Annotated in this window: 58 protein-coding genes and 1 pseudogene (1 of these 59 cut by a window edge); 12 read left to right on the plus strand and 47 right to left on the minus strand. The window is 60.6% G+C overall.

Annotated elements, in window-relative coordinates:
• Nucleotides 1-107: 107 nt before the first annotated feature.
• The 22 genes from J2045_RS04005 to flgF all read right to left on the minus strand — a co-directional run bounded on the left by J2045_RS04005 (nt 108) and on the right by flgF (nt 19,852).
• Entirely contained in the window at nt 108-689 is a 582-nt protein-coding gene (locus J2045_RS04005) for a transglycosylase SLT domain-containing protein (RefSeq protein ID WP_307369659.1), read from the minus strand.
• Nucleotides 613-2,025: a flagellar hook-length control protein FliK gene (gene fliK / locus J2045_RS04010; protein ID WP_307369661.1), complete on the minus strand. Its 1,413-nt coding sequence runs from the start codon at nt 2,023-2,025 to the stop codon at nt 613-615. Before fliK ends, J2045_RS04005 begins: the two co-directional genes overlap by 77 nt.
• A 2-nt stretch (nt 2,026-2,027) precedes the next feature.
• The gene (motC, locus tag J2045_RS04015; protein WP_307369664.1) at nt 2,028-3,374 is read right to left on the minus strand and encodes a chemotaxis protein MotC; all 1,347 of its coding nucleotides are present in this window, start codon (nt 3,372-3,374) and stop codon (nt 2,028-2,030) included.
• A gap of 3 nt (nt 3,375-3,377) precedes the next feature.
• Nucleotides 3,378-4,730: a MotB family protein gene (locus tag J2045_RS04020; RefSeq protein ID WP_307369667.1), complete on the minus strand. Its 1,353-nt coding sequence runs from the start codon at nt 4,728-4,730 to the stop codon at nt 3,378-3,380.
• Nucleotides 4,727-5,380, minus strand: coding sequence for a GTPase (locus tag J2045_RS04025; RefSeq protein WP_307369669.1), 654 nt, complete (start codon nt 5,378-5,380; stop codon nt 4,727-4,729). Before J2045_RS04025 ends, J2045_RS04020 begins: the two co-directional genes overlap by 4 nt.
• 265 nt (nt 5,381-5,645) lie before the next feature.
• Complete coding sequence (locus J2045_RS04030) at nt 5,646-6,608, minus strand: flagellin N-terminal helical domain-containing protein (protein WP_307369672.1); 963 nt, start codon at nt 6,606-6,608, stop codon at nt 5,646-5,648.
• 304 nt (nt 6,609-6,912) lie between these two features.
• The gene (locus J2045_RS04035; protein WP_307369673.1) at nt 6,913-7,923 is read right to left on the minus strand and encodes a flagellin N-terminal helical domain-containing protein; all 1,011 of its coding nucleotides are present in this window, start codon (nt 7,921-7,923) and stop codon (nt 6,913-6,915) included.
• A gap of 487 nt (nt 7,924-8,410) precedes the next feature.
• Nucleotides 8,411-9,391 carry a flagellin N-terminal helical domain-containing protein gene (locus tag J2045_RS04040; protein WP_307369676.1) on the minus strand — a complete coding sequence of 327 codons (981 nt, stop codon included), beginning with the start codon at nt 9,389-9,391 and terminating at the stop codon, nt 8,411-8,413.
• Nucleotides 9,392-9,793: 402 nt separating this feature from the next.
• Entirely contained in the window at nt 9,794-10,720 is a 927-nt protein-coding gene (locus tag J2045_RS04045; protein WP_307369677.1) for a flagellin N-terminal helical domain-containing protein, read from the minus strand.
• 249 nt (nt 10,721-10,969) lie between these two features.
• Entirely contained in the window at nt 10,970-11,707 is a 738-nt protein-coding gene (gene fliP / locus J2045_RS04050) for a flagellar type III secretion system pore protein FliP (protein WP_166600665.1), read from the minus strand.
• Nucleotides 11,704-12,225, minus strand: a complete 522-nt coding sequence (locus tag J2045_RS04055) for a flagellar basal body-associated FliL family protein (protein WP_166600664.1) — start codon at nt 12,223-12,225, stop codon at nt 11,704-11,706. The genes fliP and J2045_RS04055 overlap by 4 nt, the downstream gene beginning before the upstream one ends.
• A 20-nt stretch (nt 12,226-12,245) precedes the next feature.
• On the minus strand, nt 12,246-12,965 hold the full coding sequence (gene flgH, locus J2045_RS04060; protein ID WP_166600663.1) for a flagellar basal body L-ring protein FlgH: 720 nt from the start codon (nt 12,963-12,965) through the stop codon (nt 12,246-12,248).
• The gene (locus J2045_RS04065) at nt 12,962-13,498 is read right to left on the minus strand and encodes a MotE family protein (RefSeq protein ID WP_307369681.1); all 537 of its coding nucleotides are present in this window, start codon (nt 13,496-13,498) and stop codon (nt 12,962-12,964) included. The genes flgH and J2045_RS04065 overlap by 4 nt, the downstream gene beginning before the upstream one ends.
• A complete protein-coding gene (locus J2045_RS04070; protein WP_370872990.1) occupies nt 13,495-14,598 on the minus strand; it encodes a flagellar basal body P-ring protein FlgI in 1,104 nt (367 codons plus the stop codon). Before J2045_RS04070 ends, J2045_RS04065 begins: the two co-directional genes overlap by 4 nt.
• Nucleotides 14,599-14,612: 14 nt before the next feature.
• Nucleotides 14,613-15,089: a flagellar basal body P-ring formation chaperone FlgA gene (gene flgA, locus J2045_RS04075; RefSeq protein ID WP_166600660.1), complete on the minus strand. Its 477-nt coding sequence runs from the start codon at nt 15,087-15,089 to the stop codon at nt 14,613-14,615.
• Between the two features lie 17 nt (nt 15,090-15,106).
• Nucleotides 15,107-15,895 carry a flagellar basal-body rod protein FlgG gene (gene flgG / locus J2045_RS04080; protein WP_166600659.1) on the minus strand — a complete coding sequence of 263 codons (789 nt, stop codon included), beginning with the start codon at nt 15,893-15,895 and terminating at the stop codon, nt 15,107-15,109.
• Between the two features lie 15 nt (nt 15,896-15,910).
• Nucleotides 15,911-16,249 carry a flagellar hook-basal body complex protein FliE gene (gene fliE, locus J2045_RS04085; RefSeq protein ID WP_166600658.1) on the minus strand — a complete coding sequence of 113 codons (339 nt, stop codon included), beginning with the start codon at nt 16,247-16,249 and terminating at the stop codon, nt 15,911-15,913.
• Nucleotides 16,246-16,668: a flagellar basal body rod protein FlgC gene (flgC, locus tag J2045_RS04090; protein WP_307369689.1), complete on the minus strand. Its 423-nt coding sequence runs from the start codon at nt 16,666-16,668 to the stop codon at nt 16,246-16,248. Before flgC ends, fliE begins: the two co-directional genes overlap by 4 nt.
• Nucleotides 16,668-17,063: a flagellar basal body rod protein FlgB gene (gene flgB, locus J2045_RS04095; RefSeq protein WP_307369690.1), complete on the minus strand. Its 396-nt coding sequence runs from the start codon at nt 17,061-17,063 to the stop codon at nt 16,668-16,670. Before flgB ends, flgC begins: the two co-directional genes overlap by 1 nt.
• Nucleotides 17,064-17,138: 75 nt before the next feature.
• Entirely contained in the window at nt 17,139-17,705 is a 567-nt protein-coding gene (locus J2045_RS04100) for a flagellar protein (protein ID WP_307369692.1), read from the minus strand.
• Nucleotides 17,706-17,707: 2 nt separating this feature from the next.
• A complete protein-coding gene (gene fliI, locus J2045_RS04105; protein WP_166600654.1) occupies nt 17,708-19,099 on the minus strand; it encodes a flagellar protein export ATPase FliI in 1,392 nt (463 codons plus the stop codon).
• An 18-nt stretch (nt 19,100-19,117) separates the two neighbouring features.
• On the minus strand, nt 19,118-19,852 hold the full coding sequence (gene flgF / locus J2045_RS04110) for a flagellar basal-body rod protein FlgF (RefSeq protein ID WP_166600653.1): 735 nt from the start codon (nt 19,850-19,852) through the stop codon (nt 19,118-19,120).
• A 225-nt stretch (nt 19,853-20,077) separates the two neighbouring features.
• On the opposite strand from flgF, the gene motA reads away from it, so the two are divergent.
• The 6 genes from motA to J2045_RS04140 all read left to right on the plus strand — a co-directional run bounded on the left by motA (nt 20,078) and on the right by J2045_RS04140 (nt 25,372).
• Nucleotides 20,078-20,956, plus strand: a complete 879-nt coding sequence (gene motA, locus J2045_RS04115) for a flagellar motor stator protein MotA (RefSeq protein ID WP_166600652.1) — start codon at nt 20,078-20,080, stop codon at nt 20,954-20,956.
• Nucleotides 20,953-21,906 carry a FliM/FliN family flagellar motor switch protein gene (locus J2045_RS04120; RefSeq protein ID WP_307370091.1) on the plus strand — a complete coding sequence of 318 codons (954 nt, stop codon included), beginning with the start codon at nt 20,953-20,955 and terminating at the stop codon, nt 21,904-21,906. The genes motA and J2045_RS04120 overlap by 4 nt, the downstream gene beginning before the upstream one ends.
• Nucleotides 21,907-21,966: 60 nt before the next feature.
• Nucleotides 21,967-22,596 (plus strand): flagellar motor switch protein FliN, encoded by a 630-nt coding sequence (fliN, locus tag J2045_RS04125; RefSeq protein ID WP_166600651.1) that lies wholly within the window; start codon nt 21,967-21,969, stop codon nt 22,594-22,596.
• A gap of 28 nt (nt 22,597-22,624) precedes the next feature.
• Nucleotides 22,625-23,662, plus strand: a complete 1,038-nt coding sequence (gene fliG, locus J2045_RS04130) for a flagellar motor switch protein FliG (RefSeq protein WP_307369703.1) — start codon at nt 22,625-22,627, stop codon at nt 23,660-23,662.
• A 181-nt stretch (nt 23,663-23,843) separates the two neighbouring features.
• The gene (flhB, locus tag J2045_RS04135) at nt 23,844-24,926 is read left to right on the plus strand and encodes a flagellar biosynthesis protein FlhB (RefSeq protein WP_307369706.1); all 1,083 of its coding nucleotides are present in this window, start codon (nt 23,844-23,846) and stop codon (nt 24,924-24,926) included.
• A 5-nt stretch (nt 24,927-24,931) separates the two neighbouring features.
• Complete coding sequence (locus J2045_RS04140) at nt 24,932-25,372, plus strand: BspJ family T4SS effector nucleomodulin (protein WP_166600648.1); 441 nt, start codon at nt 24,932-24,934, stop codon at nt 25,370-25,372.
• A 7-nt stretch (nt 25,373-25,379) separates the two neighbouring features.
• On the opposite strand, the gene visR is transcribed toward J2045_RS04140, so the two are convergent.
• The 14 genes from visR to J2045_RS04210 form a co-directional block, all read right to left on the minus strand.
• Nucleotides 25,380-26,129: a transcriptional regulator VisR gene (gene visR / locus J2045_RS04145; protein WP_307369708.1), complete on the minus strand. Its 750-nt coding sequence runs from the start codon at nt 26,127-26,129 to the stop codon at nt 25,380-25,382.
• A 10-nt stretch (nt 26,130-26,139) separates the two neighbouring features.
• Nucleotides 26,140-26,889: a transcriptional regulator VisN gene (gene visN, locus J2045_RS04150; protein WP_307369710.1), complete on the minus strand. Its 750-nt coding sequence runs from the start codon at nt 26,887-26,889 to the stop codon at nt 26,140-26,142.
• A gap of 273 nt (nt 26,890-27,162) precedes the next feature.
• Complete coding sequence (gene fliF, locus J2045_RS04155; protein ID WP_307369712.1) at nt 27,163-28,857, minus strand: flagellar basal-body MS-ring/collar protein FliF; 1,695 nt, start codon at nt 28,855-28,857, stop codon at nt 27,163-27,165.
• A gap of 160 nt (nt 28,858-29,017) precedes the next feature.
• Nucleotides 29,018-29,407, minus strand: coding sequence for a chemotaxis protein CheT (cheT, locus tag J2045_RS04160; protein WP_166600645.1), 390 nt, complete (start codon nt 29,405-29,407; stop codon nt 29,018-29,020).
• A 14-nt stretch (nt 29,408-29,421) separates the two neighbouring features.
• A complete protein-coding gene (gene cheD / locus J2045_RS04165; protein WP_166600644.1) occupies nt 29,422-29,976 on the minus strand; it encodes a chemoreceptor glutamine deamidase CheD in 555 nt (184 codons plus the stop codon).
• Nucleotides 29,973-30,362: a response regulator gene (locus tag J2045_RS04170; RefSeq protein WP_006726293.1), complete on the minus strand. Its 390-nt coding sequence runs from the start codon at nt 30,360-30,362 to the stop codon at nt 29,973-29,975. The genes cheD and J2045_RS04170 overlap by 4 nt, the downstream gene beginning before the upstream one ends.
• Entirely contained in the window at nt 30,362-31,408 is a 1,047-nt protein-coding gene (cheB, locus tag J2045_RS04175; RefSeq protein ID WP_307369721.1) for a protein-glutamate O-methylesterase CheB, read from the minus strand. Before cheB ends, J2045_RS04170 begins: the two co-directional genes overlap by 1 nt.
• Nucleotides 31,408-32,310 (minus strand): protein-glutamate O-methyltransferase CheR, encoded by a 903-nt coding sequence (cheR, locus tag J2045_RS04180; protein WP_307369723.1) that lies wholly within the window; start codon nt 32,308-32,310, stop codon nt 31,408-31,410. The genes cheB and cheR overlap by 1 nt, the downstream gene beginning before the upstream one ends.
• Entirely contained in the window at nt 32,307-32,777 is a 471-nt protein-coding gene (locus J2045_RS04185) for a chemotaxis protein CheW (protein ID WP_307369726.1), read from the minus strand. Before J2045_RS04185 ends, cheR begins: the two co-directional genes overlap by 4 nt.
• A gap of 4 nt (nt 32,778-32,781) precedes the next feature.
• Nucleotides 32,782-35,064 (minus strand): chemotaxis protein CheA, encoded by a 2,283-nt coding sequence (locus J2045_RS04190; protein WP_307369728.1) that lies wholly within the window; start codon nt 35,062-35,064, stop codon nt 32,782-32,784.
• A 16-nt stretch (nt 35,065-35,080) separates the two neighbouring features.
• Nucleotides 35,081-35,446, minus strand: a complete 366-nt coding sequence (gene cheY1 / locus J2045_RS04195) for a chemotaxis response regulator CheY1 (RefSeq protein ID WP_027486933.1) — start codon at nt 35,444-35,446, stop codon at nt 35,081-35,083.
• A complete protein-coding gene (locus J2045_RS04200; protein ID WP_166600639.1) occupies nt 35,443-35,742 on the minus strand; it encodes an STAS domain-containing protein in 300 nt (99 codons plus the stop codon). The genes cheY1 and J2045_RS04200 overlap by 4 nt, the downstream gene beginning before the upstream one ends.
• 135 nt (nt 35,743-35,877) lie before the next feature.
• Nucleotides 35,878-37,527, minus strand: a complete 1,650-nt coding sequence (locus J2045_RS04205; protein WP_307369731.1) for a globin-coupled sensor protein — start codon at nt 37,525-37,527, stop codon at nt 35,878-35,880.
• A gap of 665 nt (nt 37,528-38,192) precedes the next feature.
• A complete protein-coding gene (locus tag J2045_RS04210) occupies nt 38,193-39,296 on the minus strand; it encodes a glycoside hydrolase family 25 protein (RefSeq protein WP_307369734.1) in 1,104 nt (367 codons plus the stop codon).
• A gap of 206 nt (nt 39,297-39,502) precedes the next feature.
• On the opposite strand from J2045_RS04210, the gene J2045_RS04215 reads away from it, so the two are divergent.
• The gene (locus J2045_RS04215; RefSeq protein ID WP_307369736.1) at nt 39,503-39,814 is read left to right on the plus strand and encodes a hypothetical protein; all 312 of its coding nucleotides are present in this window, start codon (nt 39,503-39,505) and stop codon (nt 39,812-39,814) included.
• A 210-nt stretch (nt 39,815-40,024) separates the two neighbouring features.
• Nucleotides 40,025-40,414 carry a RidA family protein gene (locus J2045_RS04220; RefSeq protein WP_307369738.1) on the plus strand — a complete coding sequence of 130 codons (390 nt, stop codon included), beginning with the start codon at nt 40,025-40,027 and terminating at the stop codon, nt 40,412-40,414.
• Between the two features lie 15 nt (nt 40,415-40,429).
• On the opposite strand, the gene J2045_RS04225 is transcribed toward J2045_RS04220, so the two are convergent.
• The 6 genes from J2045_RS04225 to J2045_RS04250 all read right to left on the minus strand — a co-directional run bounded on the left by J2045_RS04225 (nt 40,430) and on the right by J2045_RS04250 (nt 47,134).
• A complete protein-coding gene (locus tag J2045_RS04225; RefSeq protein WP_307369740.1) occupies nt 40,430-41,011 on the minus strand; it encodes an NAD(P)H-dependent oxidoreductase in 582 nt (193 codons plus the stop codon).
• Nucleotides 41,012-41,512: 501 nt separating this feature from the next.
• Entirely contained in the window at nt 41,513-42,925 is a 1,413-nt protein-coding gene (locus tag J2045_RS04230; RefSeq protein ID WP_307369742.1) for an FAD-binding oxidoreductase, read from the minus strand.
• 2 nt (nt 42,926-42,927) lie between these two features.
• Nucleotides 42,928-44,241 carry a cytosine deaminase gene (locus tag J2045_RS04235; RefSeq protein WP_307369744.1) on the minus strand — a complete coding sequence of 438 codons (1,314 nt, stop codon included), beginning with the start codon at nt 44,239-44,241 and terminating at the stop codon, nt 42,928-42,930.
• Nucleotides 44,241-45,035: an ABC transporter permease gene (locus J2045_RS04240; protein ID WP_166600630.1), complete on the minus strand. Its 795-nt coding sequence runs from the start codon at nt 45,033-45,035 to the stop codon at nt 44,241-44,243. The genes J2045_RS04235 and J2045_RS04240 overlap by 1 nt, the downstream gene beginning before the upstream one ends.
• On the minus strand, nt 45,035-45,865 hold the full coding sequence (locus tag J2045_RS04245; RefSeq protein ID WP_307369746.1) for an ABC transporter ATP-binding protein: 831 nt from the start codon (nt 45,863-45,865) through the stop codon (nt 45,035-45,037). Before J2045_RS04245 ends, J2045_RS04240 begins: the two co-directional genes overlap by 1 nt.
• Before the next feature lie 252 nt (nt 45,866-46,117).
• Complete coding sequence (locus tag J2045_RS04250; protein ID WP_307369748.1) at nt 46,118-47,134, minus strand: ABC transporter substrate-binding protein; 1,017 nt, start codon at nt 47,132-47,134, stop codon at nt 46,118-46,120.
• 179 nt (nt 47,135-47,313) lie between these two features.
• Here J2045_RS04250 and J2045_RS04255 point away from each other — a divergent pair, with 179 nt between their 5' ends.
• Nucleotides 47,314-48,267, plus strand: coding sequence for a LysR family transcriptional regulator (locus tag J2045_RS04255; protein ID WP_307369750.1), 954 nt, complete (start codon nt 47,314-47,316; stop codon nt 48,265-48,267).
• Nucleotides 48,268-48,278: 11 nt separating this feature from the next.
• Here the strand turns inward: J2045_RS04255 and J2045_RS04260 are convergent, their stop codons facing one another.
• From J2045_RS04260 to J2045_RS04280, 5 genes and pseudogenes are all read right to left on the minus strand, one after another.
• Nucleotides 48,279-49,079, minus strand: a complete 801-nt coding sequence (locus tag J2045_RS04260; RefSeq protein ID WP_307369754.1) for a creatininase family protein — start codon at nt 49,077-49,079, stop codon at nt 48,279-48,281.
• A 223-nt stretch (nt 49,080-49,302) separates the two neighbouring features.
• Nucleotides 49,303-49,623, minus strand: a pseudogene (locus J2045_RS04265) (type 2 periplasmic-binding domain-containing protein); the annotation flags it as partial.
• Between the two features lie 552 nt (nt 49,624-50,175).
• Complete coding sequence (locus tag J2045_RS04270; protein WP_307369756.1) at nt 50,176-51,789, minus strand: 5-guanidino-2-oxopentanoate decarboxylase; 1,614 nt, start codon at nt 51,787-51,789, stop codon at nt 50,176-50,178.
• Complete coding sequence (locus J2045_RS04275) at nt 51,786-52,976, minus strand: pyridoxal phosphate-dependent aminotransferase (protein WP_307369758.1); 1,191 nt, start codon at nt 52,974-52,976, stop codon at nt 51,786-51,788. The genes J2045_RS04270 and J2045_RS04275 overlap by 4 nt, the downstream gene beginning before the upstream one ends.
• Before the next feature lie 392 nt (nt 52,977-53,368).
• On the minus strand, nt 53,369-54,244 hold the full coding sequence (locus J2045_RS04280; RefSeq protein WP_307369760.1) for a dimethylarginine dimethylaminohydrolase family protein: 876 nt from the start codon (nt 54,242-54,244) through the stop codon (nt 53,369-53,371).
• 213 nt (nt 54,245-54,457) lie between these two features.
• On the opposite strand from J2045_RS04280, the gene J2045_RS04285 reads away from it, so the two are divergent.
• From J2045_RS04285 to J2045_RS04295, 3 genes are all read left to right on the plus strand, one after another.
• Nucleotides 54,458-55,231 carry an ABC transporter ATP-binding protein gene (locus J2045_RS04285; protein WP_307369762.1) on the plus strand — a complete coding sequence of 258 codons (774 nt, stop codon included), beginning with the start codon at nt 54,458-54,460 and terminating at the stop codon, nt 55,229-55,231.
• A gap of 92 nt (nt 55,232-55,323) precedes the next feature.
• Entirely contained in the window at nt 55,324-56,106 is a 783-nt protein-coding gene (locus J2045_RS04290) for a transporter substrate-binding domain-containing protein (protein WP_307369764.1), read from the plus strand.
• 61 nt (nt 56,107-56,167) lie between these two features.
• A protein-coding gene (locus J2045_RS04295) for an ABC transporter permease (protein WP_307369766.1) crosses the window boundary here: on the plus strand, nt 56,168-56,339 show its beginning. 560 nt of this gene lie beyond the right edge of the window; the window shows 172 of its 732 coding nt (coding positions 1-172); the start codon lies at nt 56,168-56,170; the stop codon falls past the right edge of the window.

Below are 56,339 nucleotides of genomic sequence, written 5' to 3' on the forward strand. Positions count from 1 at the left end.
AAAGTTAACGCAAGCTTCGCACAAGCTATTGTCCTGGCCTTCTGTATCGCAGTCTCGCCACAATTAGCAAATCGGCACAATCATGGCTGTCAAACAACTTTCGGTTGCTATTCACCGCAAAATTGTCGCGCTCCGGGCGTCCAGTTTCCATAGCCAGTGGCGACCAGATTGGCGATCACACGGCAGACATAACGCTTCTGCGCAGGGTCATTATTGGGTCCCGCATGGTATCGCGCAACCGCCATGGTCCAGGTCTCATGCCGGTCATGCAGGTTGCTCAGGAAGCGTGCCGCATACTCGACGTTCCGTTTCGGGTCGAACATTGCCTCCACCGAGGTGAAGTGCTCCCCGTGGAAATGCTGGTTGATCTGCATGCAGCCTACGTCGATCAGGACGGCGCCCCCATCCCTCGCGCGCTGGAAAGCTGCGAGCGCATCTTCCAGTCCCTCGAAGTAGAAGGCCTTGCCCTCGACGTTCATGGCGTAGGGTTGCAGACTCCCCTTGCGACCCGTCTCTGTAAGGCCAACAGAGTAGAGAATTCCCTCCGGAATACCGTACTTGGCCGCTGCAGCGCCGATCGCGGCTTCACAGCCACCCCGGCTCGCTGCCGCCTCAGACGTAAAGCTGATCAGGGCGAGCGCCGCGAGCGTCAACAGTCGGGGCGTCGCTCGTTTGAACCATACGTTCATCAGCCATCCTCACCCCGTTGCCTGCCGATTCACCACGTTGCTGACGTTCACTTCCACCCTGATTGGCGAACTGAGACGGTTGCTGACCGGATTGCTGGTTCGAAGTGCCATTCTGGCCGGCGTCGGTGCTGCGATCAGCTGGGGCCAGCTGCATGTTGACCTGTACCTGGTCAACGACCAGTCCCTGGGCCTTCAGGGCCTTCAAGATGTCACTCTGATCGTTCTGCAGCTGGCGAAGTGCCGCCGGGTTGTCGACAGTCAGCTGCACGCTCAGCTCCTCACCGGAGAGACGGAGCGTTGCCGTCACACTGCCCAGCTCGATGGGGCTCATCTGGATCTTCAGGGTATGAACAACCTTGCCCTGGCTTGAATGGGTAGCTGCGTTCGCCAGCTCAGAACCGGGAGACATGGCGCTAACCCACTCGCTGTCCCCCAGCATGGCGGCGGTGATCGACGCACCGTTGGTGGTAGAGATGGGCGCAATGTAGCGGCGGCTGTCGACGACAGTGACTGTCTCAACAGTCTTTGGCTCCGTCTCCTGTGCCCCGGCTGCAGCTTCACTGCGCAGAAGAAGCGGCTGTCCCTTGCCATCTGCCCTGATGAACCGGAAATCTCGTTCTCCCTCGTCCTTGCCCTTATCCGAGGTCGAAGAGTCAGCTGAATCCTCGGTGACGGCTGTCACGGGGAGACCGTCGAGCATCTTCTGCTTCTGGTCGTCCTTACCATTCGTCTCCGCAGTCGTTCGCTGATCGTCGAGAGCGGTCTTTGCGCCATCAACGCCCGCGAGGAGCTGCAGAACATCACTCAGATCCGGACCTTTGGTTTCGGAGGTCGCCGCTTCATCAAGCCCCTCGCCGGCAGCCGTCTGCTCACCTTCTTCAGCGCCATTGCGCTCCCGAGCGGCGGCAAGGGCCTTGGCGAGTTCTGCCTTGAGCTTCGGATCGAGCCCTCTGATGTCGATCTCCGGCTCCTTGCCCTCCTTGGAATCACCGCGTGCCTGCGCCTTGGCAGCGGCCAGGAGCCTTGCCAGGTCATCGACCGAGATGTCCGCAGACAAGGCCTCGAGATCTGTGGAAAGATTGCCACCCATGTCGATCAGAAGCTGTCTGTCTCCGGCCGACAGCCCCTTGATCGATGCTTGTGCGTCACCCGCCTCGGCGTCGGACTGCGCCGCAGCAGCCGTGTTGTCGTCACGCCCGCCGCGCTCCTTCTGCCCGGAACTCGAGAGCACTTTCGAGAAGCCGCCGTCCTCGGTCCTTTCAGAACGCCCGCCCGTCTGTTGGCCGACGGCACCATCCGAAGCTGGAAGTCTGGGGGCTGAGAGCGCGTCCATCATGGTCAAGGGCCTTCTTTCTGGAGAAGATCATCAATTGCATCGAGTTTAGAACGTCCGGTTTCGACGAAGCTGCGCAGTTCCGGATCAATGTCGGCCTGCTCGGTTGCCGGGACTTCTGCGCCGGCCACCGCCGGCGCGACCGGGGGCTCTTCAGGCGGAGCAGAGACAGGCTCGGGCTGGGGCTGGGGCTGGGGCTGGGGCTGGGCGAACGGATCCTGAAGTTCGGGATCTGCGGCAGCGTCTGCAGCGTCGTTGCCCGCAGTGCCCTCGACGGGAGCCGTGCGGGGCGTCGCAGCAGGCTCAGGCTTGCGCAGCACTTCCTTGGCAACGGTCTCCGCCGCCTGGCGAAGTGCCCGGTCTCTCGGGGACAGCACCTCTTCCGGGATCTGCATCAGGGCTTGCATCGCATCATCGACATTCTCGGTCGGGACCCCGACGAGACTGCCATAGAGCCGGGCGAGAGCATCGGCTCCCTCTTCGGTGCCCGATAGCAGCTTGGCCTGATCGGCGGCCATGGTCGCCAGATCCTTTCGCCCCGCGATCGCGGCTTCACGTGCCACCCTGAGGTAGACCTCTCGACGGCGGTCGATATCCATGTAGCCGAGGGTGGCTTCGATGTCCTCGACCTTCAGGACCTCGTAGTGTTCGACCACGAAGCGGACGAAGAGATCGGCAAACTGGCTGGCATAGGGAGAGTACAGGAAGCGCCGGGCGTAACCATTCGCATAGATTGAAGCCTTGTCGACGATCTTGGCATCCAGGGCAACGGCCAGGGAGCGGCGCAAGGCCGCCTCCTCGACGATGGTGCCAGGCGCCGTCAAGCGAGCCCAATCGTAGAACTTCAGGGCGGCGGCGGGGTCTTGCGTGAGTGTCACATTGCCGGCAACAAGCGCCAGATAGGGACCGATCTTGTCGTCGCGGTATTCGGTCGCGATGTCTCCAAGCGTCTTGGAGATCAGCGTGCCCTTGCCGCTCAGGTATTTGCGCAAGGCGTCACTGATGCGGTTGTCGAAATTACCGTTGATGTCCCGGGCAACGAGGAACTCCAGGGTCGCCGGATTTCCGCCACTCATCGCATAGATCAGGGCTGCGTCCACATTGCGGGTATCCTGGAACACCTGCGGGTCTGCGGTCCGCAGCCGTTCGTCAATGGTGCCGAGCATGAAGCGCTGCATGTCGGCTGCGGAGTGGTCGCCACGCACCACCGTATCCTGGACAAACTGGAGCGAACGCAGCATCCGGTAAGGCTCGAGCGTCTCATCCACCGTCTGCGCACGGCTGACCGGCCCGACCGCGAGTGCAGCCAGACCGGAGAGCAGAAAGCAGAGGGACAACCGCCGAATTGCCATCGGTTACCCCTGTTCCGCTTCGATCAGGATCTCGATACGACGGTTCGCGTCGGCAAACGGATCCTCCGGCACCTGCAGACGCCGATCGGCAAAGCCCGACACCTGCTCGACGCGATCTTCGCTCAGGCCGCCGCGCACCAGCATGTAGTACGCGCTGTGAGCGCGTGCCATTGACAGGCGCCAGTTGTCATTTTCGGTGCCGCGGAACGGGCGGGCATCAGTATGACCGCGAATGACGATACGCCCCTGTTTTTCCTGCAGGATCTGACCAAGCCGCTCCATGGCGAGTACCAGCTCTCGACGCGGCACAGCCGAACCGACATTGAACATCGCTGCATCGCTCTGATCACTGATGGTTACCAGCAGACCGCCTTCAGACGGCGTGACGAGAAGACCTTCCGCCAGCTTGCCAGCAGCTCCTCCGATCGCCTTCTCGATTTCCGCCTTCAGCTTTGCGGCGGCCTCAAGCTGCTGCTCGAACTGCGCCTCGGCCGTCTGATCTGCCTTTGCCACATCAGGGGCAACATCAGGCATGGTCTCCGACTGCTCGGAGGTTCCGACGTCGCTCTTGGCCTCAGGACCAACAGCCGGCTTCTCAGCATCCAACGCCTCGCCTGGCGTCGCTCCCTCGACTGCCGGCTTCTGGCCGGGAACCACGAGAGCGATCTGCTGCTCCGGCTCCGTTGAGGGAGCGGCAGGATCCACAGGGGGCTGCTCGGCCGCTTGTTGTGGCTGCTCGGCTGCTGCTTGCGCATCCGTCGGCTCACCGGGCGGACCGTTGGCGGTCTGCACCTGCTGAGTCCAGAAATCCGGATCGAAAGGATCGCGATAGGCCTCGCCGCCCTGAGCACCGGTCGAAGGACCAGAATCGGCCGCACCGCCCTCACCCTTGGCACTGACATTCGCCTGCTGCCCGACCTCCTGGGCGATTTCCGCCAGGACGGAATAGGGATTTTCGAAGAAGTCGGCCTCGGAATAGTTGGCCTGGTCGCCCGAAGACGCCGTCTGGTCGTCACCCGTGGCGGCAGCAGAACCTACCTTGTCCTGGTCCTCGTCGACCTGAGACCGCTCCTGCTTCTCTTCACCCTCACTCGTCTCGACGGGCTTCTTCAACCCCTTCTCGGTCGGCTTCTCATCCGAGAGCTTGATCGGGTTGAAATAGCTCGCCACGGACGCCTTGGTTTCCTCGTTGGCGGCATTAACCAGCCACATGACGAGGAAGAAGGCCATCATCGCAGTCATGAAGTCGGCGAAGGCAATCTTCCACGCTCCACCATGGGCGCCATCATGGTCACCCTTGCGACGCTTGACGATGATGATCTGGCTCTTGCCGTGGTGATGGTTCTCGTCACTCATGCCAACACCTTCCTGAGGCTCGCCGTAAAGGCGGAAATGCGGGTGACGAGCGCCGCGTCACCAAATTCGGCCGTCAGATCCAGATCTTCGTCTTCCACGTGGCGCAGGAAACTTGCGTGTTCAGGCATTTCCGACTGGAGTTTCTGGAAGAGCGATCGCGGCCCCTTGACCTCGATCGTGCCCGCATCGCCCGACGCGATCGCTGCCTGGAGCAGGTCGGCGAGATCCTTCACGGCCTTTTCGGCCAATGCTTCGCCGATGACAGGAGCGAGGGCCATGGCAGCCTGCTCGCTGACGACGAGCGAGAGTTTCTGGATCAGTTCGGGGAGCGTGGTGGCAACCATCACGGCAAACTCATCGCGCAAACGCTGGTCGCGTTCGGCAAGCGCCTGAGCATGGGCGATATCGTTTGCCTGCCGGTCGACCTCGAAGCGTTCCGTCGCCGCCTTCTCTCCGGCCTCATGGCCCTCTGCATAGGCCTCACGCCTGATCGCATCGATATCCACGCGTTCCGTTTCCGGTTGGGGCAAGGCCGGAAAATCGAGGTCGAACTCGTCAACAACGGGCATGTCGAAGCTTGGAGCCGGCGCCGCCGGTGGTGCCGCCTGGGTCGAAAAATCCTTGAGATAGCGGGCCAAAGGCATGCTCATCGGCAATCGCCTCCAACGGCGACAGGTCCGGTCCGGCGGATGCATCCTTGCATCAGAAGTAGATCAACCATCAGCATGTCCCGTACGCGTTCTCTCATCCACCGAAATCGATCGTAGCTCTTTCGGCACGGCTCGGCCCATTCGGGCCACGTGCTCTTCCTGAAGCTAGGGGTTCAAACTTGCGCGAAGATGAATGGGTTTTCCCGCACCCTGTTTCACAACGGAACGAGAGCGCCGGATGCTCTGGCATCCGGCGCCTCAGTCGTCATCGCTGGAAGAGGGTGAGAAGCTTCTCGGCGCTGGTATTGGCGATCGAGAGCGCCTGGATGCCGAGCTGCTGCTGGGTCTGCAGCGCCTTGAGGCGTGTTGATTCCTCGTTCATGTCGGCATCGACCAGACGACCGATACCCTTGTCGATCACGTCCATGAGGTTGGAAACGAAATTGTCCTGCATCTCGATGCGGCTGGTGATCGCGCCGAGGGTAGCGGCAGCATCAGTCAACTGCTGGATCACATTGTCGACGACGGCAATCATGTCGTCGAGCTGTTCCTTGTCCGTGGTGGTGTCAATCGCGATCTCTGTCGCGCCCGCCGGGGGGGCGCCCATGTCGAGAAGGAAATATTCGCGGGCGCCGGTACCGGTATTGCGCAGGACATCGGCATCGATCGCCTTGGTGAGGAAGCCCTGCGAGGCATCCTGAATGTCGATCAACACGGATTCTTCCGTATTGAAGTCGAGCGTTGTGACCTGAACGCTGCCATCAGCACCGCGCACGAAGGATGAGACGACCTGCTTGGTGCCCAGAGGCGCGGCATTGGTGTTGTAGAGCCAGTTTTCGCCCGAGAAGGAGGCGGACTGCGCTGCGGAAATCAGCTGATTCTTCAGCTGTGTCATTTCCTCGTTGATCTTGTTCTTGTCGACGCCCGGCTCGCTCGCAGCCACGAGCTTCGCCTTGATCGTGGACATGACGTCGACGACGTTGTCGAGCGCCGTGTAAGCGGTATCAACGGTGGCAGCGCCAAGGCCGAGAGCATCCGATACGGTGGAAAGCGCTGCGTTGTCGGAGCGCATCGTGGTGGCGATGGACCAATAGCCGGCATTGTCGGCTGCTGTTTCTACCCGGTAACCCGAGGAAACGCGCCGCTGGGTCGTCTCGAGGTTGGTGTCGATCGAACGAAGCGTCTGCAGCGCAGCCATGGCGGCCGCATTGGTCATAATACTGGTCATGCTTGGTGCCCCTAAGCGTGTCGGACTGCGCATCCGGCGCAGGCCGGCAAGACGGGAGGGCATCATGCAGAACGCGCAAACGCGCGGTCCCCGTCACCGTTAACAAATCGTTAACAGCGGCAGTTAACAAGGAGACCGATGACATGGCAAGCGATCGACTTATCTTTTGTAGTCGAAACGAAAATGCCAAAAGTTTCGCGCAAGGCTCAAACGAAAATCCGCGCCTCTTGCGAGGCGCGGATTCACACCGAGAACATCCGACACTGTCAGGGCGGGACGAAGTCGCCCCTAGCCAGAGCGCCGCTTACTGACGGAAGAGAGTCAGGATGCTTTCGGAAGAGGTGTTGGCGATCGAGAGCGACTGGATGGCGAGCTGCTGCTGGGTCTGCAGCGCCTTCAGGCGGGTTGATTCTTCGTTCATGTCGGCATCGACGAGGCGGCCAATACCGCTGTCGATCGAGTCGGTAAGACCGGCAACGAAGTCTTCCTGCATGCCGATGCGCATGGAGATGGAGCCGAGTGCGGCGGCTGCGCTGGTCATCTGTTGGAGACCATATTCGACGAGTGCGAGCGCCTCCTGCATGCCGGCGGTGGTCAATCCGGTGATATCAAGATTCGCAATTGAGAATGTGTCTATTTCAGCGGCAGTCTCTCCAAGCACACCATTGTTGTTCCAGTCGACCACGGCGTCGTAAGTCGTGGACACACTACCAAGTATACCCGAGTCGGGATCGATTGCGCCGGTGGCATCACCGCCGAAAAGCACCGTCATTCCGCCAACCGTGGTCGCGTCGAGTGAATAGGCGGTTGTAGAAACGGAGACGTTACCGTTCGAGTCTCGTATAAAACCAGAGACGACAGTCACTTCCTGAGGGTTACCGGCAGCGTTGTCGGAAGTATCCACTCCGCCTGCAATCCAGTTTTGACCACTGAAGCTGGCAGACTCGGATATGGATGCGAGCTGTTCCTGCAGCTGGTCAATCTCTTCCTGGATCTTATTCTTGTCGACGCCTTCTTCGGTGGCGGCGACAACCTTGGCCTTCATTTCTTTAACCACTTCGATGGCACTTTCCATCGCAGAATAGGCGGTGTCGATCTTGGCGGCGCCGAGACCGAGGGCATCCTGGACGGAAGAGAGCGCCATGTTGTCGGATCGCATTGTGGTTGCGATGGACCAGTAGGCGGCGTTGTCGGAAGCTCCCCCAACTCGGAGGCCAGAGGATACACGCGCCTGGGTATCCTGCATGTTCGCATCGAGTGTGCGGAGTGTCTGAAGTGCAGCCATCGCTGCGTTGTTTGTCAAAATGCTGGTCACGGTCGTGTCCCTTAAATGGCTAGATCTGGGGACATCCCGGTCTTTCCGGGAACGATGATGCGGCCTAATGCCCTTAACCAGTTCTTCGTCTTGGTTAACTCATCGTTACATGACCTCATGTAACCGGCTTATGGTTAACGCATGGTTAATTGGATCTGAAAAATTCCTTAATACCAAATCTCGGTGATAGGAACCTATAGGATGGCTTTTGGCGGGTCGCTGGCTAGGCGCGACGCGCCGGGCGATGCTGTCGCATCGGCCAAGCGGCGCAACAACGCCAGAGGCCTGCCATAAGCCACCTTCGGTCGGCTTCTCGTCCCTTATGGCGTCGTCGAGTTCCTCGACCGATGCGCGAGCATCGCTCTTCGAACCTCTCCTAGCCAGCAGGGGCGATCGAGCCGATCCTATAGGTTCCTATCATCGAGACTTGGTATAAGACGCAAAAAGCCGCCCCGGAGGGCGGCTTCGATGCTGGATCTCTTCAATCTTAACGGAAGAGCGAGAGGATGACTTCCGAAGAAGAGTTGGCGATCGAGAGCGACTGGACTGCCAGCTGCTGCTGGGTCTGCAGCGCCTTGAGGCGGGTCGATTCTTCGTTCATGTCGGCGTCGACGAGACGGCCGATACCGGAGTCGAGCGAGTCCGACAGCTTGTTGACGAAATCTTCCTGCAGGTCGATACGCATAGAGATCGAGCCGAGCTCGGCGCCTGCACTGGTCATTGATGCGAGAGCTGCATCAACGAGCGTCAGAGCCTCCGCCATGGCGTCGCCATCAAAACCGTTGATGTCCAGAGTATAGACGGAGAAGTTCGCGACAGCGGTACCCGCACCTTGGGTAGTAGCACCAGTCGATGGGATCGTGAAGTCTGTCGTGGTCCAGGCGGAGCCGATAGTTCCGAGGATGCCGCTCGTGTCATCAATGACACCTGTATTTCCACCGAACAAAAGCGTCATTTCGCCGGCGGTTGCAGAGTCGAGCGTGTAAGTCGTTGTCTTTACAGATACGTTGTTGCTCGCATCACGTACGAAGCCGGAAACAACCGTCACATCAGCAGCATCGCCGGCAATCCAGTTTTCGCCGCTGAACGAAGCCGACTGGGCGATCGACATCAGCTGCTCCTGCAGCTGTGCAATTTCTTCCTGAACCTTGGCCTTGTCGACACCTTCTTCGGTCGCGGTGACCAGCTTGGCCTTGATTTCCTTGACGACGTCGATGGCCGATTCCATACCGGCGTAGGCAGTGTCGATCTTCGAGGCGCCAAGTCCGAGAGCGTCGGATACCGACGACAGCGCCATGTTGTCGGAGCGCATGGTGGTGGCGATCGACCAATAGGCTGCGTTGTCGGAGGCTTCGCCGACGCGCTGACCGGACGATACGCGGGCCTGGGTGTCTTCCATGCTGCTGCCGATCGAGCGCAGCGTCTGGAGTGCCGACATGGCGGCGATATTGGTAAGAATGCTCGTCATGGTAGTAGTGCCCCTTGAATGGCTGACTAAGAAGGGACATTCCGGTCTCACCGGTAACGGCGCACAGCATCATGCCTGCTAACTGGCTGATTTTTAAGAGTTAGCTCGCCGCTTCGATAGGCTTAGATAAAACCATCAAGGTTAATGAAGGCCTAAACGAAAACGGGAAATGACATTTTTGGCAGTTTTTTTGCAACCTTCGCGCGCACACGCGCGTAGCAGATCATGATTAATAAAACGCAAAGGCCGCGTTCGTTTCCGAACGCGGCCTTCGTGTAGCTTCCGGTCCGGTTCAGCCACCGGAGGGTTAAGCTCTCCCTTCGCGCGCCTCTGGTCAGCCACCAAGGCATATCGGCGTCGGGATGGTCTAGCCGGCCCTCACGGGCCGGCCGGTTCTTGTGATTAACGGAAGAGCGACAGGATATTCTGCGAGTCGTTGTTGGCGATCGAGAGCGCCTGGATTGCCAGCTGCTGCTGGGTCTGCAGGGCCTTGAGGCGGGTCGATTCTTCGTTCATGTCGGCGTCAACGAGACGGCCAACGCCCTTTTCGATGGCGTCGGACAGCTTCGAAGAGAAGTCAGACTGCAGATCGACGCGGGCAGACAGCGAACCGAGCTGGGCGCCGGCACTCGTCATCTTTTCGAGAGCAAGGTCGATAGAGGCCAGAGCAACGTCGAGGTCGTCGGCCTCAACATCCAGGTCCACGATCTTGATCGAAGCGACAGCGGCAGTCGCACCACTGACGGTCACGTTATCCGTGCTGGTCAGGATCGATTCCTGAGCGTCGTCGATTTCGCCCTGCGCATCCAACCGGTAGAGCAGATTGTCCTGGCTCAGTTCGTATTCGGTGGTCTTGACAGCCACGTTACCCGAAGCATCGCGGATGAAGCCGGAGACGACCGTCTTCGTTTCGATGGTTTCTACGGCTAGGAAGTTTTCGCCGTTGAAGGACGAGCTCTTGGCGATCGACTCAAGCTGCTCTTTCAGCTGTACGATTTCTTCCTGGATCTTGGCCTTATCGACGCCCTGTTCCTGGGCGGCAACGACCTTGGCCTTGATCGTGGTCATGACGTCGATTGCAGAGTCCATACCGGCATAGGCAGTATCAACCTTTGCAGCACCAACGCCGAGAGCGTCCGTCACGGCGCTGAGCGCCAGGTTGTCGGACTTCATGGTGGTCGAGATCGACCAGTAGGCAGCGTTGTCAGAAGCCTTGGAAACCTTCATGCCGGTCGAGATGGCGTTCTGCGTCGATTCCATGTTGGAAGCGATCGAGCGCAGGGTGGAAAGCGCGGACATCGCGCTGGAGTTGGTCAGAATGCTGGCCATGTCAATTTGTCCCTTAAACGAGATACAGGAGGGGACATACCGGACTTCATAAACTTACCGGTCACGAGCGTTCGGCATCATGCCATTTGGTATTTTTTTGTTGCTACCAGACCCGTCGTGCGAGGTCCAAACTCGCAGCCAATCCTTGCCAACTTCTTTACATTTGAAGGTAGCTCAAGGGGCACTGATGACGTGGTAAATCGCCCGTAAGGGAGCGTAGTGAATCAACCGTAAGCAGGGATGGTTAACTTAAACGAACGACCGGACAAGACTGCCGACGAGCAGGTTCCATCCGTCGATCAGGACGAAGAACAGGATCTTGAAAGGCAGTGAAATGGAGGTCGGCGGAAGCATCATCATACCCATGGCCATGGTGATGGTTGCCACCACCATGTCGATGACGAGGAAGGGCAGGATGATGAGGAATCCGATCTCGAAGCCGCGGCGAATTTCCGACAGCATGAAGGCCGGGATAAGGACACGGTAGTCAACCTTTCCGTCGACGATGGTGGCCTGGCCCCGCTCGTTGGCAAGATCGACGAAGAGCGCCAGATCCTTGTCGCGGGTGTTGGCCGTCATGAAGGTGCGGAACGGCTCGGCGATCAGCGCTACAGCTTCCGCCTCGGTTACCTGGTTGCTCAGAAGCGGCTGCACGCCTTCACGCCAGGAACGATCCATCGTCGGCGCCATGACATAGAAGGTCATGAACAGCGCCATGCTCGTCAGGATCATGTTGGAAGGAGTAGTCGCGAGCCCCATGCCGGAGCGCAGGATGGAAAAGGCGATCAGGAAACGCGGAAAGCTCGTCACCATGATCAGAATGCCCGGCGCAATCGAGAGCACCGTGAGCAGACCGAAGGTACGAATGATCCACCCCGCCACCGATCCATCGATCGGGGTGTTGAAGATATCCGTCGGGAACTGCTGGGCCACAGCCAGTTCCGGCGCCATCATCATGACGGCGACGAGGAGGAGAAACCGAATCATTCGATCACGAGCGTTCTGAACATCACCTTGGATACGCGGCCTTCCGAGCGCAGGTCAACTCGCTCCTGAAGGTCATCCTTGAGATATTGAAAGCCCCTGGGCCCTTCGACCTGCTGCAGCGAAACCGTGCGCAGATAAGCCATGATGTCCTGATGCACCGCTTCGGCGATCTGCACGTCCGGCGGACCGTTGAACATCAGCGCGACCTCGAGGCGGATCCAGTTTTCTGAAGGATAGGCCAAGTTCGTGGTGATCGGCTCAAGCGCGACAACGCCGTTGGCCTCGGTGGAGATCTTGGGGAGCCCCTCCTCGTCCTTCTTCGCCTCGCCGCCATGTTCGCCGGCTGCAGCGGCCTCGGCCGCCTTGGCGGCCTCGTCGGCCTGCTTTACCTGCGGGGCAAGCATGTTGCCGATAACCCAACCGCCACCGCCGCCGACCGCAGTCAAGACGACAAGCGGGATCAGTAGGGCCATGAGACCCGACTTCTTCTTGCCTTCGCCTTCCTGAGGTTCTTCCATTTGTCTGTCCTCGGATCCGGTTAGAAGGGCGAGTAGATGTCGACGACCTGCTGGCCGATCGGCGGCTGCTGGACCTCGGTCAGACGGCCACGGCCACCATAGGAGATGCGCGCCTCGGCAATGCGGTCGTAGGAGATCTCGTTGTCTGCGTTGACATCCTGAGGCCGGACAATACCAGCAACGTTGAGGATGCGCAGTTCGTGATTGACGCGCACTTCCTGGGAACCGCTGATCAAGAGGTTTCCGTTTTCGAGAACACCGGTGACAACCGCCGCGACGAGAAGGTTCAACCGCTCGGACCGCTCGGTCGAGCCCTTGCCGGACGAACTGGTGGTCGAATCGGTCGAGAGATCCCCCGTGGTGCCGGTATCGGTGGAGAAGCCGAGGAAGTTTGAGATTTCCGCACCCCAGGTGAGGCCGGTCGAGTTGTCGCGGCTGCGATCCGTCTCGTTGTTGAACGAGGCGCGGTCGTTGATCTCGATGTTGACTGTCAGGATATCGCCGATGTTCAGGGCGCGGGCATCCTTGAACAGCGCCGACTGGCTGTCGCTCCACAGGGAGTAGCCGCTGGCCGTCTGGGCCTGCTGCTTCGGATACATGGCCATCTGCGGGGTCTGGCTGTAGCGCAGGCCGGACCCGATCGGGCTCATGGATGGCGCGTTGCCGATTTCCTTGACGGTCTGGCTCTGGCAGCCAGCGAGGAGGAGAACGGCCAGCAGAGCCGGGTAACGCTTCATCATGACGGGTCCTTCGATGTAGTGGGGTCGCCGGCGCTCGACATGATCGAGGCGACCTGCGCCGCCTTGTCCGGGCTCATCTCGGTCAGGATGAGGCTCGACTGGCGGGGCGGCAGCTTCATGATGATGGCGGCGGCGAGGATGACATTGGTCTCCTCGAGCTGTGGGGCTGCCGCATCCGGCGCCATCTTCTTGTAGATTTCCACGAGCTGGCCCTCGGCCTGCTTCATGAATTCGTTCCGGCGCGTGAGCCAGTCCTCATACTCGGTGCGCCTCTCTTCAAGGATCGCGATGCGGCTGTCGACATCCGCCTGCAACTTTTCGAGCTCCTGCTTCTGCAGAAGGTAGCGCTGGTCGCGGGCTGCATCGGCGATGCCGGTGCAGAACTGGCGGATCTCGGCTTCCGTCGCGCTTTCCGGCGGTTGCTGCTGGCCGACGGCGGTCTGTGCAAAGGCGGGCAGCGTGGCAATCGCGATCACGGCGACGGTGTTGCGCAGGGCGACGCGGGAGAAACGAAACTTCTTCAGCTGGATCATTGCAGGACGAGCTCCGCGTGCAGGGCGCCGGCGGACTTGATCCCCTGGAGGATCGCGATAACGCCGTCCGGCTTGACCCCGATGCTGTTCAGGCCGCTGACGAGCGTTCTGAGGTCAGGACCGTCGACGATGGCGATCTGGTCGCCTTCCTGACGGATCGAGATATCGGTCTGCGGCTGCACCGCCGTCTCACCGCGCGAGAATGGCTCAGGCTGAATGACCTGCGGCGTCTCCTGGACCTGGACGGTCAGGGTTCCGTAGCTGACCGCCACCCGCGAGACGCGGACATCGGCGCCGATGACGATGGTGCCGGTGCGCTCGTTGATCACCACACGCGCGGGCGAATCGGTTGCGACAACCAGATTTTCGATATCGGCCATCAACCGTGCGAGGTCGGCTGTCCGAGGTTTCTGGACAACGATCTCCAGGCTGTCGCGCGCCTCGGCAATCGGAGCGCCGTAATTGGCGGCGGCATAGGCGTTGATCGTGTCGGATACCCTCAGCGCCGTGGTGAAGTCGGGATTGCGCAGCTGCAGGACGAGATTGACGCTATCCTTGAACTTGGACGGCAACTCACGCTCGATGATCGCCCCGGTCGGCACGCGGGCGGAGGTGGTGATCCCTTGCTGCACGGCTGCAGCGTCACCCTGGGCGTTGATGCCTGATACGACCACCGACCCCTGGGCGACCGCGTAGATCTGGCCATCGGCGCCCGTCAGAGAGGTCATCACCAGCGTTCCGCCACGCAGGGAGGTGGAGTCACCCAGAGAGCTCACCGTCACGTCGATACGGCTGCCGGGACTGGCGAACGGAGGCAGATTCGCAGTGACCATGACGGCTGCGACGTTCTTGGCATTGGACTGTCCGCCCTGGGTCGAGATCCCGAGGTTCTGAAGCATGGCGCGCATCGACTGGTCGGTGAAGGGCGAGGAGCGCAGGCTGTCGCCGGTGCCCTGCAGACCCACGACCAGGCCGTAGCCGATCAGCTGGTTGTCGCGACCCGACTGAAGGGAGGCGATGTCCTTGATGCGCGAATTGGCACTGAGTGCCGGCTCAAGGGGAGCCAGGACCAGCGCCAGCGCGCAAAGCGCGAACCGCATGGGAGCAATCAGTCTCATTTTGCCATCACCTGTACGGTACCATCGGCCATGACCGTGCCTGACACGATCGAGCCGGAATCGATGTTGCGAACCTTGACGACTTCGCCGACGGAGGCATCGGTCAGCGGCGTACCGCTGGCGCTGATCAGCATGTTGCCGATCGCAAAGGTCAGCCGGACACTTGTACCGCGCTTGACGGCGAAGGCCTCGCGCAGACCGTGGACCGGAATGGTGCGACCGGGAAGCAGCGTGCGCTTGGCCACCATGCCGACCACTTCCTCCTTGGTCCGAGCGTAGCCGCCGGCGAGGTTGGGGTTGGTCACCGCGACGACGTCGACCTGTTCGGATGCGATGGTTTCGCCGGGATAGATCACCTGCTTGGGGATCACGGCCGTGTTCTGCGCCCAGGCAATGCCGGCGCCAAAGCCCAGGGCAGCGGCGGCAATTGCCGCCGCGCGCAAGGCATGTCCGATTTTGCGGCGAAACCTCATGTTTGCCTCCAGTTGTCTTACTTGAGGTTCTTGCTGACGATCTGAGCCATCTCGTCGGCAGTGGTGATGACCTTGGAATTCATCTCGTAGGCGCGCTGAGCAGAGATCATGTCCGTGATCTCCTTCACCGAGTCGACGTTCGAAGCTTCCAGGTAGGACTGCTTGATGTAGCCAAAGCCCGGATCTTCCGGCGCGCCGACAATGGCGGCACCCGAAGCGGCAGTTTCGGCGAACAGGTTGTCACCGAGAGGCTTCAGGCCAGCTTCATTGACGAAGTTGGCAACGGTCAGCTGCCCGAGCTCGGTATAGTCGGCATCGTTGCCGATGCGTGCCTGTACCTGGCCAGTCCGGCTGATGACGACTTCGCTGGCATCCTGCGGAATGGTGATCTGCGGGGTGACGAGATAACCGTCGATGGTCACCAGCTGGCCTTCGGCGTTCATGTTGAAGGCGCCGGAGCGGCTGTAAAGCGTTGTGCCATCAGGGCTCTCGATCTGGAACCAGCCGCGACCGATCAGGGCGAGGTCGAGCTCGTTGCCGGTCTGGGTGAGCTGGCCTTGGGTATGGATGTTTCGGACGGCGGCCGTCTGGACGCCGAGACCGATATTGGCACCTTCCGGCACAATCGCCTGGTTGGCACGGTTCGGCACGCCCTGGGCGCGTTCCGTCTGGTACAGAAGGTCGGAGAACTCGGCGCGTGCGCGCTTGAAGCCCGTCGTGTTGATGTTGGCAATGTTGTTTGCAATGACCTCAAGATTGGTCTGCTGGGCGTCCATACCCGTGGCTGCGATGGCGAGCGCTCTCATAGTTCGGTACCCCTGTCAGATCTGCATCTTGGTGATTTCGAGATAGGCGTTGACGATCTTGTCGCGGAACGCGATCGCCGTCTGGAGCGACTGTTCGGCCTGCATGACCGCATCGACGACTTCGCGGGTGTTCGCCTTGCCCATCAAGCCGTCAAACGATGTCTGCTCGGCTTGTTTCAGGTTGTTGGCGGCCTCCGTTGCGACATTGCTCAGCGCCGACATGAAGGTCTCGCCGGTCATGGTGCCCGGTGTTGTACCTTCGGTGGTGACGCCTCGGGTGGAAAACGAGCTGGAAAGGGACTCCAGGCCGTTGATGCCCGAAAGCGCGCTGGTTTTGGTTACGGATTCGATCATTGCGAGGCCCTCAGCAGCGCGATTGTTGCGGAAATCATTTCTCGGGTCTGCTTGATGGTCTGCAGGTTGGCTTCGTACGTGCGGTTGGACTCACGCATGTCGCCCATTTCGATCAGGATGTTGACGTTCGGCATCTTGACGATACCCCGCTCGTCGGCCGCCGGGTTACCCGGGTCGTATTCCTCAATGAAGTCGCCCTGGTCGACGCCGAGCTTCCTGACCTCGACCGTCTCTGCGCCAGTCACACGGTCCAGCTCTGAACCGAAAGTGATCGTCTTGCGGCGATAGGGATCAGCGCCAGGAGTGTCGCCGGTCGTGCGTGCGTTGGCGATGTTTTCGGACACGATACGCAGGCGTGTCGACTGTGCTTCCAGTCCGCTCCCTGCGACCCTCAAGCTTGCGAGTAGTGGATCAGTCATCAGCGTTTCACCGTCATTAGCATCATGCGATGGAAGGAGGACATCAGCGAGGTATTGAGCTCGTGATTGCGCTTGATTTCGCCCGTCTTTCTCAGCTCCTGCGCGAGAGCGACGGTGTTGCCCGATTCCTGAATGCCGATCTCGTTGTTGAGATCTTCATCCTCCACGGCAATGTTGCGGTCGCTCATATCGTTGGCCGCCATGTGGCCGGGCTGGGTCACGGCCATGCCCTGAACCATGCCCGTCTTGTCCAGGACCGCGCTGAAGGGCGTAATGTCCTTGGCCAGGTATTTCGGGGTGTTGGCATTTGCGATGTTGGTCGCCACGACCTGCTGGCGCACGGAAAGCCATTCCGCCTGCCGGGATGCCAGCTCGAACAACTGGATGGGATTCATTCACATCACTCCGTCTATTACTGATCGGAGCCTAGGCCGGTAATCTTGCGTGGGACTTGCCCGCCCCACACATCGTCAATTGTTTTGCAAAACCTCGCCAGAAGAGGTGACGATCACCCATTTGCCATCGCGCTGCTCGAGCGTTGCAACACGGCTGTTGTCAGGCAGAATCGAGCCCACACGGACAAGATACATGCCGCCCTTGTCCTCAATGAGTGCCCGACCATTCGCGACATGCAGAAGGCGAAATCCACTCTTGCCGGGGAAAGGCTGGGATCCAGCTGTCTCCAGACCTTCGGGACGCTCGCGACCAAGGGTAGGAACCGTTGCCGTGACGATCTGGTCGACGGGTGCCTCTGCGTCTCCATCACCTCCCTCGTCGTCGCGGTCCACCAGGGCCAGCGGCGAGACACTGAAGACATTGCGGCCGGGACCTTCCGGCAGATCGCGCGTACGCTCCCAATCAGCGACGCGGATCCCGAATTTCTCCTCGTTGAAGAAGACATACCAGGGAAAAAAGGCCGCGCCGCAAGCGAGTGCAATTCCGGTGAGGGCGAGCACGCGATCGATGGTCGGAATGCGGCGTCGAACAACAACCTGCCTCAGCGGGGCCACCGGCTCGTCAGCGTCGAAATCGGTCATGGTCAGCCTCTCTGTCTCATGCCCTGTCCGCCACCCGCAGCCGCCTTCAGGGCATTGGCCAGATCGGTATAGGCGTCGAGCGCCGGCTTCTCGCCGGGTGTCTGCTTCAAAATGTCGTAGATGACAGGGACCTGCTTGATCGCCATGTCGAGATCGGGATCCGAACCATTGCGATAACCACCGATCAATCGCAGGTCACGGGTTTCCTCGAATCGATGAATCAATGCCTTGAGGCGCGAAACCAGCTTTTCCTGCTCCGCCGTCCAGGCCTTGCGCGCCAGTCGCGAGATAGAGGTCAGGGGATTGATGGGCGGGTAGCGTCCCTCATCCGCGAGAGCGCGGTCGAGCACGATATGGCCATCCAGGATGCCACGAGTCGAATCGGCAATCGGATCGTTGTGGTTGTCACCGTCGACGAGGATGGAGATGATGGCGGTGATCGTGCCCGCGCCCTCTGCCCCCGGCCCTGCCCGCTCGAGCAAGCGCGGAAGCTCGGTGAAGACCGAGGCCGGATAGCCACGGGCGATCGGCGGTTCGCCGGCTGCGGTCGCCACTTCGCGGATCGCATGGGCAAAGCGGGTCACGCTGTCGACAATGAAGAGCACGTTCTGCCCCTGGTCCCGGAAATGCTCGGCAATGGTGATCGCCGTCAGCGGCGCCATTTTCCTGAGCATCGGGCTCTCATCGCTGGTCGCGACCACGGCAATCGATTTCGCCATGTTGTCACCCAGCGTGTCTTCGATGAACTCGCGGACTTCGCGGCCACGTTCCCCGACCAGAGCGATGACCACCTTGTCGAAGGCATCGGCGCGGGCGAGCATCGACAGAAGCGTCGATTTGCCGACCCCGGAACCGGCGAAAATGCCGAGACGCTGGCCGAGGCAAAGCGGGGAGAAGATGTCGATGGCGCGAACGCCGGTCTTGAAGCCCGTTTCGACGCGCCGGCGGGTCATGGACGGGGGCGCGGTCGTGGAGATCGGACGGCGCTCGGGCCCCGGCGCCAGCGCAGGACCGTTGTCGATGGGATCGCCGAGCGCATTGATCGTACGACCACACCAGCTGTCATCAGGGGCCACGCGGAACGCACCCTTGCGAATTACCACGTCATGAATACCGATCGGCTCCCCGGGCTCGATGGGGCAGACATAGCAGACATCCGGCTCCACCCGCACGACTTCGCCCAGATGTACGCCCGAGGCAGACCGGTGCGCAACAAACTCACCGAGCCGCACATGCCGCGAAAGACCCGTCACCGTATAGTGGCCGGCAGCGATCGTCCGGACGTGCCCACCATGCGTGACGGAGTTGCTGGCATGGGAATACCGCTGCGCCAGCGCCGCCAGTTGTCCGAGCTTCGGTGAAAGTGGAAATTCGTCGGGTGTCGGGGCAGTCATGACTCTCCGATCTCAGGCTCAGTTGCCGCCACCGAGGACCTTGATCGCCTCGCTCATTGTGCTTTCGCTCGAACTGATCAGCGCGCTGATCGCCTCGAAGGCGCGATTGACCTGGATGAGCTGGGTCATCTCGCCGATACCGTTGACATTGGAGTTCTCGACATAACCCTGAAGCACGGAGACTTCCGGATTGTCGACGACCGGTTGCGGGTTGTCGACGGTGGTCACACCGCTGTTTTCGAAACGCAGGAAGCCATTGCGCACGTCGGCGGTAAAGATGCCGAGCGTGGCGACCACACGACCGTCCTGCATGATCTGACCGCTCGCGCCCACTTCCGGAGGGCCGCCGGCTCGGTTGAGCTGAATGGGAGCTCCGCCGGCATCGAGAACCGGATAGCCACGGGTCGAAACGAGCTCGCCCGTATCGGTCATGGTGAAGCGTCCGTCGCGGGTCAGGACCTGGCCAACCGGGGTGTCGATCGAAAACCAGGCATCACCCTTGATGGCGAAATCCAGAACGTTGCCGGTCTCGTGCAACTCGCCGCTCTTGGTGGAGAGGTAATCGTTGCCCTGACTGACGAAGGCGATCTTCGCATTGATCTCGTTGCCGGTGCGGCTCAGCATTTCGTCGAACTTCACGTCCGTCGAGCGAAAGCCGACCGTGTTCACATTGGCCATGTTGTCGGCAATGGTGGTCAGACGGCGCTCAAGCGCCATCTGCGACGACAGGGACACGTAGATACCGGATTGCACCGCTTTGCCTCCGCAGGTGAAGAATATCAGTAAATCATTATTTAACGCAGGATGGCCTACGCTCTATCCGCTCTTCTTGCGGTAAAAGGCTTGCGCGAAACTGTCGGGGGCAAGCCCGGGAACCGGGCGCCTTATGCAGCCCAAAATTGGAGCCGGGATTCAGCCTCACGCAAGGCAGGAGCTCTATCGCTTACGGTGAATAGTAACGTTCGGGTGCGGGCAAAAATGAACATCATTGTCGGTTTCATCATTACACTGGGCTGCGTTCTCGGCGGCTACATGGCCATGGGCGGCCACCTGGACGTCCTTTTCCAGCCCTTCGAGCTCGTCATCATCGGCGGCGCCGGTATCGGCGGCTTCATCATGGCCAACCCGATGAAGGTCATCAAAGACACTGGCAAGGCGTTCGGCGAAGCCTTCAAACAGACGGTTCCGAAGGAGCGCGACTATCTCGACGTTCTCGGCGTGCTCTATTCGCTGATGCGCGACCTTCGCACCAAGTCGCGCAACGAGATCGAAGCCCATATCGACAATCCGGAAGAATCCTCGATCTTCACCGCTGCTCCCAATCTTTTGAAGAACAAGGAGCTCACGGCCTTCATCTGTGACTATGTCCGCCTGATCATCATCGGCAATGCCCGTAGCCATGAGATCGAGGCGTTGATGGACGAGGAAATCGAGACCATCCACTACGACAAGATGAAGCCGTACCACGCGATGACCGCCATGGGTGACAGCTTCCCGGCGATTGGTATCGTCGCGGCGGTTCTCGGCGTTATCAAGGCCATGGGTAAGATCAACGAGTCGCCGGAAGTTCTCGGCGGCCTGATCGGCGCCGCACTCGTCGGCACCATGCTCGGCATCTTCCTCTCCTACTGCATGTGCAACCCGATCATCTCGCAGATCAAGGCCGTCCGGACCAAGCAGCATCGCCTCTACATCATCGTGAAGCAGACGCTGCTTGCCTATATGAACGGCTCGGTTCCGCAGGTGGCACTCGAATATGGCCGCAAGACCATCTCGTCCTACGAGCGTCCGTCGATCGATGCCGTCGAACAGGAGATGATGAACCCCGGCGGCGGCGGTGAAAGCAAGGCAGCCTGACCATGACCGAGACGATCTCTGAAAAAGCCCCCGGGATGGACCGCGCCCTCCTCGCCAAGCTCACTGGCGGTCTGGGCGATTCCAAGACACTGCAGAAGCTCTGCGCCGACTTTGGCCAGCTCTATGTCGAATTCCTGCCGGACGTCTTTCACAGCGAGACCGGACTTTCCATGCAGGTTCACTACAACGGCCACGAAAGTGGTCTGATGACCGACCTGATCGCCGATCTCGGTGACAACGTCTCGTTCGCGGACGGACAGTTGCGCAACTGGTCGCCAAACTTCGTGCTGGGCTGCGGCAATGGTTTCGTCATCACGTTGATGGAAAACCTGCTCGGCGCCCTGCCCGAGACGATCCAGGAACCGATCGAGCGACCGCTTTCGCAAATCGAACTCGATCTGGCCGTGATGGTTTTTGACAAGATCGCGAATGTTCTCAGGTCCGGCGTCAACGCTCAGGGTGGTTTCGAGCCGCTGCTCGAAAAGGCGCACAACGCCGAAGACCGACTGAAACCGGACGAGGACCACGTCGACGAATATGCGGCGACCGTGAAGCTCGGCATTACGCTCGGCACGGTGACCTCCGAATTCTACCTGGTCATTCCGCAGAAGGCGCTGCTGAAGACGACGGTGACCATGCCGAAATCGAAGAACCAGGCAGGGAAATCCAAGAAGGAATGGCAGGAGCAGATTGCGGAACAGGTTCGCCGTTCCCAGGTCACACTGGAAGCGCGGATCCGACTTGATTCGCTCACACTCGCCACTGTTTCGCGCCTGATCGCCGGCGACGTCATCCCCTTCCGCGACAAGGAAGACGTCATGGTCGACGTCAGCGCCAATGGCAAGAATCTTTACCGCTGTGAATTCGGTCGCGCCGGCGAAAACTATACGGTGCGCGTCAAGGACAATGTGAGCAGTGAAGATGAAATTCTAAAACATTTGATGAGCTAAGCATTTACGGGGCTAGCCCCACGGCAGCTTGAGGCAAGTTTCAAGAGGAATAGTGTACCCATGGCAACGAAGAAGACACCACCGAAGGATGACGACGCACTGGCGATGCCAGGTGCGAGCGACAGTGATTTCGACCAGGCGGTCGATGACCTTCGCGGCGTCCTGAAGGCAGATGCCGACGGCGGGCTGGGCGACTTCGGCCCCGACCTCGGTCTCAAGGACGATCCGCTGGCGGCGTTCGAATCGGATTTCGGCGGCGGCGCTGCAGCCTCGCCGAGCGATGACTTCGGTTTGGGCGATTTTGGCGGATCGAGCGATCTTGGCGGCGGCAGTGATTTCGGCGGCAGCAGCGATTTCGGTGGGACAAGCGATTTCGGCGGTGGCAGCGATTTCGGTGGCTCGACCGGCAGCCAGCAGGAGCCTGGCAGCGGGCTGAGCGCCAATCTCGACCTGATCATGGACATCCCGATCGAAGTCCAGATCGTGCTCGGATCAAGCAAAATGCAGGTTTCCGGGCTGATGAGCCTCGAGGAGGGCGCCATTATCGCGCTCGACAAGAAGATCGGCGAGCCCGTCGAGATCATGGTGAATGGCCGGCGCATCGCGCGCGGCGAGATCACCGTTCTCGAAAACGACGATACACGATTTGGTGTCAAACTGATTGAAGTGATGGCGACCAAGACATCCTGACCCATGACGGGCCAGAGAGGACAAGACCATGATGGACTTTGACGATTTTGGCGGCCCCTTAACCGGAAAACCGCTTTCCCAGGCCGATAAGGCAGCCGCCGTGCTGCTGGCCATGGGGAAGGGTGTCGCCGGAAAGCTGCTCAAATACTTCACCCAGGCCGAACTGCAGACGATCATCGCATCGGCGCAAACCTTGCGGACCATCCCGCCGGATGAGCTGACCGAACTCGTCAACGAGTTTGAGGACCTCTTCACCGAGGGCGCCGGGTTGATGGACAATGCGAAGGCCATCGAGAGCATTCTCGAGGAAGGCCTGACGCCTGAAGAGGTCGACGGACTGCTCGGTCGTCGCACTGCCTTCCAGGCGTTCGAAGCATCCATCTGGGATCGTCTTCAGGATGCCGATCCTGATTTCATCGCACGCTTCCTGATGCGCGAGCATCCACAGACCGTGGCCTACATCCTTTCCATGTTGCCCTCCTCCTTCGGTGCAAAGGTGCTGCTCAAGCTGCCGGAAAGCCGGCGGGCGGATATCATGAACCGCACGGTCAATCTGAAGAATGTCAGTCCCAAGGCAGCCCAGATCATCGAAAACCGTGTTCACGACCTGATTGCGGAGATCGAAGCCGAGAAGAACTCCACCGGTTCGGCCAAGGTGGCGGAACTCATGAACGAGCTGGAAAAGCCGGAAGTCGACACCTTGCTCCAGTCTCTCGAATCGATCAGCAAGGAATCGGTGAACAAGGTTCGCCCGAAGATCTTCCTGTTCGAGGATCTTTTGGTCATGCCGCAGCGCAGCCGCGTGTTGTTGCTGAACGACATTTCCGGCGAAATCCTCACCATGGCGCTGCGCGGCGCCAGTGCCGAGATCAAGGAATGCGTGCTGGCCTCGCTTAGCCCGCGTTCCCGCCGCATGATCGAATCGGACCTGCAGGCAGGAACCGCCGGCATCAATCCGCGCGAGATCGCAATCGCCCGGCGTGCCGTGGCGCAAGAAGCGATTCGCCTCGCCAATGCCGGCCAGATCCAGCTCAAAGAGACAGAAGGCGATACCCAGGCCGCCTGACATCGTCACCTCTGTTGAAAACCCCAGGCTTTGTCCACCCGCCGATTGAACCGCAATCGGCGGGTGTTTACGTTCTCGTGGCCGGTATCTATCCGGCGAGCCGCCAGCGCGGGGCGCTTCCGGCTTCTTCAGCCAGGGCAGCGATCCCGCCCGGTGCAAGCCTCCGAGGATGGCAGCGGTCATGGCCGATGATGACGACGAAGACAGCAAGACCGAAGACCCTACCGAAAAAAAGCTTCGCGATGCGATGGAGAAGGGCAACATCCCGACTTCACGGGAGGTGCCGCTCTTTGCGACAGCGCTCGGTTTCTATCTCTATGCCGTATTTTTCCTTCCAGGTTCGATGGCGCGACTTGGGCAGGCGCTTAAGGACGTATTCGAGCAACCCGAGCAATGGCGGCTAGGAACGGCCGTCGACGTCGTCTCGCTGTTCACCTTTCTCGCCTGGGAGATCGGCACCTTCCTCGCACCGATGCTGATCATTCTGATCCTGCTTGGCGTGGGCGGGAACGTGGCCCAGCACATGCCGGCCTTTGTTCTCGAGCGAATCAGGCCACAGCTGGATCGCATCTCGCTCTTCAAGGGCTGGCAACGCATCTTCAGCGCGCAGGGTATGGTCGAGTTCGCAAAGTCGATCTTCAAGATCGTCATCTTGTCGGCGATCCTAGTCTTCGCGCTGCGCAGCGACTATTTCGCCGTCATCGACACCATGTTCTCCGATCCCCAGGTCATCTTCGTCAAGTTCTCGGAGATCCTCAACAAAATGATGATCATCGTGGTCATGGCCACGGGTCTGCTGGCGGCGATCGATGTCTTCTGGACTCGCTACCACTGGTACGAGAAGCTGCGCATGACCAAGCAGGAGGTCAAGGAGGAGTACAAGCAGGCGCAGGGCGACCCGATCGTCAAGGCACGTCAGCGGTCGATTGCCCGCGACCGCGCCCGCAAGCGCATGATCGCGAGCGTGCCCCGGGCGACGCTGGTGATCACCAATCCGACCCACTATGCGGTCGCACTGCGTTACGTCAGGGAGGAGAACGAAGCGCCGATGGTGGTGGCGAAAGGCCAGGATCTGGTGGCACTGAAGATCCGCGAGATCGCCCGGGAACACGATATCCCCATTTTCGAAGACCCTCCGCTCGCACGCTCCATGTTTGCGCAAGTCTCGGTCGATAGCGTCATTCCGTCGATATTTTACAAGGCAGTCGCAGAACTCGTGCACCGGGTCTATGCGTCGAAAGCCCCCAAAAGACGGATACGCTAGCCCCGATGAAGAAGTGCTCCTATACGAATCAGCGTGAACGCATCGTGGCCGAGGCTATCAGCCCCGTTGCGAGTGAGTTGCGCCTTCTGGATGCTGCCGATCTTATTTCACTTCTGCGTTTCGAACTTTACGGCAACCTGTCAGACCTCGTGTCCTCGGCTGCTGAACTCTATTTTCATCCCGGCACTGTCGTCTTCGGGGCGGGCGGGGACTATCGCCTTGAGTGGGGAGGCCCGCCGGAGATCGTGCTCGATCTGGAAATCAAGCCGCGTGGCATCACCATCTATTCGCAACTGACCCTGACCAACGAGCACGCGGGTCTCGATATCAAGCATATCGCTTTTCACGACACCTCAGGCGACCCCGACACCAATACACGCATGCTGGAAGACCGCCTCAAGGAGGCGCAATTCGTCAAGGGCCAGGCATCCCCTATGTACGGTTGAGTTTGTCTCAGGTGATGTAGCCGAGGCGAATGGCCTTGGCGATCGCCTGGATACGGTTGACCGAATCGAGCTTGATCGTCGCAGATCCGAGATAGGCATTGACCGTATGGACGGACAGGCCGAGACGATCGGCAATTTCTTCGCTGATCCGGCCGTCGCCCGCCAGCTGCAGACAGGCGATTTCCCGCTCGCTCAGCGTCTCGGACGGCGCCGCCCGCCGTTCATCCAGGGACAGGATGTCGGTCATGACCTTGTAGCAGCGGCTATGAACGGTGAGGATCAACTCGCCGGGCAGGTCCGCCCCGCCAATCGTCGGGAAGACCACGTAGCCATTCCCGACAGCGCCCAGACGAACCGGGAAAGCGATGCCGGAATATGGCAGGAGGCGCGCTTCAATCTGCATGGCAAAAGGCATGAAGTCCGAGGCATCAAGGAAACTCGTCTTCTCCTCTGCACTCCACAGTACGGGAAGCGTGGAGGTCTCGATATGCGCAAGAAGGGTGTCGCCGTAGGCTCCCAGGAAGGCGTCCCGGCCGCTGCTCAGGCCGCTGCTCCAGTTCTCGAACTCCGGATCGAGCCGCCGCTTGTGTGGCAGGCTGGCGCCGGCGACACGAAAGGCTGCAAAGCCGCGCGCATTGAGTGATCGCTGGAGGGAGACAAGCTTTGGAAAAATGTCCGATCGGGAGGTTACAGGTCTCTGGCCTGACCAAGTCGCATCTTCGAGGATAGCTCCGCCTGGTCTGCTGCTGCTGGCCATTCCTGCTCCCTCAGACGAGATTGTTGCGGACCGCATACGCGATCGCTTCCGAGCGGGTCTTCGTCGCGGTCTTGCGCATGACGCTCGTTATGTAATTGTTGATCGTGTTGCGCGAGATGCCGAGGATCGTAGCGATCTCGTCGCTGGTCTTGCCCTCGGCAATCCAGAACAGGCATTCGAGTTCACGGTCGGTCAGATCGAAATCGCGGTCGCTCTTTTGCCCCTTGCTCGTCGACAGGCTGACGGCATAACCCGCCAGAAGACCGACTTCACGCAACCGCTCGGGCGACAGAACGTAGTCCTGTGGGAACAGCAGCATCAGGGCCAGCCGCGTGCGCCCGACATTCAGGGTCACGATGCAGTACTGACGGCTGATCCCGGCGGGCACATAGGCCTCATCGGGCAGGATGCCGTATTTGGGCTGGAGAACAGAAAGGCACTTTTCGAGTTCGGTCGACTGGGAATAGGTCAGCGCCAATTCGCTCTCGAGACGCCTCACCGTATCAAAGGGCCAATCGGAGGCCACGACAAAGTCGAGCCCTTCCTCCTGCACCAGGTCATAGCGCGCCAGCAAGTGATGTGAAGCACCAACGTAGTCACAAAGAACACGCAGGCAGTGGCCGGTGTCACCCGACAATGCCGGCGTCGCCAGCTTTCGGATCAAAACGTCCTTCGACGAAGAGCCTTTCTGCAGAAGCTCGGACGAGGCGGCTGCTTGCACCCGCCCCTCTTGCCCTTCTGTTGTCAGCTCGGCATCCATTCAACGTGCCCCTTTGACGTGAGAGCCTAGCATTTCCATCGCGGCCCTCGCCCCGAAAGACCGCAGCCGACTCACATCGTTCTGCAATCCCATCTTACCGAATCATGTTCGCCGCAAAATATAAAGTGGCAGAGATCACAAACGTTTGCGGTATTCCCGCATATCCAGAAGAATGCACGGCTCCGTTCCATGATGCAATCCCGCATGCATCTGGGATCACAATGCAAAACCGCGCCCGGAGGGCGCGGTCGGTACTGGTTCTTTTCTTTGTGATCAGGCCGCGTTGTCCACAGCCCATTTGCGCAGGATCTTGGCGGCACGCTCTTCCGAGATTTCCACCATGCGCGAGAGGCGACGTTCGGGGCCTTCCTTGACCCTGCGGTTGAAGCCGCCATTCGGATCGTCGTCCATGGTGAGCAGGTCGTCGGTGGAGTCGAAACCGAAGTCGGAACCGAAGCCATCCATGAGACCACCGGCGGAGGCACCACCAATGGCCGGCGAGAAGTCCGGCAGTTCCAGACCAGCCGCCTGCTCGCCGATCCCGCCAGCAAGCGCAGTCTCTGCACCGCCGCCGCCCGCAGTGCGGATCATCGGACGAATGCCCATCCAGACGATCAGGAACGCCACGGCAACGAAGGCAAGCGAGTTGATGATGCCACCGATGTTGCGGCTGAGGATTTCCATGAAGCCGGGACCAGTGGCGGATTCCGCCAGCAACTGGTTTTCGAGGAAATCCATGGCCGTCAGGGTCACGACATCACCGCGGTTCGGATCGAGACCGGAAGCAGAGGTGACGATCTTCTGCATTTCGGCGAGATAGGCGTCGATCTTGGCCTGGTCGACGGGTTCGCCGACCATCTGGGCGATCCGCCCGCGGTTGACGACGACGGCGACCGAGATCTTCTCGACCGTGAAGCTGTTCTTCACCGTCGCGACCGTCTTGCTGTTGATCTCGTAGTTGGTCTGTTCTTCCTTCTTGTCCTGCTCATCGGAGGACTGAGGCCCACCACCGCCGGCCTCAGGCGCAGCCTGCGGAATGTTCTGCTCGACGGTGGCAGCGGTGTCGGACTGGCTCTGGAGCGACTTCTGCTGCTCTTTCGTTACACGGACCGAGCGCTCGACACGCGATTCAGGGTCGTAGATGGTTTCCTGGATCTGCTGGCTGTCGGTGTTGATCTGGGCCGTGACGCTGGAACGGAAATTGTCCATGCCCAGGAAGGGCGCCAGCGCCTTGTCGATGTTCGTTTCGATCTCACGTTGAACCGACTGGACGACGCCGAGCGAGCGCGTCGCTTCACCGCCCGATTCGTCACCGGCAGCCAGCAGCTGGCCAGTGGAATCGAGAATCGTGACGTCCTCGACATCAAGACCTGGAACGGAGGATGCAACCAACTGGCGGATCGACGCGGCGGCCTTTCGGCCTGCATCGGAACCGGCGCGGATCATGACGGATGCGGTCGGCTTCTGTTCGCCGCGGCGGAAATTGCCGATGTCGGGCATGACGATGTGGACGCGCGCGGCCGCGATGCCTGCGATCTGCTGGATGGTGCGTGCGACTTCACCCTCCAGAGCGCGGACGCGCGTAACCTCCTGCATGAACGAGGTGAGACCGAGCGAGCCGACATTGTCAAAGAGTTCGTAGCCGGCGTTGGCGCTGTTGGGGAGACCTCTTTCGGCGAGCAGGAGACGCGCCTTGCCGGTCATACCGGCGCGCACACTGATGCTCTGTCCGTCGCTGCCCGTCTCGAAATCGATGCCCGATTCGGCGAGCGCGATACTGATCTGGTTCAAATCGACGGGTTCGAGGCCGACATACAGGGACTCGTAGGAGGGTTTGTTGACGTAAAGGGCGCCTGCAATGATGATTGCGAAGGAGACAATGGCGACACCGGCCATGGCGAACAGCTTCGCCTGCCCCATCGCCGCGAAATTTTTAGGTATCTGAAGTAATTGATTTAACAGACTCATTCTGTCTCGCACCATCTAAACGAAGGGTCTGGGCGCTTTTGCCCTTGGCGCGACAATAGAAATCGAAACTTGTGCGAACGTTTCGCAGGGCGGGAAAGCCGAATTCATTTCGGCAAATCACGTAACCGGCTTACCTGCGGCCCCTCTTCCGCCGATGTCTTTAAAAGAAGTCGAAGTCGCCAGCCGCCTTGACCAGCGGTTGGGAATGCCCATGGCGAAGACCTGCCCCCAGCGCCTTCTGCATGTCGGCAAGCTTGACGAGGCTGAGCGCCGTCGTCATGTCGATCATCCAATCATTCGGGATGGTCGCGGTGATGGTGTCGACGAATTCCGCCAATCCACGCGCCTTCTGCACGGCAAGATCGATGCCCTGCAGCACCTTGAGGCTGTCCGGATGCTCGAGGACCTTCGGGCCACCGAGTTCGAGGAGGTGCGGTTCCACACGCTCGATCAGATAAGCCACGTCGTGCAGCTCGCTGACGATACGCATGAGGATCTCGGGAAGTTCTTCCCGGGTATCCTGGTTTGCCGCCATGTGTTCGTTTTGCATCCGATAATCCAGTACTAGAAAAACTCGATTGACGTTTCCACCGGCTTGGAAACAGGAACCGGACGCTGCTCAAGCGCCACCGTCTTCTGTGTCTCTGCACCCGTGAGCGGATACTGCCTTGCCCGGCCACTGACCGGCCAGAACTCCAGTTTGCGGCCGTGATCCCCGCCCGTGGAGGACCCGACCACTTTGATGCCTTCGTCGCGCAGGAACTGCATGGCGAAGGCGGCGTTCTGTTCACCGACATTGGAGAATGTCGCGATCGTCTTGGCGCCGCCGAAGATCTTCGCCTCAAGGCGATCCCTGCGTGCGCCCTGCTTCAGAAGACCGTTGATCAGGAGTTCCATGAGATGAACCCCGTAGCGCGTGGCGTCGCCGCCACCGGCCCCCGGCACTGCCGATCCCGGCAGGAGGAAGTGATTCATGCCTCCTACTCCTGCAATCGGATCCCGAATACAGGCAGCAACACACGAACCCAGGATAGTCGACAGAACCACGTTCGGGTCCTTGCTGACCTTCCATTCCCCTTGAATGATATGGACGCGCTTTGCTGCACTGTCTTCGATCATTTTAACGCTCCGAATACGGCCTCGATGGCCGCCTTCATCTTTTCGATGGTGAAAGGCTTGGCCAGGACATTGTTGGCACCCAGCTGTGCGGCCTTCTGGACCAGAGCACGGTCGCCCTGTGCCGTCAGGATGATGAAGGCAGCCTTCTTGGTGTTGGGATTGGTTCGCACGGCCTGCAGAAGACCCAGTCCGTCCATCTTCGGCATGTTGAAGTCCGAGATGACGAGATGATGGGGCTGCTGCTCCATGATCTTCATGCCCTGCTCGCCGTCACCGGCGGCAGTGATCTGCTTGAAGCCGAGCTGAGTCAGCGCGTCGCTGAGCAGCAGGCGACTTGTGACCTGATCGTCGACGATCAGAACTTTGATTTTTTCGGCTAGTGACATTATTCTATACCTTCTTTTCGGGCAGCAGTGAGTTTGAGGATTTCCTCCCCAATGGAGGCAAGGGGCAATTGATGCTCGACAGCGCCCAACTCATGGGCGACTCGTGGCATCCCATAGACCACACAGGTCTTTTCGTTCTGGCCGATGGTACGAGCACCGGCGTGACGCATCTTCAGCAGACCAGAGGCGCCGTCGCGCCCCATGCCTGTCAGAATGACGCCAACAGCATTGCGGCCGGCGAGTTCGGCGACCGAATCGAACAGCACGTCGACCGACGGGCGGTGACCGTTGACCGGCGCGCGCTCGACGAGACGGCAGCACGGAGCCGAAGCATTCGACACCTGCAGATGCCGCTCACCGCCCGGGGCCAGATAGATCTTGCCGATCTCGAGCCGTGCACCATCCGTGGCCTCCTCCACCACGGGGGCGCAAAGCCGATTGAGACGTTCGGCAAAACTCTTGGTGAAGGTCGGCGGCATGTGCTGCGTGATCACCGTTGGCGGGCAATTGCGCGGGAATTTCTGCAAAACTGCGATCAATGCCTCGACACCACCGGTCGATGAACCGATGGCCACGATCTTGCGCCCGACCCGGAAGTCCGCAGTCGGCGCCGCTGCCACGGGCTGAGCCTGCGGCGCGGCATGATAGCGGTGCTGCGAACGTGCGGCCGCCTTCACCTTGTCAGCCAGTTCGCCGAAGGGGCGCGGCTCACCCGGCTGGGGCTTGGCAACGCAGTCGAAGGCTCCGATTTCGAGCGCTGCGAGGGTGGCTTCGGCGCCGCGATGCGTCATCGTCGATACCATGATCACCGGCATCGGCCGGAGTTTCATGATCTTTTCCAGGAACTCCAGGCCGTTCATGTTAGGCATCTCGATGTCGAGGGTAACGACGTCGGGATTGAGCTGCTTGATTGCGGCGCGGGCCTCCATGGCATCGCCGGCCTGGCCGACGACACTGACATCAGGGTCCTGGCTCAGGATGGCCGTGATCAGGCCGCGCATGGTCGGGCTGTCGTCGACGACGAGAACGCGTGCGGGTGCCGGCATTATTTGCGCCCTCCGTTCTTGCCCTGATACCGATAGGTGGTGATGCCAATGTTGTCGAAATCGTTCTTCGAGTCGCCCGATACGCGCTCAGAGTGGCCGATGTAGAGGTGGCCGCCAACTGGCAGCAAGTCGGCGAAACGGGTCCAGATGCGCATCTGGGTCGGCTCGTCGAAGTAGATCACCACGTTGCGGCAGAAGATGACGTCGAACTTGCCCTTGAACGGCCATTGCGCCATCAGGTTCAGTTCATTGTAGGTGATCAGACGCTTCAGGCGATCATCTACCTGGAACTTGCGACGCCCCGCGATCTCGACTTCCTTGAACCACTGCTTGCGAATGGCGGGCGAGACGGTTTCCAGCGCCTGCTCGTCATAGGCACCCTGACGGGCGATCGCCAGGATCTTGGGGTCGATGTCGGTCGCCAGGATCTTGAAATCATAGTCGAGCACGTTGGGGAAGGCTTGAAAGACCGTGAGCGCAATCGAATACGGTTCCTGGCCGTCGGAACTGGCCGCCGACCAGATCCGCACGCGGCCACCGGATTTCGCACGCTGTATAAGGCCAGGCAGCACCTCGTCGCGCAGATGCTCGAAGTGATGGTTTTCGCGGAAGAACCGGGTGAAATTCGTCGTCAGGTGCGACAGCATTTCGCGCCGCTCGCCGGCCCCTTCCGGAGAAGCGACGAGCTGACAATAGGCGCGGAAGCCCGAGAGGCCAAGGTTGCGGATATGCTTGGACAGACGCGAGTAGACCAGCGAGGCCTTGCTGTCGTTCAGCGCGATCCCCGCATCCGAATAGATCATGGCAGCAATCTCGTTCAGATCCCGTCGGGTCAGCGGGTATTCGCCGCTGGCCAGGACTTCATCGTCCGATTGACGGGATGTACTCATTGCAATGGTCATGCAGCCTCGCTTTCGGCGGCTTCGTTGAAGAGGGCACCCAGATCGATCATGCAGATCATCCGCTTGTCGATCGCGAGAATGCCTCGGGCATATTGTCTCTCGAGGTCGGAGGAAACCTCCGGCGTCGGCTGTATGTTGTCATCGGTCACCGTCAGGATGTCCGAAACGGCCTCCACCAGCAGCCCCACGACCCGGGACTTGACCTGGGCCACAATGATGACGTGGCGGGCGGTCGGTTCGGCGGGCTTCATGCCCAGGCGCATAGAAAGGTCGATGATCGGCAGGACGGCACCACGCAGGTTGATGACGCCCAGGACATAGCGCGGGGAATTCGGCATCGGGGTCGCGGGGGTCCAACCCCGGATCTCCCGTACCGACATGATGTTCACGCAGAACTCCTGATCGCCTATACGGAAGGCAATGAGCTCCCGATCTCCCTGACCTACGTTTTTGACCGCATACGACATACTTTTACCCTGCGACGGCTAGTGACATTTCCTGTTTGAGGGACTGACCGCGCGAAGCGGCGACGACGGCATCCACATCAAGGATCAGCGCCACGCGGCCATCACCGAGGATGGTTGCGGCAGCGATACCCGGGACATGGGTGTAGTTTGCTTCAAGCGACTTGATGACGACCTGGCGCTGGCCCTGGATCGCATCGACCATGAGAGCGCGCTGGCCACCACCTTCGGATTCCACCAGGAGGGCTACGCCTTCCATCGGGTTTGCCTGAGTGCCGCGGAAGTTCAGGATCCGGCCGACATCCACCAGTGGGCAGAAGGAGTTGCGGATCGAGATCAGGCGCTGGTTGGCACCGAAAGAGTGAATGTTCTGCGCTTCCGGCTGCAGTGTCTCGACGATCGCGGTGAGCGGAACGACGAGGGTCTGGCCGGCGACCGTGACCACCATGCCGTCGAGGACGGCGAGCGTCAGCGGAAGGCTCATGGTGAAGGTGGAACCCTGGCCCGGGCGCGAGGTGATCGAGATGCGACCACCGAGTGCCTGGATCGAGCGCTTGACCACGTCCATGCCGACGCCACGACCGGAGATGTCGGAGATCTTGTCAGCGGTGGAGAAGCCCGGCGCGAAGATCAGGTTGTCGATTTCCTCGTCGGTCAGATTGCTGTCGGCCGCGATCAGGTCGTTATCGATGGCCTTCTGGCGGACACGCTCGCGGTTGATGCCGGCACCGTCGTCGACGAGTTCGATGACGATACGGCCAGAGCGATGCTTTGCGGTCAACTTGACCGTGCCTTCGGGGTTCTTGCCGGCGGCTGCGCGCTTTTCCGGCGTCTCAATACCGTGGTCGACGGCATTTCGGATCATGTGGGTCAGCGGCTCTGCCAGCTTGTCGATAACCGTCTTGTCGACTTCGGTGTTTTCACCTTCGGTGACGAGGCGGATCGACTTGCCGACCATGTCGGCCACTTCGCGAACGATACGCGACATGCGCTGGAAGACCGGCTTCACAGGCTGTGCGCGGATCGCCATGACCGAGTCCTGGATCTCGCGGGTGAGCTGCTGCAGCTCATCGAGGCCCATGTTGACGGCTGACGTACCGGTCGCATCGTTTTCGATGACGCTCTGGGAGAGCATCGCCTGGTTGATGACAAGCTCGCCGACAAGGTTGATCAGGCGGTCGACGCGGTCGAGGTCGACGCGGATGGTCTGGCCGGCTGCATTGTTGGCCTGTGCGGCGGCGGCAGCAGCTGCTGCTGCAGCGGCCGCTGCAGGCGATTCCTTCTTTTCCGCCTTGGCGGCACCGGCTGCCATCTTCATGACATTGCTAGCGGTCTCGGCAGCTTCAACGGCCGCCGTAACCGTATCGTCGGAGCCTTCGTCGCCCACTTCCGGGCCATCGTCGAGAGCCGAGAGATCGAAGGGAACCGGGACCATCGGCAGTTCTTCGCCGTCGGCCTTGGTTTCGGCCTCGCGAAGCTTCACCTCGAGATCACAGTCCCATTCGGCGAATTCGAAGACCTGGCGAATTGCTTCCTCACCCTTTTCAGCGGCGATCTGGATCGTCCAGTTGAAATAGGCACCTTCGGGATCCAGATCGTCGAGTGACGGCAGATCGTCCATATTGCAGTTGATGCTCATCTCGCCCAGGCGAGAGAGATCGCGCAGAAGCAGTGCTGCTTCATTGCCCTTGGCGTAAAGGTCGCGACGCGGCTTAAAGGTCACGTCGAAGGTGGATGGAACGATCGTGTCCTCCTCTTCGCCTCCGAAACCGTCGAAGGTGAAGGGAATCGGCTGGAAGCCGCTGTCGTCCGACGGCGCAGGCGCCGCAACCGGAGCAGGCGCCGGAGCGGCCGCCTTCGCGGCCGGCTTTGCGGCAGGTACCGGCGCTGCAGACGGAGCCGGCACCTCGCCGTTTGCCAGCGCCTCCAGTTCCTTTACCAACCCGCTTGAGCGGCTTTCGTCGACACTGCCGCCATCCCGGGAGGCACTGACCAGGTCGGCCAGAACGTCGGCCGACTTGAGCATGACCTTCATGACTTCCGGGCCGGGCTCCAGCTTGTTGGAACGAACGCAATCAAGAGTCGTCTCGAAGACGTGTGCGAAGGCGACCAGGTCGTCGAGACCGAAGGCGCCAGCACCGCCCTTGATGGAGTGAACCGCACGGAAAACGGCATTGACCGTCTCCGGATCGCGATCCCCATCATTCATTTTCAGAAGACCGGATTCCAGTTCCGCGAGCTGCTCCTCGCATTCCTGGAAGAAGATCTCTTTGATTTCGTTCATATCCATAGGAGAAAATCCCGGCTTAGGCGGTTACACGCTCGATGGCATCGATCAGCTTGGTCGGATCGAAGGGCTTGACGATCCAGCCCGTCGCGCCGGCCTGGCGAGCGCGGTTCTTCTTCTCGGCATCGCTTTCCGTGGTCAGGACCAGGATCGGAACCGCACGATACTTTTCGTTCTTGCGAACGCCCTCGATGAAACCAAACCCATCGAGACGCGGCATGTTGATGTCGGTCACGATGACGTCGGGATTGCATTCCTCGAGCACTTCCAGGCCCTCGACGCCGTCTTCGGCCTGGATGGTCTCGAAGCCTGCATTGTTGAGGGTGACCAGAAGCATGTTACGAATGGTTCTGGAGTCATCCACGGTGAGCACTTTTTTCTTCATTGCCGGATCTCCTTAGCGAGCAGATGATCGATGTTCACGCCAATCAGTTGAAGGGTCTTCAGGAAAGCCTCAGAGGCTTTTCCGTATGAGAAGGGATGCTTGTCAGCTTCCCAGGCCTTGGCTGCCGCCATGAGGACCTGAACGCACTGCGCGCCGACACGCTCGACGCCAGACGCGTCGATCGTTAGTGGAGCACCCCGCATCGAGAGAATGTTGGCCTTGAGATTGGAGGCCTCGTTCAGGTCCAATATCGCGGCCAGCTTCAGGGCCTTCTGTTCGCCTTTCTTACTTGCCATCATTTCTTTCCTTGTGTCCCGAGGCTGCCGCAACCCGACCCGAACCGGGGTTCCAGGAGAACCATTCTCCCGGTCGGACTGCCGCATTTCCCGCCCGTAGCCTTCTTGTGTAGCGCATGGTGGTAAACAATCCCCTCAACCTCCGAGCCCTGCGATGTGGACCGAGAAACCATAGTCATCTGCTTCGGCAGGCTGTGGGTGCCCCATGGCGTCTGCCATCGCACGAAGTGAGTCCGCCGCTGTCTGACGCCCCGTGTCCTGATGAACAGACAGCTGGACGCGTCCCGTCGGCGCCTTGGGAGCGCGTGTCTGGCGCTCGATGTGAAACTCGCGGATCGTCGCCCCCAGCTCCAGGATAACCTTGTGCAGGTCGTCCGAGCCTTCGCTGGCATGGCGTGCAATGTCTGCGGTGTTGCCGACATCCGAACCGAGACCGGCGACCGTGCCGGCTATGCCCGCGAGCTCGCTCGCCTGGCGGTCGGTGCGTGCCGCAATATCGGAGACCGTGCCGCTGATATCACCCACTTGCACAACGATGTCTGCGATGGCTCCCTGTGTCTTCGCGACCATCTCGACCCCGGCTTCGACCTGGCTCTTGGTGGTCGCCACCAGCGTCTTGATCTCCCGGGCGGCATCTGCAGACCGCTGCGCAAGAGCGCGGACTTCCTGGGCAACCACCGCAAAGCCCCGACCGCTGTCGCCCGCGCGGGCAGCTTCAATGCCGGCGTTGAGCGCCAGGAGATTGGTTTGGAAGGCGATTTCGTCGATCGCGCCGATGATGTGCCCGATCTGCTCGGCGGATGTCTCGATATCGGCCATGGCGGAGATTGCCTGCCCGACGACCTGGCCGCTTGCCTCAACCGAGTTGCGCGTGGCGGCCACCGTCGCTTCAGCGCGCTTGGTCTGGCCCGCACTTTCACGAACACTGCCCGTCAGGTCATGCAGCGCAAGGCTTGTCTCATGGAGCGAACCGGCCTGGTTCTGCGCCCGTCCTGCATAGTCGCGCGCCGTCTCGGCCATGCGACCGGTCGCGTCACGGGCAAAGGCAAGCTTCTCCTCGGAGGACAGGAAGGCCGTCTGAAGCTGTTCGAGCGCCTCGTTCATGCGACCCGCCAGCTCGGCATAGGCTTCCGGCACGTCGGTCGCCGCACGAATAGTGAGGTCTCCCGAAGCCAGACCGTCGACCACAGGGCGGAAGATGCCCTCGAATTCGGCACGATCCTGTTCACGCTGGGTGGCGAGGTCACGGTGATGTTTGAGGCGTAGCTCGTTGAAGCGCAACGAGACGGCGATCTCGACATCGACCATCACCAGCCGAACCAATGCGGCAACGAGATCGCTCGTTTCGCGCTGGCGGCGACGGCTTGATGGGAGGAGACCGGAGGCGGATGTTTCCGTCAGAGTGGCCGTGAGGAGGTGTTCCAGGACCACGGCATGGCCTGCTACGTGCCAACGGGGATCAAGCCCCATGCGGCTTTCGCTGTCCGACAGCACTTTCACCCGCTCGGCATAAAGTGCGTCGAAACGGGCGTCAGTCAGGACGTCCCAATGGGAGGAAAGCAGATCGTGAAGCCGATCGTATTGGCGCTCGCTGGTAAAGGCACGTGCAGCATCCGGCGAACTCTGCAGGCGCTGGAAAAGGTCGCGCAGTGCCGTCTTCAGAGGCGACGACAAGAGATGTCTGTTCTGGCGCAGGAGTTCGCACTGGGCTTCGTCGAGGCCGGCAAAGCGCAACCGATCACGCAGGCTGCCTGCCTGTGATCCCGTCGCCCGCTCCGTGGACATCCCCTGACCCGTCATTCGTCCCGCACAATGCCGCCCGTGAGGCGGACTTTCTGTCCGTCCGACGATCCTGCAGTCAAAATGCGGTCTAACAGGTGTCCGGGATTCTGATCCCGTGCCGTCCGCATCATGGTCTGCCGGTCCCCCGAACTGCTCCATGAGAAATACAGACCGGACCAGAACCGGTACGACGGGATGGCGTCATGCCCGAAGGAAACCCACTCTTTGAGTCCCACTCCGACGTGTCCATCAATCTTTATGGTTAATTCCTTGCTTGAAGGTTAATGAAATCTCCACTTCAAGCCGCAAACCCTAATATGAGAAAATAATTGTATAATTTGATTTTTCGGTGCCAACAGCAGGTTGAACAGGGCCTGAAGGTCTCGTGCTGACAGAGGCACCGGCTCCGCCGGTGGGCAAGGCGTCCAGGAGCCGGAGGGGATGACGATCGTGGCCGGTGTCGGTCTTTCCATCGCCTCAGCCGGGAGCGGTGCATCCAGCGAGTACGGCCGCCTCGATCGCGACGAAGACGAGGCTACCCTTGCCGGAATTTTCCACACGCTTGTGTCCCGATGTTCTTCGAGATGGGATACCGAAACCCTAACCCGACGAAACTCTCGATCTTGCCGGCGCGGAGCCCGGCGTGGGTTTGTGTGCGTCCTTAGACGTCAACGCAGGCCGGCCACACGCTCCCAGCTCTTCTTGCCGGCGACCCAGTTCTGCCAGTCGGAGACGGAACCGTAGAAGACGTTCAGATCGATCTTGCCGTCGACGCCCTGGGAGAGGCCCGAACCGGAATATTGCCAGAAGACCCACTTGCGTCCTGGATAGATCTTTGACGGGTGGGCCGCGACCGAACGCAGCCAGAAGGGGTAGTCGAGGAACTGACCCTGCAGGTTATCCTTGTAGAAGTCGGGCGCGGTATAGATCACGGGCCGCTTGCCGTAATGCTGCTCCAACCGGTCCATGAAGACCTGCATCTTCTCGCGTGCCTTTTCGGGCGACAGCCTGAAGCGGCAGCTCGACTCGCCGTTGTATTCGACATCGATTACCGGCGGCAGGGCATCCGGATCGCGTGGCACGTTGCGGATGAACCAGTCCGCCTGCTCCGACGCCACGCGGCACCAATAGAAGAAGTGATAGGCGCCACGCTTCACACCGGCATCCTTGGCGCGCTTCCAGTTGGTGTGGAACATGGGATCGAGATGATCGCCGCCATCGGTCGCCTTGATATAGGCAAAATTGGCACCCTGGCTGCGTAGCTTCGCCCAATCGATGTCGGCCTGCCAGCGGGACACATCGACACCATGCACGGGATGATGCTTTGGCTTGACCTTGCCGAAATTAATCGGCTTGGCATCACTGAAACGCTGATTGAAAACGCGGTGGCGGGTGGCGGAGCGCGCGGCCGGCTCTTGCGGAGCCACCAGCGGCGAGGCCGGCGGGGCGAGCATGGCAACCGGGCGCTGGTCGGGCACAGGCATGCCGGCTGTGACGGTCGCCGTGTCGAAATGCGTCTGATTGGGTGTGTTGCCGGCCCAGGCGAGAGCCTGGGGGTTTGCGGCACCGATTTCTGCTGAAGGCCGGATCGCGCCCGTCTGCTCATCCATCGCGACAGCTGGCACCGGCGCTTGAGCCTGCGCGGTGGCCGCGCTTGCGGCCTGCGGCTGCGGGGCACCCAAGCGCAAAGCTTCCACCGGGCTGGTTCTGGCACTGCAACTGGTTAGCACCAGACAGCTCACGAGGAGCGATGACAGGGTCTTGGAACGCATGACACACGGACCTGCATATTGGCGAGCGCGACGATAGCGTCAGGTACGCCCGGAAACTTCAGACTGATGACTAACAAAAGCTTTACCGACAAATGCTGAATTGAATCTTTACGGACGGGGTTAACGCAAGGGCGCCCCTTGTTGGACGCCCTTGCGTTGTGAGAGACATCATGGAAACCTGTGGCCGGACCAATCGGGAGTTCAGTATGAAGAACATCATGAGCGCACTTGTCATCTTCGCCACGATATGGCCGGGCCAAGTGCAAGCGGCCCTGTCAGGCTATTATGACAGCGCGGAGAAGATCGGCCGCATCCTGGGTGATGCCCGCATCGCCGACCTGCTCCGGCAGCAACCGATAGGCGCAATCAGCAACACCGGCACGCGCGCCGACGGCGCAGGCGAATGGACGATCCGTAGCCAGGATTGCGACCTGAAGGTCTATCTCATCCCAATCCTCCCAGATGGTCCCGGCAAGACGACCTATGACCTGGATGTGCCCGTAGGCCAGTGCGAATAAGACAACCGCGCTCACGCGCTGAACCGGTTTCGTCGACAGAAGCTCGATTCCAGTGGGACAGGTTCTCCGGCGCGGCATGCCGGACATTCGGTGCAGAGAGCTGATGCAGCCATCCGGCAAAGGAAGACCAGCACCTCCGGCTTCGACACATCGGCAAGGCGGATCGTTTTGCACTTTCGGCAGAGGATCAGCTGCGCTAGGCTCCAAACCATGAAAACGGCTATCAATCCCCCATCGGTGCGCCGCCCCTTTGGCCACTACAATCACGGTCTCCTCGTGCCAGAGGGTGCCCGCCTCCTTGTGACGTCGGGACAGCTCGGTATCCGTCCGGACGACACGATCCCACCCGATCTGACGGGTCAGGCTGAGCTTTGCTTCGAGGCGATCGGTGCCATTCTCAATGAAGCCGGGATGAGTTTCGCCGACGTCATCCGCATTTCGGGTTTCGTGACGCGGCGCGAGGATTTTCCGGCCTATATGGCGGTGCGTGATCGCTACACGCTCGACCCCAAACCGGTCTCGACGCTGCTGGTGGTGGGTGGCTTCACCCGGCCCGAATTCCTCGTTGAAGTCGAGGTGACGGCGGCCAAGGTGGTTTGACCGCCAGCCTCTCTCTCAGAAATTTTCCATCTCGCGGCGCACCTTGGCCATGAAGGCGGCACGGGTTTCTTCCGTGCAGTTGTTCATGTCGTAATGGGCAAGATATTTGACCGGCGCACCGATCTTGATCTGGGCGCGGATGACACGCTTGACGATCTTCTTTGGCGGATTGCCGGCGAGGAAGGCGCGCATCGGGGTGGCACCATAGGTCATGACAGCGGCGAGCTTGCGGATATGGCGCAGCGTCGGGGTGAGTTGGCCATCCACGAGGTCAAAGGAGACGCCGGGCAGCCAGACGCGGTCGAAATAGCCCTTCAGCATGGCCGGGAAGCCGAAATTCCAGACGGGGGTGACGATAACAAGTGCTTCGGCTTGTTTCAGGCGGTCGACATAGGGCTGCACCAGCGAGAGGTTGTCGGGAATGTCGTGATAGACGCGCCGGTCATGGGCCGAGAGCACCGGGTCGAAACCCTCCTCATAGAGATTGCAGCCATCGACCTCATGACCGGCCTTTTCCAGGCTCTCGCAGGTGAGCTTGTAAAGCGCCCGGCCGAAGCTTTCATCGAGGGGATGGGAGTGGAGGACGAGTACGCGCATGTGAAAAGCTCCAAGTCGTTGCCCGCCGCTTTCGCAGCCGGGGTCCAGTTGAAAACTTCCGCGCCGTTTGTCCCAGCATCCCGATCCTTCGCCGCCAGATGCCGAGGGGTGGGGAATGCCATGTCAGGTGTTGCATGGGCCGGAGGGCCGGCCGGGAGTACCTTCGGAATGGGGGTGGTGTGGCGGTTGGTGTGGTTCCTTATCTGTCGTCTGTTGAGTGTGGGGTACCCCCCTCTGTCCTGCCGGACATCTCCCCCTCAAGGGGGGGAGATTGGACGGGGCTGCCGTTCGCGGTTGCGTCATCCGTTGAGTTCGTGGATGTCTGCGTTTGGCGGTCAGTGGGTTTTAGGCCTTCATTGCCTCGTCCGCGGATCAGTATTTCGGTGTGGGCGAGGCGTTGGCTGAGCCCCAATCTCCCCCCTTGAGGGGGAGATGCCCGGCAGGGCAGAGGGGGGGTAACCTCAGTCACCGACCGAAGCTAGGCCCAACCTGGCGCGACTCCTACTCCCCCGCCTCCGCAAACACCTCGAGCCCCGGGAACAGGTAATTCTTTCCCGCCGAGAAATCGAAGTCCGGGTTCTCCCAGGCGATCATCTTGCCGGGGTTCAGCAGGCCCTTCGGATCGGTTTCCTTCTTGAAATCCAGCTGCACCTGATCGGTCTGCTTCATGCCGCCTTCTTCCAGGGTGTAGCGATGCGGGTTGAAGATCGGGCAGCCGTTTTCCTCGTGGATGCGGATGATCTCCTCCAACCGCTCCTTTGTCGTGTAGCGCACCAGCGGCAAGCCGGCGCACTGGATCTGGCCGTCGAACTTGATGAATTCGAGATGGCCGATGACCTCGTCGGGGAAGAGCTCGGTCATGATCCGAACCTTCTCGACATGATCGGGGCCGGGATACTGGACCTGTAGATAGGTGATGTTGGTGTCGAGCTTGAGCGCCCGCAGCGTCGTGTGGTTCCAGGTGAGCTCATAGGCATGCGGGATGCCCTTCATGCTTTCGACCGTGTCAGAGCGGAAGCGAACGTCGCCCTTCATCCGCTCGGCGAGCGCCAGGAAAGGCTCCATCGAATGGGGGGCGACCATCAGCACCACCACCGCCTGGCCTTCCTTCAGCCAGGGCTTGTGGCGGGTGAAATAGTCGAAGGGAATGGGGGCGGCGATCGGGGCGACTTCCTTCAAAAGGATGCCGTTCTTGTGGGAGAGCGCATCGGCGAATTTTACCGCGTCCATGAACTCGTCATAACCGACGATGACGTCGACCCAGTCGTAAGCCGGCGCCAGAGGCATCTCGACTTCGGTGATGATGCCGTTGGTGCCATAGGCATGGGAGACCTTCTGCAGGTCCCAGGCGGAAAGTTCGAGCACGCGCGGCTCGGCTTCCATGGTGACGACACGCAGGCGCAGGATGTTGCCGAGGTCGCGCAACCCGCCCCAAGTGATCGAGCCAACGCCGCCGGAGCCGCCAGCGATGAAGCCGGCGACTGAGGCTGTCTGCTTGGTCGAGGGATGGAAGCGCAGTTCCTGGCCCGAATGTTCCTTGGTCTGGCGGTCAAGCTCGGAGATGATGATGCCGGGCTCGCAGATGACGCGACCGGGCAGGATCTCCTTCACCTTGTTCATGTTGATGAGGTTCAAGATGATGCCACCTGACAGCGGCATGGCCTGGCCGTAATTGCCAGTGCCGCCGCCGCGCGGGGTGACGGGAACGCCATGGGCATAGGCCACTTTCAGCGTCCGGATGACCTCTTCTTCCGTCGTCGGCGAGACGACGAGGTCTCCGACGACATTGTCGAGTTCTTCCTTCAGGATCGGTGAATACCAGTAGAAGTCGCGGCTCTTCTGCTTGACGAGTGCCGGATTGTCCTCGACGGCGATGCCGTCCAGTTCCTGTTTGATCCTGGCGTAGTCGGCCATGTCTATGCTCCAAGCAACGGGTCAAGTTCGCGGTAATCCGGCAGGCTGCGGTCGATGCCCATGCCATTCCGCATCACGATGCGGTCAGCCTGCGGACGGGAAAGGAATTCGCTCCAGCGGCGTGCGCTGAAGAGGACGAGATCTGCCTTGGCGCCAACCGCAATGCGGCCATGGTCGGAGCGTTTCAGGATATCGGCGGGCATGCGGGTGACGACCCTCGCTGCGGTATCCAGCGGATGGTCGAGATGGATGATGCGCACCGCCTCGCGAAAGACCTCGACGGGATCGAGATCGCCATAGGCATAGAAGGGGTCGCGGGTGTTGTCGGAGGAGACGGCGGTCGCGACGCCTGCGGCAGTGAGTTCATGGAACAGGGTGACACCGCGCTGGCGGGGCGTGCGGCCGGACACGCGGTCCTGCAGATACATGTTGCACATCGGAAGCGAGACGACCGAGAGGCCGGCCTCTGCCACCAGATCGATGGTGCGCTTGGCCAGGTCGTCGTCCTGACGCGCAAGCGAGCAGCAATGGCCGACGGTGACTGCGCCCTCAAAGCCGTTGCGGATCTTGGCTTCCGCGATCGTCTTCAGCGTCAGGGTTTCCTTGTCCTGCGTCTCGTCGACATGCAGGTCGATGTCCAAGCCGTTTTCGGAGGCGGTGCGGAAGAGGATGTCGAGCTTTTCGTCGAGCCCCGGCATCAGATAGGTGACGCCGCCGAGCAGACCCTTGTTGGCGACGATGACCTCGACCAGATCCTTGAAGAAGGCTTCGTCGGTGATCTGGTCGAAGGGGAAGAGGGCGGCTGCCTGCAGGTCGATCTTGCCGGCCCAGGCGTCACGGACTTCGGCGAAGACCTCGAAAGAGATGCGGTGCTGGGGCGCCAGGCTATCGAGATGGGTGCGGATCAGGCTGGTCCCATGGACGTAAGCCGTGCGCAGCGAAAACTCCATGCGGGCCTTGACGTCTGCAGCCGACCAGCGGGCCTCACGATCGGTTTTCACGGCTTCGAGCGCGCCGATGAAATCGCCCGAGGGGTTCGGCCGGCGGTCCCAGATATGGCCCTTGTCGAGATGGGTGTGCATGTCGACGAAAGTCGGCCAGACCATGCCGTTGCGGAGATCCGTCGAGGGGAGGCCCGATGGGGCGGTGCCGGGCTTCAGGATCGCTTCGACCTTGCCCTCGGCCACCACGATGTCGGCGCTGATCAGGCCCTCGCAGGCGGGCGCCTCGACACCATCGACACAGATTTCGGGCAGCGTCGCATTGGCAAGGACGAAGCGCTTGGCGGCGGGCAGATTGGCAATCGGGCTCGACATCAGTTTTCTCGTTTCAGGCTGCTCTCGTGCCAGCGATGCAGCGCCAGCCAGGAAATGAAGGAGGTGATGGCGAAGATCACGACGCCGAGGCAGGAGAGCAGGAAAAGGGCTGCGAAAAGGCGTGGAATGTTCAGACGGAACTGGGCCTCGAGCAGGCGGAAGGCAAGGCCCGAACCGGCGCCCGCGGAACCGGCCGCAAATTCGGCAACGACGGCAGCGATCAGCGCGAGGCCGCCACCGATCCGGAGCCCCGTCATGAAATAGGGGAGCGAGGCCGGCAGCTTCAGATAGAGCAGCGTCTGCCAGCGGGAGGCGCCGTAGAGATCGAACAGGTTCAGGAGATTGTGGTCGACGCTCTTCAGGCCCTGGACCATGTTGGAGAGGATCGGAAAGAAGGCGACGAGGAAGGCGCAGATCAGGAGCGCAACCTGCGTGGACGGCGAATAGATCAGGATCAGCGGGGCGATGGCGACGATCGGGGTCACCTGGAGGATGACGGTGATCGGGTAGAAGGCGATCTCGATCCATTTCGACTGGACGAGGGCAACGGCGATGCCGACGCCGCCGAGAAGCGCCAAGCCCAGCGACATCAGCGTGATCTTGGTGGTGACCCAGAGTGCTGGCGACAGCGTGCCCCAGTCCTTGAAGAGGGCACCGGCAATGGCGATCGGGCCGGGCAGAATGTATTGCGGCACGCCGGAGACCCAGACGCCGACCTGCCAGATGACCAGCAGGGTGCAGACGACGAGGATGGGGACGAGGATCTTTGCGAGCGTTTCGGCCGTTCCGGTCATCAATGTTCCTCCCCGCCGATCGCTTCGAGCAGTGTCCTGGAGACGGTTTCGCAGGCTTGGCGATAATCCTCCGAGGTGCGGTAGAAAGCGTCTCGGTCCAGGCTGGTCTGCAGCGGGAAATCGGCGTGGACGCGACCGGGGCGGGCCTTCATCACCACAATGCGGCTTGAGAGATAGGCGCTTTCGAACACCGAATGGGTGACGAAAATGACCGTGATGCCGGTTTCCTTCCACAGGGCCAGCACGTCGTCGTTCAGCTTCTGCCGGGTGATTTCGTCGAGGGCTGCGAAGGGCTCGTCCATCAAGAGAAGCTTCGGCTTGGTGACGAGGGCGCGGGCGATCGAGACGCGCATCTTCATGCCGCCGGAGAGTTCTCGCGGATAGGCGTCGGTGAAATCCTTGAGGCCCACGCGGTCGAGGGCGGCCAGGATGTCAGCCCTGGCGGCAGACTTGGAGACGCCGCGCAGCTTGAGCGGCAGGTAGACATTGCCGAAGACGGTCGCCCAGGGCATCAGCGTCGGTTCCTGGAAGACGAAGGAGATATCGCCTTCGGGCAGGCCTTTGGAGTTTATGCGCGAACTCGGCCAGTCGATTGTGCCTGATGTGGTGTCGCCGAGGCCGGCGATGATCCGGAGCGCCGTCGACTTGCCACAGCCGGAGGGGCCGAGCAGCGAAACGAACTCGCCGCCATTGACGGTGAGCGACATGCCGGTCAAGGCCACCGTGCCGCTGGAGAACACCTTGGATACGTCCTTCATCACTACAAGCGCCCGGCGCTGTTCGGGAGGGGGCGGGGTGATGGGGTCTTCCGTGGATGGCAAACTGGTCATTCTGTCTCGCGTTACATCCGCGTTGCATTCTGGTGTTGCGGCAGGGGTGGCGTTGCGAGGTGGGGTACACCCCCTCTGTCCTGCCGGACATCTCCCCCTCAAGGGGGAGATCGGATTGCGGTGCGCTTCTACCCTCCCCTTGAGGGGAGGGTCGGCACGCAGTGCCGGGGTGGGGTGACATCATTGGGATACGATCGATCACCCCCACCCGCAGCTTCGCTGCGACCTCCCCCCTCAAGGGGGAGGTGGGCATTACTTCTTCAGCGCCATCCCTACACCCTTGCAGACGAACTGGGTGGTGTAGGCCTTCTTGTAGTCGAGGTCCGCCGGCTGGACGCCGATCTGGACCATGGCGTCGAAGAAGGCCTTGTACTTCTCGTCGGTCATGCAGCCGATGCCCTTGTCGAGCGCTTCGGCGGATTCGACGATGCCATATTCCTTCATCTTCTTGATCGAATATTCGATCTGACCATCCGTCATTTCCGGATTGTCCTTCTTGATGAGGTCATTGGCGGCCTTGTTGTCACCGTAGAGGTAGTTGTACCAGCCTTCAGCCGAGGCATCGACGAAGCGCTGCACAACATCCGGCTTGCTTTCGACCATGGTCGTCGTGGTCGTGATCATCGTCGAATAGGGGTTGTAGCCGTTGTCGGCGAGCAGGAAGACCTTCGGTGCCCAGCCGGCCTGCTTCTCGATCTCGTAGGGTTCCGACGTCAGGTAACCCTGCTGCGCGGACTTCGGGTCGGCGATGAAGGGGGCCGGGTTGAAGGTGTAGGGCTTGTACTTTTCGTCGGTGAAGCCCTCGAAGTTCTTCTTCATCCACTCGTAATAGGTGACATAACCGTCCTTGCCCATGAAGATGCTATCGAGCTTGGCGAGGTCGGCAAAGGTCTCGATGCCCTGATCGGGATGGGCGAGCAGGACCTGCGGGTCCTTCTGGAAGATGGCCGCGACGTCGATCAGCGGGATGCCTTCCTTGACGGCGTCCATTTCGCCGAGCGGGCTGCCCATGTAGAAATCGACCTTGCCGGCGATCAGCAGCGCGCGGTTGGCGGCCTGCGGGCCGCCCTGGATCACGGTGACCTTCAGGCCATACTTCTCATAGGTGCCGTCGGCCACGGCCTGATAAAAGCCGCCGTGTTCGGCCTGGGCCAGCCAGTTTGTGCCGTAACTGACCTCATCGAGGGCGTAAGCCGAGGTGCCGGCGGCCAGCGATGTCGCGAGGCCGAATAGGGCGAAAAGGCTGGTCTTGGTGAGCGTGTCGCGCATTCGATTGTTCCCCTGTTCGTTCCGGGGCCCGTTTTCGAGCTCCCTTTGATCGCATTTGAACGGCTGCCTTGCGTCTTGAAAAGCATCAAAATTCGTCCGCATCGATGCTTTTTTTGCACTGCTCGTGGGAATGCTGCATAGTGAAGCGGCATGGCTAATTTTTGCGCAGCGGAGGTCTCGTGCTTCACTCCCGAAAGCTCGTCTATATCAATGAAATCGTTCGCTGCGGCTCGATCCGCAAGGCTGCAGCCAGGCTCAACGTTGCGTCGTCGGCGGTCAACCGGCAGATCCTTGCGCTGGAGGAGGAACTGGGCGCGCCGATCTTCGAGCGGTTGCCGAAAGGTCTGCGGCTTACGGCGGCGGGCGAACTCTGTGTCGAACATATCCGCGACGTATTGAAGAATTACGAGCGTCTTGAGGGGCGGCTGAGGGGATTGAAGACGCCGCAGGTCGGCAAGGTTTCGCTGGTCACGACGGTTGGCCTCGCCTCCGGTCCGCTGCCGGCGATCCTGGCCGGTTTTATCGCGAAACATTCGCGCGTGCAGATCAAGCTGCGCAATGACGGTGGTTCAACGACGATCAACCCGGTGCTGACAGGCGAGGTCGATCTGGGGCTGGGCTTCAACATTCCGGCGACGCCCGGCATACGAACGCTTGCCAATTTCGACGTGCCGGTTGGCGTCGTGCTGCCGCCCGGGCATCGGCTGGCGCGCGAGGAGGGACCGATCGACCTCGTGGATGTGGTGCAGGAGCCGCTGATCCTGGCGCAATCGGGGACCAGCCTGCGCAATATCATCGATCTGGCGCTGGCGCCGCTGCCGCTGCTCGTTGACCCGGTGGTCGAAACCAATTCATCGGAACTGATGAAGCAGCTGGTGAAGGCCGGAACGGGGCTGACCCTGCTCAATCCACTGGATGCGGTGGCGGAATGCCGGCGCGGCGAACTGGTGTTTCGTGCGCTGACCGAAGCGCATGTGCGACACCAGCCCATGAAGCTCTTTGCCCGCGCGAGGGCGCCGCTCGATTCGGCGACAAGCCTGTTTGTCGAATATCTGATGCAGGAACTGCTTGGCCTTGTACAGGAACTGAAGGCCTGCGGGCATATTCCCGAGACGATCCGAAGCGGAAGCTGAGGTTTGTGCGGTCAGCCTGGAGTGTATAGGTTTTCCAGCGGATAGGCGGTGACATCGCGCAAAAGGTCGATAAAGCCGGCCACCTGGTGCCGGCAGATCGCCGCGCCCTTTTCTGCCGTGCCCTTCGAGGCATCGCCGACCACGCCATGTGGGTTGAGATCATGGGCGATCCACGCCAGCGAATGCGGCGGTAGCGGGGTCAGGAATTTTGAATTGGAGCGCATATCCTCGGCCTTGGAGATGAAGTTCTCAGCCTTTTCCATGCGCACCAGCTCGGGGCGGAAATGCAGCATCAGCGATGTCTCGACCTCGCCGCCATGGATGCCGTAGCGGCTTTCATGTTCTGAAATCATGCCGTCGGGATTGCCGAAACGGCCCCACTGGGTGGAGACAACGACCATCTGGTGGCGGACGCGCAATTCCCTGCCGACGATGCTCATGACGTCGACATTGCCGCCATGCGAATTGACGATGACGAGCTTGCGAATGCCGGCTTCCGCGACCTTTGCGCCGATCGCGGTCCAGGCGGGGATGAGGATCTCGGGGCCGAAGGACAGGCTGCCGGGGCCATAGACATGTTCGTTGGCCTTGCCGATTTCCTGTGTCGGCAGGACAAGGAAATCGAGATCGTCGGGACGCTGTGCCTTCAGTTCCGCGAGCATGCCGTTGGCGATGGCGACGTCGGTTGCGATCGGCAGATGGGGCCCGTGCTGCTCCGTCGAGGCGATCGGCAGGATGGCGACGGTGGTGTCTGCAGACAGGCTGGCAAAATCGGTCGTCGTCAATTCGTTCCAGAAAAATGGTTTGCTCATCACCGTGCCCCGCTGTCTCTTTCCATGTTCGATTAGGCAAAATCGCGGGTCTCGAAAAGCACCATATTGCGCTCGCGCCGATGCCGAAATTCGCTCGCAGCAGCAGAAGAGGCCATGAAGATGAATGTCAGCGAACCTCCCGGCTTGGGTGTGATTTCCCTGAATCTGTCGAGGGCGGCGAAGGGAGAGGATCGCCGTTTCGAGGCTGGATCACGACGCATCGTTAATTGCCCCAGACCACGGCCTCCTCATGCCGCTTGATGAGATGCTTCAGGCTGTCGAAACTCGAGCGAATGAAGGTCGAGAACTGTTCGACAGGCGGAGATCGTGGCGCATCGACGCGGCGAAGGATGGCGAGCGCTCGTTCCGGGTGGGGAATGTTGATCGGCAGGGCCGTAATCGTTCGTTCCTTGCGCTGTGAAAACACAACGCTGTGCGGCATGACCGTGAGGGCATCGGCAGACTTCAGACAACTGACGACGCTTGCGAGCGCGCCGTCGGAATAGCGGATTCCGGGTGGTGCCACCCAGGCATAGTCGGGGAGCTTGCCTATCAGAGTGACGAGATCGTCATGTCCAGCACGGCTAGTGGCGTCATGGCGATCACCGAGCTTGATGGCGCGCCGGTTGGTGATGGGACGGTGGGGCGATCACTCACCAGATTTGGCAAGCCTATTGGGAACTGCACTACGATGATCGTCTGAGCTTTGCGATCGACTACACTGCGGCCTGAATGACTATCTAAGAGGGACCGCCATGTCCCTAGCTGGGCAATTGCGCGCGCGGCAATCTCCGACAGGCAAGGCTCATGCCGCCAAACCGCTGAAGGGGCTGAACCTTCCGGACGCGTGAATTGGCGGCGTGCCCAGCTACTGCGGCAGACCTAGAAAAGGACCCTGCCCCCGGCACCGACAAAACAGGTTGACCATGTCCCGCAATTAAAGGGCCGAAACACATGCAGTCCACATATATCGCGAACCCGGTCTATTTGACTGCCATTTGGGCCGACGGTCGCAGTCTTCCGCAACCGTTCCAAGCGCGATCAGGCTTATACTGAAGGCGTCTGGCTCGTCCCATTTAGATTCGCAAGTTTCCGGTCAGCGGGTCACGCCGCGGGTTTTTGTCTGGTGTATCTCGATCAGACTTGGCCCGTTGCGCGTCGCTGCCTGCGCAAGGGCGGACGGCAGATCGTCCAGAGATCCCAGCCGTATCGCCGGGACGCCGTAGGCCTTGGCCACAAGGCAAAAATCGGGAGCGGCGGGACGAACGCCTTCCGGCGTGATCCCGTTTTCGACCATATAGGTCTCGATTTCCTGATAGCCGTCATTGTTCCAGACGAGATAGATCACGCGAGCACAGATATCGGCCGCCGATCCGATTTCGGCCAGCGAGAACTGAAAACCGCCATCGCCCGTCAGGCAAACCACCGGTGAGGAAAGATCCGCCACAGCCGCCCCCACGGCTGCCGGTGCCGCATAGCCAAGCGTGCCGTAGCCGGTGGCCGAATTGAACCAGCGACCGGGGGCCGGAACATCACAATAAAGATTGCCGGCATAGACGGGCTGTGTGGAGTCGCCAACGATACGGCAGCCGGGCAGCGCTTTGTAGACCGCGTCGATGATGCCGATCTCCATCCTGATTTTCGGCGACAGCTCCTCAAGCGCTTCGCTCCGAGCGGCTTTGGCGTGCGCCTGCCCGCTGCCGAGAGGCTCAGTCTCGGGGAGCAACGCACTCAGACCTGCAACGGCCTCGCGCGCAGTCGACAGGATCGATAACGAAGCATGAGGGCCGCGCGCCAGCTGTGTCGCATCGATGTCGATGCGGATCAGGTTGGCAAGAACCGGAAACCTGCCGTCGACATACATATCGAAATCTGTCTGCCCCATCTCAGTACCGATGGCGACCACAAGGTCGGCATCGGCCAGAAGCCTGCGGACTGTCTCGAGGCTGGGGCTTGCCGGTACGCGCAGTGGATGGCCGGCAAGGAGACCACGCGCATTGACCGTGGTCACCACTGGCGCATCGATGCGTTCTGCCAGTCCCCGTATCTCAGCCTCCGCAGTCAGGGCTCCGCCGCCGCACACAATCACTGGGCGACTGGCGCTGGCGACGAGGTTGGCGGCCGCCTGCAGCATGTCGCTGTCGGCGCGCGGTCGTGTGGAAAGCGGTTTGCGGACGGGGGGCGCTGGAATTCGGATCGACATGACGTCGGTCGGTATCTCCACATGAACCGGTCCCGGTCGTCCAGACGACAGGATCGAGAATGCGTGCTCCATGACACTGGCGAGGTCGCCGGGATTGAGCAGGGTGTGCGAATAAAGCGCAACGGTGCCGATCATTGCATGCTGATCGGGCAATTCATGCAGCAGGCCACGCCCGTGACCCAGAGAATCGCGCCGGTTGACACCGGAAATCACCAGCATCGGGATCGAATCCTGGCGCGCCTGCGCCATGGCGGTGATGATGTTGGTCAGCCCCGGTCCGGTAATCACAAGCGCCACGCCGGGCTTGCCACTGACCCGCGCGTATCCGTCGGCCATGAAGCCGGCCCCCTGTTCGTGGCGCGGGGTGACATGGCGTATCGATGAAGCGGCGAGACCGCGATAGAGTTCAACCGTGTGTACGCCAGGAATGCCGAACACGACATCAACCTGGTGCGCCTCCAGGAGATCGACAAGTGTTTCTCCGACCGTCTTCATCGGGACTGTCATGCGCGGCGCTCCCTGCGGCTAACGCAGCGCATGGCAAGCGCGCGAATGCGCAGGCAAGCCTCCTCGATCAACGCGTCGGGTACGGTCAGGCTAAGACGCAGGAAAGATGCAGCCTTGTCACCAAAGGATGAGCCCGGCATGACGGCCACGCCTTCTTCCTCCAGAAGTGCCCAGGCGAAGGCCTCACCAGTCATGCCTGTCTCGGAGACATCGACCAGGATGAACATGCCCGCTTCCGGAGGATGCGCTCTCAGACCCGGCGCGCCTGCAAGTGCTTCGGCGATGCGCGATGCGCGCGCGCCGTAGGAGGCACGCATGTGCCGTGAGGTCTCGATGTCATGCGTCAGGGCATAGGCGGTCATGTCGGAAATGAAGGGTTGGACGCCAAACAGCATGGTCTCCGATAACGGCAGGATGCGCCTGGTGAAATCGACAGGGCCGACCGCCCAGCCGCTGCGAAAGCCAGGTGCCGCGTGGGACTTGGAAATCGACGATACCACGACCGTGCGGTCGGCGAGTTCCGGATTGTCGAATGGCGAGGCGAAGCTGCCCTTGAAAACCAGTTCCTCGTAGACCTCGTCGCAGACGATCCATAGATTGTGACGACGGCAGACGTCGCCGATGGCTGCCAGTTCTGTACGGTTGAGCACTGCCCCGCTCGGATTGTGCGGGGTGTTGAGAAGCAGGACGCGGCAAGCGGGCGTGATTGCTGCTTCCAGGTCTGCGGCCTGCATGTGAAAGCCTGCCTGGGGGCGAAGCGGCACGGTCACACGATGCGCCCCGGTCGACTGTATGACCCCGTCATAGGTTGCATAAAGGGGGTCGCCGACCAGCACGGCGTCGCCGGCCTCGACCAGGCCCAGCATCACGCAGAACAGGGCTGTCTGTGTGCCGGGAAAACACAGCACGTTCTCCTCAGTCACGTCAGCGCGCCTTTTTGCATACTTGGCAGCAAGCGCTGCCAGTATTGCGGGTTCGCCGCGGCCGCTGGAATAGCGATAGCGTCCGGCCAGCATGGCACGCTGGCATTCTGCCAACAGACGTTCATCCGGTGGCAGGTCCGGCTCGCCAATGGTCAACTCGATGATGTCTAGACCGGTCTCCTTCATCTGGCGGGCGCGGATATGCAGCGCCCATTTTCCGGAACCGAGATCGGCCAGCCTGTCGGTGATCGAAGCGTAGTGCATGTGGAATGGTCCCCATTGTCTTCAGTTTCGCCCATCGCACCCGGCCAGAGTCTGCCCGAAGCCTGGCGCCGAATGCATGTCGTCAGGCCCGTCCATGCGCGTGGAGAAAGTCCGGCAGACGACTCTACTGTTCCTGGTCTAACCCGAGGCGCTTCTCGCGATACACCTCGGCGATCAAGTGTTAGGCGCCCAGTGACCGATGCTACTGACTGGGTGAGGCAACCTTTGATGCGCTTTTCGTTGTTCTCGGCTCCGACGCCGACTGCGTTCAATCAGATAGAGGCGAATAAGTGCCGTTTAAGCATCCGCCAAGGTCCCGTTCCATCGTCACGCAAGCAGCAACAATCCCATTGTGGCATCGGCGCGAGAGGCTATTGCGGCTGTCTCTCGCGTCAGTGCCTGCGTAGAATCGGGCGGGTCAGGCAAGTCGGGCCGCCCTCGCAGGCAATGCAAAGGGCGTCGGCGGCGAAGGTGGTGACCGTGCAGCCGGCAGTTTCCATCGCTGCTTTCGTCGCGGGGAAACCATCCACCATCACCACATGCAGCGGCTTGAGAGGCAAGACATTAAGGCTGAGCCCGTTGCTGGCGTAAAACTCGTCGGCAGACGCCTCTATCAAGCGGATGCCGCGGGCCTTCAGCAGTTGATAGAATGCAGCCGGCATAAGCGGCGCAAAGACGAGCGCCAGGTCACGGGCCAGCGGGCTGATCACCGACATCAGATGCAGGCATGCTTCCTCCCCTTGCCAAAGCGGCAGGTCGAAGCCGAGCACTTCGACGCCCAGCGGTGCCAGTATCTCGGACAGTTGCGTGATACCTTCCTGATTGGTGCGCACACCGCGTCCGACGACGAGGGTCTTCTCATCGAGCCAGATGCAGTCACCGCCCTCGACGCTGCCCGGAGCAACGATCCGGCCAAGGATCGGAATACCAGCCGCTCGATAGGCGTGCTCGTGCAGAACCGTTTCGGGCAAGCGCAGCGGCTTGCCCATCCGCAGAAGGATCGCCCCCCTGTCCGTCATCAGCGACGGATCATGGGTAAACATGGAATCGGCCAGTCCGTCGCCCGTATCCTCCAACCAGAGTATCTCTGCTCCGGAAGCCTCCACGATGCGCGCGAAATCCTTGTACTGCTCGACAGCCTTCGGCCCGTCGAATGTCGGACCGTAATGCCAGTGCCGGGCGTCTGCCGTGGCAAGACTCGGGCCCGGCCGCCGCATCAGGACGCGCTCGAGGCGGGCAGACATTTCCTGCGAACCGAAACCGGTCATGCACTACTCCTGTCGGATTTTTCATCACACTTGCCAAATGCCACAAAAAGTGGCGGGCGCCTTGTTGTACGCTTGCATAATTTCTCGACAGGTGTCAACATATTGAAGATTGGACGGCGTGACGGGCCGAAGATGCCGCGCGCCGGGGAAAAAACTGGGGATGACTGGCATGCAAAACGCGTCGCTTGCGCGCGGTCCCAAGTGTGACCGCACATGACGGAAAGGCCCCTTGCCATTGATGTTTGCGGCCTGCACAAGCATTTCGGGCCACTGGAGGTTCTCAAGGGCATATCGCTGACCGCCAGAGAGGGAGACGTGATCGCCATTATCGGCGGCAGCGGCTCGGGAAAATCCACCTTCTTGCGTTGCATCAACATGCTGGAGCTTCCCAGCGCCGGATCAATCGCCATTCACGGCGAAACAATTGCACTCAAAAAGGATGGCCATGGCGGATTGATGCCGGCCGACCGAAATCAGATCCAGCGTATTCGTTCCAGGCTCGGAATGGTGTTCCAGAATTTCAATCTCTGGCAGCACATGACCGTGATTGAGAACGTCATTGAAGTCCCGATACAGGTCCTTGGCAAACCGAAGACGGAAGCGATCGAACTTGCCGAGACCATCCTGCGCCGGGTCGGGCTCTACGAGAAGCGTGACGTCTACCCCGCCTTCATGTCAGGCGGGCAGCAGCAGCGAGCAGCCATCGCGCGGGCCCTCGCCATACAGCCGTTGGTCATGCTCTTCGACGAGCCGACCTCGGCACTGGACCCGGAGTTGGTCGGTGAGGTTCTGACAGTGATCGGTGACCTCGCCATGGAAAAGCGCACGATGATCCTTGTGACACACGAGATGAAGTTCGCCCGCGACGTGGCGAACCACATTGTGTTTCTGCACAATGGCCTGATCGAGGAGCAAGGGTCGCCGGATGCCATTTTCGGGGCGCCAAAATCGGAGCGGCTGAAGAAGTTCATCAGCTCGAGCCGTTAGCCAAGAACTCGGAGTCCGGTTGTCGGCTGTGTTCAGTCTGCATGCCGCAACCGGGCTTTAAACAACCTGCCAAAACAAAAAAGGGGAACATCATGAAAAACATCATCAGGACATTTGCAATCGCAATGACTCTCGGCGTTGCGAGTGCCAGCGGCGCACTTGCGCAGCAGGTCAAGGTCGGCTTTGCGGCTGAGCCCTACCCTCCCTTCACCTCGCCGGACGCCTCGGGCAACTGGGAAGGATGGGAAGTCGAGTTCCAGAAGGCGATCTGTGCCGAAGCCAAGCTCGACTGCGTGATCACGCCCGTCGCCTGGGACGGGATCATTCCAGCGCTGACATCGGGAAAGATCGACATGATCATCGGCTCCATGTCGATCACCGAGGAGCGCATGAAGACCATCGATTTCTCCGACAAGTACTACAACACGCCAACCGCCGTCATCGGCACCAAGGGCGAAGCCTTCGATGCCACCCCTGAAGGGCTTGCCGGCAAGGTTATAGGCGTGCAGGTGTCAACCATCCACCAAGACTACGCCACCAAGTATTTTGGCCCCACTGCAGCTTCGATCAAAGAATACCAGACACAGGATGAGGCCAACAACGACCTGGCCGCCGGTCGCATCGATGCGGTGCAGGCCGACTCGCTGACGCTGGACGCGTTCCTGAAAACCGAACAGGGTGCAGCATGCTGCGAACTCAAGGGCAATGTCGTCGATGATCCGGCGATCCTAGGCGCCGGTGTCGGTGTCGGCCTGCGCAAGGGCGAAAACGAGCTGAAGGGCAAGATCAACGCTGCCATCGCCGCCATCCGTGCGAACGGCACCTATGACGCGTTCTCGAAGAAGTATTTCGACTTCGATATCTACGGCAAGTGAGGCAGCCAATCGGATGGCCGGCGGTTGACCGCCGGCCTCCACAGACATTGCCGGGAACATCATGGCCGCCGAAACCGCATCCTTCATCAACTGGGGTCTGCTCGCGCTTTCGCCGCCTGGCTGGGGCGGCGTTCTCCTCTGGGGTTTCTTGAACTCCCTCCAGATCGCCATCGGCGGTTATTGTCTCGGGCTGATTTTGGGTGTCGGCGGAGCCTCCGGCAAGCTTTATGGCG

The organism is Peteryoungia aggregata LMG 23059 (assembly GCF_030814435.1).
GTDB classification, from domain to species: domain Bacteria; phylum Pseudomonadota; class Alphaproteobacteria; order Rhizobiales; family Rhizobiaceae; genus Allorhizobium; species Allorhizobium aggregatum.

Bases quoted from the DNA above. Each gene is read 5' to 3' on its own strand.
- flgH (WP_166600663.1), bottom strand. From the start codon at position 12,965: ATGATGAAGCGTTACCCGGCTCTGCTGGCCGTTCTCCTCCTCGCTGGC.
- J2045_RS04055 (WP_166600664.1), bottom strand. From the start codon at position 12,225: ATGGAAGAACCTCAGGAAGGCGAAGGCAAGAAGAAGTCGGGTCTCATG.
- fliI (WP_166600654.1), bottom strand. From the start codon at position 19,099: ATGACTGCCCCGACACCCGACGAATTTCCACTTTCACCGAAGCTCGGA.
- J2045_RS04030 (WP_307369672.1), bottom strand. From the start codon at position 6,608: ATGACCAGTATTATGACCAATGCGGCCGCCATGGCTGCGCTGCAGACG.
- J2045_RS04275 (WP_307369758.1), bottom strand. From the start codon at position 52,976: ATGCACTACGCTTCGATCACCGACAGGCTGGCCGATCTCGGTTCCGGA.
- flgB (WP_307369690.1), bottom strand. From the start codon at position 17,063: ATGAATCCCATCCAGTTGTTCGAGCTGGCATCCCGGCAGGCGGAATGG.
- J2045_RS04040 (WP_307369676.1), bottom strand. From the start codon at position 9,391: ATGACGAGCATTCTTACCAATATCGCCGCCATGTCGGCACTCCAGACG.
- J2045_RS04205 (WP_307369731.1), bottom strand. From the start codon at position 37,527: ATGTCCACGGAGCGGGCGACGGGATCACAGGCAGGCAGCCTGCGTGAT.
- J2045_RS04235 (WP_307369744.1), bottom strand. From the start codon at position 44,241: ATGTCGAGCCCGATTGCCAATCTGCCCGCCGCCAAGCGCTTCGTCCTT.
- flgA (WP_166600660.1), bottom strand. From the start codon at position 15,089: ATGAGGTTTCGCCGCAAAATCGGACATGCCTTGCGCGCGGCGGCAATT.
- J2045_RS04280 (WP_307369760.1), bottom strand. From the start codon at position 54,244: ATGACCGGTTTCGGTTCGCAGGAAATGTCTGCCCGCCTCGAGCGCGTC.
- fliE (WP_166600658.1), bottom strand. From the start codon at position 16,249: ATGATCGAATCCGTAACCAAAACCAGCGCGCTTTCGGGCATCAACGGC.
- J2045_RS04250 (WP_307369748.1), bottom strand. From the start codon at position 47,134: ATGCGCGACACGCTCACCAAGACCAGCCTTTTCGCCCTATTCGGCCTC.
- J2045_RS04005 (WP_307369659.1), bottom strand. From the start codon at position 689: ATGAACGTATGGTTCAAACGAGCGACGCCCCGACTGTTGACGCTCGCG.
- J2045_RS04270 (WP_307369756.1), bottom strand. From the start codon at position 51,789: ATGACAGTCCCGATGAAGACGGTCGGAGAAACACTTGTCGATCTCCTG.
- motA (WP_166600652.1), top strand. From the start codon at position 20,078: ATGAACATCATTGTCGGTTTCATCATTACACTGGGCTGCGTTCTCGGC.
- J2045_RS04230 (WP_307369742.1), bottom strand. From the start codon at position 42,925: ATGGCCGACTACGCCAGGATCAAACAGGAACTGGACGGCATCGCCGTC.
- J2045_RS04170 (WP_006726293.1), bottom strand. From the start codon at position 30,362: ATGTCACTAGCCGAAAAAATCAAAGTTCTGATCGTCGACGATCAGGTC.
- cheR (WP_307369723.1), bottom strand. From the start codon at position 32,310: ATGACCATTGCAATGAGTACATCCCGTCAATCGGACGATGAAGTCCTG.
- J2045_RS04290 (WP_307369764.1), top strand. From the start codon at position 55,324: ATGAAAAACATCATCAGGACATTTGCAATCGCAATGACTCTCGGCGTT.
- J2045_RS04140 (WP_166600648.1), top strand. From the start codon at position 24,932: ATGAAGAAGTGCTCCTATACGAATCAGCGTGAACGCATCGTGGCCGAG.
- J2045_RS04220 (WP_307369738.1), top strand. From the start codon at position 40,025: ATGAAAACGGCTATCAATCCCCCATCGGTGCGCCGCCCCTTTGGCCAC.
- J2045_RS04065 (WP_307369681.1), bottom strand. From the start codon at position 13,498: ATGATCCAGCTGAAGAAGTTTCGTTTCTCCCGCGTCGCCCTGCGCAAC.
- flgG (WP_166600659.1), bottom strand. From the start codon at position 15,895: ATGAGAGCGCTCGCCATCGCAGCCACGGGTATGGACGCCCAGCAGACC.
- fliN (WP_166600651.1), top strand. From the start codon at position 21,967: ATGGCAACGAAGAAGACACCACCGAAGGATGACGACGCACTGGCGATG.
- cheY1 (WP_027486933.1), bottom strand. From the start codon at position 35,446: ATGAAGAAAAAAGTGCTCACCGTGGATGACTCCAGAACCATTCGTAAC.
- J2045_RS04260 (WP_307369754.1), bottom strand. From the start codon at position 49,079: ATGAGCAAACCATTTTTCTGGAACGAATTGACGACGACCGATTTTGCC.
- J2045_RS04225 (WP_307369740.1), bottom strand. From the start codon at position 41,011: ATGCGCGTACTCGTCCTCCACTCCCATCCCCTCGATGAAAGCTTCGGC.
- fliP (WP_166600665.1), bottom strand. From the start codon at position 11,707: ATGATTCGGTTTCTCCTCCTCGTCGCCGTCATGATGATGGCGCCGGAA.
- J2045_RS04025 (WP_307369669.1), bottom strand. From the start codon at position 5,380: ATGAGCATGCCTTTGGCCCGCTATCTCAAGGATTTTTCGACCCAGGCG.
- J2045_RS04240 (WP_166600630.1), bottom strand. From the start codon at position 45,035: ATGACCGGAACGGCCGAAACGCTCGCAAAGATCCTCGTCCCCATCCTC.
- J2045_RS04045 (WP_307369677.1), bottom strand. From the start codon at position 10,720: ATGGCCAGCATTCTGACCAACTCCAGCGCGATGTCCGCGCTTTCCACC.
- flhB (WP_307369706.1), top strand. From the start codon at position 23,844: ATGGCCGATGATGACGACGAAGACAGCAAGACCGAAGACCCTACCGAA.
- flgC (WP_307369689.1), bottom strand. From the start codon at position 16,668: ATGACTGATCCACTACTCGCAAGCTTGAGGGTCGCAGGGAGCGGACTG.
- visN (WP_307369710.1), bottom strand. From the start codon at position 26,889: ATGGATGCCGAGCTGACAACAGAAGGGCAAGAGGGGCGGGTGCAAGCA.
- J2045_RS04210 (WP_307369734.1), bottom strand. From the start codon at position 39,296: ATGCGTTCCAAGACCCTGTCATCGCTCCTCGTGAGCTGTCTGGTGCTA.
- fliF (WP_307369712.1), bottom strand. From the start codon at position 28,857: ATGAGTCTGTTAAATCAATTACTTCAGATACCTAAAAATTTCGCGGCG.
- motC (WP_307369664.1), bottom strand. From the start codon at position 3,374: ATGGCAATTCGGCGGTTGTCCCTCTGCTTTCTGCTCTCCGGTCTGGCT.
- fliG (WP_307369703.1), top strand. From the start codon at position 22,625: ATGATGGACTTTGACGATTTTGGCGGCCCCTTAACCGGAAAACCGCTT.
- fliK (WP_307369661.1), bottom strand. From the start codon at position 2,025: ATGATGGACGCGCTCTCAGCCCCCAGACTTCCAGCTTCGGATGGTGCC.
- J2045_RS04285 (WP_307369762.1), top strand. From the start codon at position 54,458: ATGACGGAAAGGCCCCTTGCCATTGATGTTTGCGGCCTGCACAAGCAT.
- cheB (WP_307369721.1), bottom strand. From the start codon at position 31,408: ATGCCGGCACCCGCACGCGTTCTCGTCGTCGACGACAGCCCGACCATG.
- cheT (WP_166600645.1), bottom strand. From the start codon at position 29,407: ATGCAAAACGAACACATGGCGGCAAACCAGGATACCCGGGAAGAACTT.
- J2045_RS04215 (WP_307369736.1), top strand. From the start codon at position 39,503: ATGAAGAACATCATGAGCGCACTTGTCATCTTCGCCACGATATGGCCG.
- J2045_RS04070 (WP_370872990.1), bottom strand. From the start codon at position 14,598: ATGCGGTTCGCGCTTTGCGCGCTGGCGCTGGTCCTGGCTCCCCTTGAG.
- J2045_RS04185 (WP_307369726.1), bottom strand. From the start codon at position 32,777: ATGTCGTATGCGGTCAAAAACGTAGGTCAGGGAGATCGGGAGCTCATT.
- J2045_RS04190 (WP_307369728.1), bottom strand. From the start codon at position 35,064: ATGGATATGAACGAAATCAAAGAGATCTTCTTCCAGGAATGCGAGGAG.
- J2045_RS04200 (WP_166600639.1), bottom strand. From the start codon at position 35,742: ATGGCAAGTAAGAAAGGCGAACAGAAGGCCCTGAAGCTGGCCGCGATA.
- J2045_RS04245 (WP_307369746.1), bottom strand. From the start codon at position 45,865: ATGACCAGTTTGCCATCCACGGAAGACCCCATCACCCCGCCCCCTCCC.
- J2045_RS04020 (WP_307369667.1), bottom strand. From the start codon at position 4,730: ATGAGTGACGAGAACCATCACCACGGCAAGAGCCAGATCATCATCGTC.
- J2045_RS04100 (WP_307369692.1), bottom strand. From the start codon at position 17,705: ATGACCGATTTCGACGCTGACGAGCCGGTGGCCCCGCTGAGGCAGGTT.
- cheD (WP_166600644.1), bottom strand. From the start codon at position 29,976: ATGATCGAAGACAGTGCAGCAAAGCGCGTCCATATCATTCAAGGGGAA.
- visR (WP_307369708.1), bottom strand. From the start codon at position 26,129: ATGGCCAGCAGCAGCAGACCAGGCGGAGCTATCCTCGAAGATGCGACT.